The organism is Geodermatophilus sp. SYSU D01186 (genome assembly GCF_054050215.1).
Genome location: NZ_JBJGYW010000012.1, coordinates 1 through 57,671 on the forward strand (window position 1 = coordinate 1; position 57,671 = coordinate 57,671).

Below are 57,671 nucleotides of genomic sequence, written 5' to 3' on the forward strand. Positions count from 1 at the left end.
TCCTCCTCGGTGACGGCCACGCAGATGTAGCCCGAGGTGTAGCGCACCATGAACGCCACCAGCTCCGGCGTGGCCAGCTCCGAGGCGAAGATCAGATCGCCCTCGTTCTCCCGGTCCTCGTCGTCCAGCACCACCACCGGGCGGCCGGCCCTGACCGCGGCGATCGCGGCCTCCACCGCCGCCCACCGGGTCGCCGGGCCGGGGGGCCGCACGGGCGCGAGTTCGAGGGTCGTCATGGGTCCTCCGCTCAGCGGACCAGCGTGGTGAAGCCGGAGCGGTGCCACACCAGCGGGTGGGAGTCGTCGTCGGCGTGCATCGCGAGGACGCGCAGCACGACGATGTCGTGGTCGCCCGCCGGGTGGACGTCCTCGGTCGAGCACTCCAGCCAGACGGGGGCACCGTCGAGGAACACGGCCCCCGACGGCGCGGTCGTGGCCGCGACGCCGGCCAGCCGGCCGTGTCGTTCCTTGCCGGCCAGCTGACGGGCCTTGGGCGCGTGCGCCTCGCCGAGGACGGAGATCCCGAGGACCGGCGCGGTCGCGAGGTCAGGCCAGGTGGTCGAGCTGCGCTGCACGGCGAACATGACCAGGGGCGGGTCCTGGGAGACGCCGACCGTGAACGAGGACGCGACCAGCACCGTCGGCGTCCCCCCGACGTCGGCCGCGACGGCCACGACGCCGGACGGGAAGCCGGCGAAGACCCGGCGCAGCGCCGAGGGGTCGGGTCCGCAGGGTGCGAGCACGGGCGCGCTGCTCACGCCCGACCGACCGGCGCGACGTCGGCGCGCGGCACCCGGACCAGTGAGACCCCGGCGCCGGCGAAGGTGGCCAGGTCCGCCGCCGCGGCCGCGCCCTCCGGTGAGGTGAACGCGGCGTCCGCGGCGTCCCCGGAGGCGAAGGTCATCCGCGCCACGACGTAGGCGGAGGGGTCGTCGCCGTGCCCCCAGGTGAACTCGAGGAGACCCGGCATCGCCCGCGTGAGAGGGGCGTGGACGTCCCGGTAGTGGGCGTCGAACGCCGCGGGGTCCTCGGGCGAGGCGTAGATGGCGAAGACGTCGAGCACGCTGGTCCTCCTGGGTCGTGGTGCCGGAACGGCCCGATCCCGGCCTCCGTGGCGGAGGACCGTACTCAGCGCAACAGAGAGTTTGCAAGGCCGTGATCCGCTCTAGCCAAGATGGGCGGAGCACTGTTACGTTCCGCCGTGAAGCCCGTCACACCGCTCGCCGCCGCCTTACCGCGGCCGGGCCGAGCGCCCCCGTCCCTCCTCCCGTGGAGCTGCCTTGACCACCACCGCCCCCGCCCCGATCGCCGGTCTGCTGCCGCAGGCCGGCCGGTTCGTCTCCCGGGCCGCCGCGCCCGCGTCGGCCGCGGACCACGACGGTCCGTGGATCCCGACGGTCGACCCGTCCACCGGCCGCGAGATCACCACCGTCGCCGCCTGCACCGACGACGAGGTCGACGTGGCCGTGCGCGCCGCGCACGAGGCGTTCACCGGGTCGTGGGGCCGCATGTCGCCGTTCGCCCGGGAGCGGGCGCTGCACCGGCTGGCCGACCTCATCGAGGAGCACGCCCTCGAACTGGCCCAGTACGACGCGCTGGAGAGCGGCAAGCCCGTGGCGTTCGTCGAGGCCATCGACATCGGCCTGGCCGTCGAGCAGTTCCGCTACTACGCCGGCTGGCCGTCGAAGATCGCCGGCTCGGTCGTCGCGGTCCCGGACCCGTCGGCGCACGTCTACACGACGCGCCGGCCGTACGGCGTCGTCGCGGCGATCACGCCGTGGAACTTCCCCTTCTGCCAGGCGGCCATCAAGATCGCCCCGGCGCTCGCCGCCGGCAACACCGTGGTCCTCAAGCCCTCCGAGCTCACCTCCCTGTCGACCCTGCGGCTGGCCGAGCTGGCGCTGGAGGCCGGCCTGCCGGAGGGCACGGTCTCGGTCGTCACCGGCCCCGGGAGCGGGGCGGGCGCCGCGCTGGTGGCCCACCCGCTGGTGCCGGCCATCTCGTTCACCGGGTCCGAGGCCGTGGGCCGCCGGCTGGCCGCCCAGGCCGGCGCCGACCTCAAGCACATCTCGCTGGAGCTGGGCGGGAAGAACCCCAACGTCGTGTTCGCCGACGCCGACGTCGAGCAGGCCGCCGCCGCGGCCGCGACCACGGCGTTCTTCTACACCGGCCAGGTCTGCTTCGCCGGGTCCCGGCTGATGGTCGAGGAGAGCGTCCTGGACGACGTCCTCGCGGTGGTCCACGACCACGCCGCGAGCCTCGTGGTGGGCCCGGGGCTGTCGCCGTCGTCCACCATGGGGCCGCTGGTGTCGGCCGCCCACCGCGACAAGGTGCGCGGCTTCGTCGACGGCGTCGCGGGCACCGGTGCCCGGGTCACCACCGGCGGCCGCGACATCGGCGGCGAGCTCGCCGACGGCTACTTCTTCGAGCCGACCGTCGTCGTCGACCCGGCCGACGCGTCGCCGGTCGCCTCGGAGGAGGTCTTCGGCCCGGTCCTGGTCGTGCAGACCTTCCGCGACGAGGAGGAGCTGGTCCGCCGTGCGAACGGCACCCGGTACGGGCTGACCGCCGGTCTGTGGACGCGGGACGTCGGGCGCGCCCACCGCCTCGCCGACCGGCTGCACGCCGGCACGGTGTGGGTCAACACCTACGGCGACTTCAGCGCGACCGCGCCGTGGGGTGGCGCCAAGGCCTCAGGGCTGGGCCGGGACTGCGGTCCGGACGGGCTGGCCAAGCACCTGGAGACCAAGACCGTCTGGCTCGCCGGGTGAGCCCCGCGGCCGGCCGGGCCTCAGGGAGCCGGGGAGTAGGGGAGCAGGGGCTTGTAGAGCACGTCCAGGTAGACGGAGACGTCCACCGAGCCCACCCCGTCGATGGCCCGCACCTGGTCGTCGACGAGGGCCAGCAGGTCGTCCCGGTGCCGGCACACCACCTCGGCCAGGACGTCGCACCGGCCGGCCGTGATGGCCACGTAGGAGACGGCCGGCAGCGCCGTGAGCCGCTCGGCCACGTCGACCCGGCGGGCGCCGGGGGCGAGCCGGACCGCCAGCCAGGCGGATGCGGCGTACCCCAGCGTCAGCGGGTTGGCGATGGACATCACCTTCACGACGCCGGCGTGGCTGAGCCGCTGGAAGCGCTGCCGGACCATGGTCTCGGAGACGCCGAGGCGCGCGGCGACGTCGCTGAAGGGCACCCGCCCGTCGATGGCCAGCTGGGTCACGACGGACCGGTCGACGGCGTCCATGAGGGTGGGTCGCACGCCGCTGGCGATGTCGAGCCGGTCGGGGTCGAAGCGGGCCTGCTGGTAGTGCAGCCGGAGGTAGGGGAGCACGTCGACCCCGGTGACCCCCGGCAGGGAGCGGAACTGCTCGTCCACCAGCACCCGCAGCGCCGCCGAGTCGCGGCACAGGACCTCCACCTGCATCGCCTCGGCGCCGGTCGTGACGGTGACGTAGTCCACCTCGGGCAGCGCCACGACCCGGGCGGCGAGGTCGTCGGTGGCCGCGCCGCTGCCCAGGGTCAGCCACAGCAGCGCCATCGAGGCGTAGCCCAGGACCTCCGGGTCGGTGACCGCGGCGATCTGCAGCACCCCGCGCTCCTGCAGCCCCGCCACCTTGCGGCGCGCGGTCCGCTCGGTCACGCCCAGGCGGCGGGCCAGCTCCGCGTACGGCGTCCGGCCGTCCTCCTGCAGCAGCAGGACCAGGCGGCGCTCCACGTCGTCGAGCTCGGGGCCGCCGGGCGCCGCGCGCAGGACGGGGACCCGCGGCGGCAGTGGATCCGCGGCCGGCCGCTCGTCCCCGATCGGACCCCCGTTCCCCGCTGACACGTCCGCAACCTAGCAATCCACACCACCGCGGCTGCGCACGGAGCGGCAGCCGTTCCCCGCCGGAGGCGCCCCGCAGCCGGCGACCGCACCCACGAAAGGCACGACCATGCGCATCGGACTGTTGCAGGAAGGCGACCTCGTCGGGACCGACGTCGCCTCCCGGTACCACCAGATGATCGACGAGGTCCGCCTCGCCGACCGGCTGGGCTTCTCCACCTGGGGCACCTCGGAACAGCACTTCAGCCCGCCGCACTTCTCGGTGGCCGCACCGGAGGTCCTCTACGCCGCGATCGCGGCCCAGACCGAGCAGATCAAGCTGCGCCCGATGGCCTCGGTCCTGCTGGCCTGGAACCACCCGATCCTCATCGCCGAGCGCCTGGCCACGCTCGACATCGTGTCCCGAGGCCGCGCGGAGATCTGCACCGCGCGCAGCAACAACCTGCACACCCTCGGGGCCTTCGGCGTCGACCCCAAGGCCACCCGTGCCCAGTGGGAGGACGGGATGGACCTGCTGATGAAGGCGATCAGCCGGCCGGTCGTCGAGCACGACGGGCCGGTGTGGCAGGTCCCGCCGCGGGAGATCATGCCGCGGCCGGTGACCCAGCCGCACCCGCCGGTCTCGGTCGCCGCCTCGAGCGTCCAGTCCCACGGCAACGCCGGCACCCGCGGCATCGGCGTCATCACCTTCGACAACTACTTCGGGTTCGACTACCTCGACCAGTGCCTCACCGAGTACCGGCGGGCGTTCGACGCGGCCGACCACAGCGACGTCCTCCGCCCGAACGACTACCGCGGGCTCTACGTCGCCACCGCCTTCTGCGCGCCGACGCGCGCCGAGGCCATGGAGGTCGCCGGCGGGATGGCGAAGACCTACTTCGACTTCATCCTCGACCTCTACATCCCCCTGGCCGACAACCCCGGTTACGAGTACCTCGACCGGATCAAGGCCCTCATCGAGCACCGCGATGACATGGAGTGGCTCTGCGAGAACACTCCGTCCGTGATGATCGGGGACCCGGACGACTTCATCGGGCGGATCAAGCAGCTGGAGGCCATGGGTCTCGACGAGCTGCTGCTGCGCATCGACGGCGTCGGCCACGAGCAGATCAAGCGGTCGCTCGAGCTCATCGGGCACGAGGTGATCCCGGTGGTCGACACCGGCGTGGGCGGTGCCCGGTGAGCCGGCCGGTCGAGCAGCACGACGGGGCGTGGGAGGCCCAGGAACTCGCCCGCCGCTGCAGCGAGATCGAGGACCCCGCGGTCCAGGGCCTGCCGCTGCTGCGCAGTGACTACGTCGCGCTGCTGGTCGTGACAGTGCTCGTCCCCCTCGTCCTCGTCCTCATCGGGAGCCTGATGTGACCGCCCAGGAGACCTCGCAGCACGCGGCGCTGCAGAACGGCTGGCCGCGCCTGCGCCAGGAACGGCAGTGGGACGGGCGCGTCACCTTCGGCATGTCCATCGCGACGGCGGTGGCCACGTGGTGCTTCATCATCGGCGGGTTCGTCAGCTTCTACCTGACCGCCGTGGCAGGCACGCTGGCCATCCTCGCCGGCTCGCTCATCGGGATGCTGTTCATCGTCCTCGCGCTGCTGCCGGTGTGCGCGAAGTACGGCATCGACTCGGCGGTGTCCAGCCGCCCGCAGCTCGGCGTCCGGGGCTCGGTCCTGTCCGTCGTCCTGATCTACGGGTCGACGCTGGGCTGGAACATCGTGCTGTTCGTCTTCATGGGCCGGGCGACCGCATCGATCATCGAGGGGTTCGGCTACACCGCGCCGGGCTGGATCACCGGGGCGTCCGGGATCGCCGGCATCCTCGTGTCCCTGCTGGTGCTCCGGAAGGGCCCGGAGTCGCTCCGGGACTTCGGGCCGCCGATCGCCGTCCTCACCCTCGTGCTCGGCGTGGCCGTCATGGCGCTGCTCATCTACAAGCTGGGTGTCGGCGAGCTGCTCGACGCGCCGGCGGTGTTCCCCGCCGAGTCCGAGCGGGTGAACTGGGCCAGCGGCGTCGAGGTGCTCATCGCCTCGAACCTGTCCTGGTGGGCCTACACGGGGGGCATCGTCCGCAACGGTCCCTCGGCGCGGAAGTCCCTCTGGCCGCTGGTCATCGGGCTGGGGCTCGGCGTCGGCGTCGGCTCGCTGGCGGGCTTGTACGCCGGCCTGGTGATCCCGTCCTCCGGCGGTGACCCCACCCAGTTCCTCGTGGAGACCGGCGGGCCGGTCATCGGCGTGATCCTGCTGGTCTTCGTCCTCATCGCGGACCTCGGCACCGTGATCGTCGGCGTCTACGCCTCCGCGATCGCGCTGCGGCAGCTGCCGGGTGTGGCCAAGTCGTCCTGGAACCTCACCACCTTCCTCGCGGTCCTCCCCGCCTTCCTGTTCGTGGGCTTCTTCCCCGATGCCGTCTTCGACCACTTCGGCACGTTCCTGTCCTTCCTCGGGGTCGCCTTCGGACCGATGTGCGGCATCCAGATCGCGGACTACTTCCTGCTCCGCCGGCAGCGGCTGGACGCGCACGCGCTCTACGACCGCACCCCGGCCGGCGCGTACCACTACTGGGGCGGGGTCAACCCGGTCGGGCTGGTCGCCTTCGCCGCGGGCGTCGTCGCCTACCTGTACCTGCTCGACCCGGTCACCTACGAGGCGCGGGAGCCGTTCTCCTTCCTCACCGCGTCGATCCCCGCCGTCCTGGTGTCCGGGCTCGTCTACTGGGCCGGCGCCCGGCTGGTGCTCATCCCGGCCGGCCGCGGGGGCTACGGGCGTCCCCACGCCGTCCCGGCGGTCCCGTCCCAGCGCCACGCGGTGGCCGAGGGGACGACGGTGGCCGGCCGCACGACCGCCCCGGAGACCACGTGAGCGCCCCGGCGGACACCGTCCTGGTCGGCCGGGCGATCACCATGGGCCCGGACGGCGAACCCGACGGCCCCGTGGCGATCGGCATCCGCGACGGATCGATCACCGACGTCGTCCCCGCCGCCCACCGGGACGCCCTGACCGGCGACCGGACGACGGTGGTCGACGTCGGGGACCGGGTCCTCGTGCCGGGGTTCGTCGACCCGCACGTCCACTCGGAGGTGGCCGCCCGCACCCGCTACCTCACGGTGGACTGCCGGGCGCCGGGGTGCCGCACCGTCGCCGACGTGCTCGACGTCCTGACCTCGGCGCTGCCGGAGGCGCGGGACGGCTGGCTGGTGGGGGAGGCCAACCTCTTCTTCGACCGCAAGCTGGCCGACGGGCGCTTCCCCACCCGCCAGGAGCTCGACGGCGTGAGCCGGTCCGTGGCGATCGTGCTGCGCTGCGGCGGCCACCTGAGCGTGCTCAACACCCGGGCGCTGGAGCTGGCGGGCATCGACGCCGACTACCGGTCGGTCGACCACAGCATCACCGGGCTGCCGACGGTCGAGCGCGACCCGTCGGGGGCGCCCACCGGCGTGGTCAAGGAGATGGACAACCTGCTGCCGCTGCCCGACCTCGAGCCGGGCGAGCTGCAGCGGGCCGTCGAGGAGGGGATCGCCGACCTCTTCACCCGCCACGGCGTCACCACGCTCGGGGAGATCTCGGAGACCGTCACCGGCCTCCGGGCCTACGACGCCGCCCTGGCCGCCGGGACGCTGGCGACCCGCATGCACTTCTACCTGTGGGTCCCCGGGACGACGTCGCTGGACGACGCCGTCCGGTACCGGGAGTGGGCGGACTTCTCCGTCGGCCGCGAGCTGGCCCGCATCCAGGGCGTGAAGATGTTCAGCGACGGCGGGTACTCCGCCGCGTCGGCCGCCATGAAGCGCCCGTACGTCCTGCCGGAACTCGGGCCGGACCACTGCGGGCACGTGGCGCTGAGCCGGGAGCAGCTGATCGAGGCCCTGCGGCGGACCGCGGACGCCGGGCTGCAGCTGGCCGTGCACGCCAACGGGGACCGCGCGCAGGACGCCGTGTGCGAGGCGTTCGCCGAGGTGCGCGCGGAGCTCCCCGCGGGCGCGCCGACCCCGCGCATCGAGCACGCCGGGAACTTCGTGCCCGACTACGCCGGCGCGACGGCGGGCTGGCGGCGGGCGGGCATCGTCCCGTGCCCGCAGCCGGTGTTCATCCGCAACTTCGGCGCGTTCGTGCCGGAGTACGTCGGGGAGTACGCCCGCCGGGGGCAGTTCCCGTTCCGCCGGCTGCTCGACGACGGCTGGCCGATCTCGGCCAGCTCGGACGTGTGGATCGGCTCCGACCAGGGGCAGACCAACCCGTTCGCGAGCATCGCCGCCTGCGTGGGCCGCGCCGACTTCCACGGCGACCCGCTGGAACCCGACCAGGCCGTCACGGTTGAGGAGGCCCTGCGGATGCACACGCTGCACGCGGCCCGGGCGCTGGGGGAGGGGGACACCCGCGGCTCGCTGGAGCCGGGGAAGTTCGCCGACGTCGCCGTCCTGGACCGCGACCCGCGGCGGTGCGGCGTCGAGGAGCTGACCGGCACCACCGTCGAGCAGGTCTACCTGGGCGGCCGGCTGGTGCACGACCGCACCGGGTCCCTCGCCGCGTCCTGACCCGCTGCCAGGACCCCGGCCGCCCGGCTGCGGCCGGGGTCCCGGCGTGCCCGCCACACCCCACCGACCGAGGAGAGACCCATGGCAGACAGCCCCCGCGCGCACGTCCCCGGCATCGCCCGGCCCGTCCCGACCGGCGTCCTGGTGGGCGGGACGTGGCGGGACGGCGGCGACGGCGCCGCGTTCGACGTCGTCGACCCGGCCGACGGGACCGTGCTCGCCCGGGTGGCCGACGCGACCCCCGCCGACGCCGCCGACGCGGTGCGGGCGGCCGCGGAGGCGCTGCCCGGCTTCGCCGCCACCCCGCCGCGGCAGCGGTCGGAGGTGCTGCGGCGGGCCTTCGAGCTGATGACCGCCCGCGCCGAGGAGTTCGCGCTCCTGATCACCCGGGAGAACGGCAAGGCGCTGACCGACGCGCGGGCCGAGGTCACCTACGCCGCGGAGTTCCTCCGGTGGTTCGCCGAGGAGGCGGTCCGCATCGACGGCGACTACCGGGTCGCCCCCGCCGGCGGGACCCGCACCCTCGTCACCCGCCAGCCGGTCGGGGTGTGCCTGCTCATCACGCCGTGGAACTTCCCCGCGGCGATGCTCACCCGCAAGATCGGCCCGGCCCTCGCCGCCGGCTGCACCGTCGTGGTCAAGCCGGCCGAGGACACCCCGCTCACCGCGCTGCTGCTGGCCGAGCTGCTGGAGGAGGCCGGCGTCCCCGCCGGGGTGGTCAACGTGCTGCCCACGGTGCGGGCCAGGGAGGTCGCCGCGACCGCCATGGCCGACCCGCGGCTGCGCAAGATCTCGTTCACCGGCTCGACCGAGGTGGGCCGCGTCCTGCTCAAGCAGGCCGCCGACCAGGTTCTCGTCTCCTCCATGGAGCTGGGCGGCAACGCGCCCTTCATCGTCTGCGCCGACGCCGACCTCGACGCCGCGGTGGACGGCGCGATGCTCGCGAAGATGCGCAACGGCGGGTCGGCCTGCACGGCGGCGAACCGCTTCTACGTGGAGACGCCGGTCGCCGAGGCCTTCGCCGCCCGGCTCGCGGCGCGGATGGGCGCGCTCACCTCCGGCCGCGGGGACGACCCCGGCGTCCACCTGGGGCCGCTGGTCAACGCCGCGACGGTGGCGAAGGTCGACCGGGTGGTCCGGGAGACGGTCGGGGCCGGCGCGCGGGCGGTCGTCGGGGCCACCCGGCCGGAGGGGCCCGGCTTCTTCTACCCGCCGACGGTGCTGCTCGACGTCCCGTCCGACGCCGCCGCGATGACCGAGGAGACGTTCGGACCGGTCGCGCCGATCGCCACGTTCGACTGCGACGACGACGTGGTGGCCCGCGCCAACGGCACGCCGTTCGGCCTGGTCGCCTACGTCTACACCGGCGACCTGGCCCGCGGCCTGCGCATCGCGGAGGCGCTCGAGACCGGCATGGTCGGCCTCAACCGCGGCGCGGTGTCCGATCCGGCGGCACCCTTCGGCGGGGTCAAGCAGTCCGGGCTGGGCCGCGAGGGCGGGCACGAGGGCATCGGCGAGTACCTGACCACCAAGTACGTCTCATTCCCGCTGTGAGCGCGGTCAGATCCTGCTGAGCGTCGCCTCATCCCGCTCGCCGCCGAAGAAGCGGTCCAGCACGGCGCCGAACACCGCCGCCTCCGGCCCGGCCCGCTCGAACAGCGTCATGGAGGAGCGCAGCTTGACCGCGTCGACCGGCCCGAGCACCCCGACGGCGTCGGGAGTGCCGAGGTCCAGCAGCGCCTGCGCGCACTCGACCAGGCGCGGGCCGAGCAGCGGGTGGTCGAGGTAGGCCTGCGCCTCGGGCAGCCCGGAGACCGCGTAGTGCTGGGCGGTGGAGCTGCGGCCGAGCCCGGCGACCTGCGGGAAGACGAACCACATCCAGTGGCCGCGCTTGGCCCCGGCCCGCAGCTCGCGCAGCGCCGCCTCGTAGACGCCGCCGTCCTGGGCCTGCACGAACCGGTCGAGGTCGAAGGGGTCGGTCACTCCTCCAGGGTGACCGGTACGGCCTCGTCCGGCGCGGCGTCGGCGGTCCCGGCGCCGTCGAGGGCGGCGGTGAGGAAGCCCAGCATCGTGCGGACCAGCAGCTTGCGGGAGTCGGCGCGGCGGTAGTCGTGCCCCTCGCCGGCGAGCTCCAGGTACTCCACCGGCCGGTCCATCGCGCGCAGCGCCGCCACGATCTGGTGCGCCTCGCCCAGGGGCACGTTCGTGTCGTGCTCGCCGTGCACCACCAGCAGCGGCACGTCGATCCGGTGCGCCGAGGCCAGCGGCGAGATGTCGTCGAGCAGGGTGCGGTCGCGCTCGGGGTGCCCGTACTTGGACACCGCGGCCGCGGCGATCCACGGCTCGCTGTCCCGGTAGAAGGTGACCAGGTCGGACATGCCGCAGATGTCGACGCCGGCGGCGAAGACCCCGGGGGAGAACGCCAGCGAGGCGAGGGTCAGGTACCCGCCGTAGGACCGGCCGGTGACGGCGATCCGGTCCTTCGGCGCAACCCCTGACTCCACCAGGTGCTCGGCGGCGGCCAGGACGTCGGCGAACGCGGCGTAGCGCAGGTGCACGTCGTCGGCGTGCACGAACTCCCGGCCGAACCCCGACGAGCCGCGGATGTTGGGCGCGAACACCGTGATCCCCGCCGCGGCCAGCGCCTGGTGCTCGGCGGAGAACGTCGGCCGCTCCTGCGCCTCCGGGCCGCCGTGCAGGTACACCACCGCCGGGCCGGGGCGCTTGAGCCCCGCGGGGGCCCGGTACAGCCAGCCGGTCAGGGGCAGCCCGTCCTGCCCGGGAAAGGTCCGCAGCGTGGGGACGACGAGCCGCTGGGCCGGCAGCGGGGGAGCCGAGGTCACCCGCGTCCACGCGTGCGTGGTGGTGTCCACGTGCCACAGCTCGCGCGGGCGGGTCGGCCCCTGCACGCCGAGCACCACGCTGCCGCCGTCGCGGCTGAGCACCGGGTTGGCGGCCACCAGGCCGGGCAGCCCGGAGATCGGGGTGCGGCCACCGGTGGCGGTGTCCATCAGCTCCAGCTCGCTGCGCCCGGCCACGTTCCACACCAGCAGCAGCAGCTTCCCGGCGTCGTCGGCGTCGACGAACTCCAGCTCGGCGTCGTCGCGGGCGGCCAGCGTCCGGGGCTCGCCGCGCCAGCCGTTGGGCCCGAACGGCAGCCCGATCAGCTGGCGGCGGGGCAGGCCGACGTCGGAGGCCATGTAGACGTAGACCGGGCCGGAGTGGTCCTCCGGGGCGGGCCGGATCAGCGCGACGTCGGTGGACCCGGTCGCGCCCTGCGGCAGCACGCTGAAGTCCTGGTCGGTGAGCCGGTCGACGACGACCACGTACTGCTGCCCGCGCTCGCCGTCGCGGACGACGATGAACCGCTCCTCCAGCGACACGTCGAGCACGTGGATCAGCACGCCCTCGGCCAGCGGGTCCAGCCGGCCGGTCGCCGGGTCGGCGAGGTAGGCGCGGGTGGGCTGGCCGGCCGCGCCCGGGATCGTCACGACGAAGCGGTGCCCGCTGCGGGTCCAGGGGCCGAGCTCCGCGTGGGTCTCGGAGTCACCGGCGATGCGGCGGGCGTCGGTGCCGTCGGGGCGCACCACCCAGACCGCCGTCCGGACGCCGCCGTCGGTGGCGACCTCGCAGGTGAGCCAGCCGCTGTCGGCCGCCCACCGGACCGAGACGACGGGGTCGTCGGAGAGGCGGATGTGCCGCGCCGGCGGGATGGTGCCGTCCAGGACGACGTCCTGGATCCAGACCTGCGGCGTGCCGGAGCGGTCGCTGATGAACGCCACGCGCCGGGCGTCCGGGGTCATGTTGGGACCCCAGCTGCCCCAGGCGTCGACCAGCTGGTCGGCGAGCCTGGCCGCGGCCTCGACGCCCGTCGTCCGCCTGTCCAGGTCCGTCGTCACCCTGTCGTGCCCCCTTGCCGCTGGTCCCCGTGCGGCGCCCACGGTACGGCCCGTCCGCCGGTGGACCCCGCTCCCTGGTCAGGCCGTTCGCTGCGGTACGGGCACCCGGTGACGGGTGGTGCGCGGCGGGCACGCGACGCCGCTGGAGCCGGGTGTGCACCGAGTGGCGTCCCCGTGGTGTCGGTCGCAGAGCGGGCGGCTGCGCCGAACTACGGTCGCGGCCACGCCGTCGGTGGGACACCGGCGGAGGCATCCGCCCGCATCCCGAGAGCAGGGGTCGCTGCCTGCCGCGGGCCGGCCCGGGGTCCTGGTCGTGGCTCGGCCGTGGCCGGGTGCCAGTCACGTGTCGAGCGATGGACGGGGATCTCCGTGGGTGACTTCTTCCAGGGCGTCGTCGGCGCCCTCGCCGGGGTGCCGGTGTTCATGATCGGGTTGTGGGTGCTCGGTGTCGTGCTCCTGCCGTTCGGCGGGATCCGCGTGTGGCTGAACGGCTGGCTGCGCTGGGAGGCCGTGCTCCGTGCCGCCAGCTACGTGAACGTCCTCGTGGGCGTCCTCAACGTGCTCGCGGCCTCCAGCGACTCCGGGAACGGCTCCGCCGCGCTGGCCGCCGGCCACCTGCCGACCGCTGTGGCCGTGGCCGTGCTGGTGCACCGTCAGCTCGACGGCCGCGGCATCCGGATCCGCCACCGCGTCTGACGCACCGACCCGGGCGACCCGCGCCGATGACCCGCACCTCCTGGGGCGGGGGCACTCCCTGACGCGGATCCTGTACCGCCGGTCCGGTCCGCCGGTGTGCCGCGACCTTCCCTTTGCTCGGGCGTGTCGGGGACGCCCAAGATGACCCTGTCTCGTTTCGAAATGGGATGGGAGTCCCCATGCCCGACTGGGTCACGGGCGTCGCTGCCGTCGCCGCCCTCGTGGTCAGCGCCATCACCGCCCTGACGCAGTACCGCCTCGGGCTCGAGCAGAAGGCCCTCGAGGTCAGACAGATCGAGCTGGCCACCCGGCAGATGGCCACCCCGGCCGGGCCTCCGGCGCTCGCGGCGGAGGTCGCGCTGCGGTGGCGGGAGCAGGTGCTCGCCCTGCACGACCGCGGCCTGAGCCCGGAGGAGATCCGCTGGATCATGTGCTGCGAGGACGGCGGCGCGGCCTACGAGGAGCGCAACGGGATCATCGACGAGATCGTCGGCAACGTGCCCCGCGTGCCGCCGGCCGGGCTGGTCGAGTCGCGCACCCGCACCAAGGCCCGCCGGCTGCCGCGGCCGGACGGCGCCATGCGCGCCACCGCCCACCGGCGGCCGGCGTTCGAGCCCGGCCGGCTGGAGCAGGAGGTGCGCGGCGTCCCCGCCGGCTGACCCGGACCGGGTCGTTCCTCGGATGCTCGTGCTCTGCCCACCACCGTGGGCAGAGCACGAGCATCCGAGGAACAGGTCAGGAGGCGACGAGCGCGGGGCCGTCGGCGAGGAAGCTGCACCACGCCTTGAGGTTGGCGTCGTCGAGGGCCGCGACGTCGAACTCCGGCGCGGCCTCCTCCACGGAGTGCCCGGCCTGCTCCAGCGCCTCCGGTGCCCGCGTCGAGCGGCGATCGTCCACCCTCCGGGAGGCCCGGCGCATCGGGTCGGAGGTCCCTGTCGGGCTCTCGTGGGCGGTTCGACGCTGGGTGTCCGCACCCGCGAGGAGGACACCATGAGCCGCAGCGACATCGACGCCCTGAACGCCACCTTCATCAAGGGCGTGGAGAAGAAGGACGCCGCGATGATGGCGTCGGTCTACGCGCCCGACGGGCGCGTGCTGGCGCCCGGAACTCCGGCGGTCGAGGGCAGGGCCGCGATCGAGGAGTTCTGGAAGGGCATGCTCGACCAGGGCGTGGAGAGCGGCACGCTCAAGACGCTCACGCTGGTGGAGCAGGGCGACCTGGCCGTCGAGGAGGGGCAGTACGAGATCCGCGCCGGTGGGGCGGTCGTGGACACCGGCAAGTACGTCGTCGTCCACCGGCGCCAGCCCGACGGCTCGTGGAAGTTCGGGATCGACATCTTCAACTCCGACCAGCCGTCCCCGCAGGCCTGACCGCCGTCCCGGCTCCCCGCGGGTGGCCTCGCGGGGAGCCGGGTGCGCGGCTCAGCGCAGGTACCGCTGGAACCAGCGCAACTGGGCCGGTGCCGACTCCTGGAACGAGTCGCCGGTGTAGGCGTCGAAGTGCCCGACCGGCAGCACCAGCAGCTCCTTGGGGTGCCGGGCGCGCTCGTAGTACTCCAGCGTCAGGTCGGCGACTGTCAGATGGTCCTGCGCGGCCACGACCACCATCAGCGGGGTGGGTGCGATCTGGCCGATGTAGGCGCCGGGCTCGTACTCGGTGAACATCTCCACCGACCGCAGGGTGACCTCGTTCCGCCACGTGGTCGCGCGGTCCAGGACCGGCCCGAGGAAGAAGTCGTGGCTGTCCTCGGTGGGCAGCGCGCAGGCCTCGTCGGGCTTCTTCTCCCAGGCGACCTGGATCATCGCGGGGTCCTTGCCGGCGTAGCGGGCGGCCCGGTCGGCGTCGAACATCTGCCGCAGCCCGGCGAAGGCGTCGGCGCGGATCAGCCGGCGGGCGTTGGCCAGCCCGCTGACCAGCGGCACCTGCGAGACGACGGCCTTCACCCGCCGGTCGAGCGCGGCGACGACGAGCACGTGCCCGCCGCTGTAGCTCGACCCCCACACGCCGATGCGGTCGGGGTCGCACCACGGCTGGGTCTGCGCCCAGGTGATCCCCGTCCGGTAGTCGCGGATCTGCTGCCACGGGTCCAGCTCGCCGCGGGGCGTGCCGTCGCTGGCACCGAGGTTGCGGTTGTCGTAGACGAGCACGCCGAGACCGCCCGCGGCGAAGTGCTCGGCGAAGTCGTCCAGGAACATCTCCTTGGTGGCGGAGAAGCCGTGTGCCATGACGACCAGCGGTCGGCGGGTGTCGGCGGCGCCCTCGTCGGGGGCGTAGTGCCACCCGCGCAGGGTGACGCCGTCCTCGGTCGCGAACTCGATGTCCTCTCGCATGCCGCCGACCGTGCCGCGCCGCGTGGCCGGCGTCGCGACGATGCCCGCACGGTTCGCGGCGATGCGTGCAGGTCTTGCCGCGCCTGGCGGGCGGGGGGTTGGCTGCGCGGCGGGAGGTCCGCGATGACGCTGGTCGCCGAAGGGTGGGACGCCGCCGACGTGCCCGCCGCCGACCGGGACGACGCCTTCCGCGAGGTGGTCAGCGCGACCCACCTGCCGTGGGCACTGACCCCCGGCGAGCGCGTGCCCGGGCCGGCCGGCCTCGTCCGCTACCGGGTCGGCGACCTCACCCTGGTCGACTGCCGCTGCGGCCCGTGCTCCGGCTCGCGCGGGCGCGCGCAGCTGGCGGCGACGGACGACGACGTCGTCGGGGTGCTGTTCGTGCGGTCGGGGCTGGAGCAGGTGCAGGTCGGCGGCGAGCGGGTGACCCTCGGCCCCGGGGCGGCGCTGCTGTGGCGGGCCGACGAGCCGGCGCGGTTCAGGGTGCCCGGCCGGCTGCACAAGTGGACGCTGCTCGTGCCGTCGTCCCGGCTGCCCGGCGCGCGCAGCGGCCTGGTGGACCCGGCCGCCGCCCGCCTGCTGACCGCGCTGCTCGGGTCGACGCTGGCCTCCGCCGGGGCGCTGGACGGGCGGCTCGGGCAGCCGGTCGCCGACGCCGCGGTGGGCCTGCTGGCCGGTGCCCTCGCCCCGGGGGACGACTCAGCCCCGCCGCGGGACGACGCGGCCTGGGCGCGGGTCACCGCCCACGTCGCGGCACACCTGCGCGACCCGTCCCTGACCCCGGCGGCGATCGCGGCCGGCGCCTACGTGAGCGAGCGCTCGCTGTACGCGCTGTTCGCCGCGCGCGGGCTGACGCCGGCCGGCTACGTGCGCCGGCGTCGGCTGGACGGTGCGGCGCGGGAGCTGGCCCGGCGGGGGACGACGGTCACCGTCGGCGCGGTGGCGCACGCCTGGGGCTTCCGCGACTCGGCCACCTTCGGCCGGGGGTTCCGCGCCGCGTTCGGCCGGACCCCCGACGAGGTGCGGCGCGGCCTCTGAGGGCTCCTATGCGCGGCGGCCGACGTCCTCGACGTCGAAGAAGGTGACGCTGACGCCGCCGGTGGCGAAGCTGCGGACGTCCTTCCCGGCGGCGACCCACTCGGGGGTGCGCATGGCCTCGGCCATCGCCTCGGCGGACTCGAAGTCGAGCTCGGCGACGAGGTAGGTGGCCGGCGGCTCGCCGTTGACGGCGGCGGGGCGGCCGAGGGTGTACCGCAGCACCCCTGGGACCTCGTTGATCAGCCGGACGTGCTCCTGGTAGCTCTCCTCGAAGACCGCCGCGTCGGCGGGCTGCCCGTACTGGACGACCATCCTGTGCACCATGCCGCCGAGCCAAGCAGGACGCCGGGCTGGTCGCAGCGGCCCTTCCGCACGGCGGCGCCCCGGGTGACCTCCTCCGCGGAAGCTCGTGCTCTGCCCACCATCCTGGGCAGAGCACGAGCTTCCGCAGGGGCAGTGTCCGGCTCGTCCTTCGTCCTCGGCCCACCGGCGTGGGCAGAGCACGAGGTTCCGCAGGAGCACACCCGGCCGGGCCGCCGGTGGGCGCTCACACGGTCGCGGGCACCCGCAGGTGCGCGATGGCGAGGTCCATCTCGGCGACGTCCACGATCTTGGCGCCCATCGCGCGGGCGAACTGCTCGCGCAGCGAGCGTGCGTGGCGGCGCACCAGCCCGAGGGCCTCGCGGGTCTCGAAGCTGGTGACGCTGACCGTCCGACCCTGCCGCCGGTCGACCAGCATGCTCAGGCTGCAGAAGCCGGGCAGCTGCTGGAGCTTGGGCATGAGGTTGATCCGGTAGGCGTCGAGCAGCTCGTCCACGTGGTTGGGCGCGATGCGCGCCCAGGTGACCTGCGCGCCGGCGCCGTCCCCGGCCGGGCGGTCGCGGTGCAGGATCGCGATCTCCCACTGGTGGACGTCGGCGGAGTGGCCGCCGAGGGTCTGCACGAGGTGCTCCTGGACAGTGCGGTCCTCCGCCGCGGTGGCGCGCATGGACTGCTCGTCGGTCCACGCGGTCGCGACGATGCAGCGGCCCCCGTCGTGGTCGGCGAGCACGGAGAGGCCGACGCAGCCGTCGGCCCTGTCCACGGCGGGTAGCACCTCCGCGCGCAGGTAGGTGATGCCTTTCTCGATGTCGTCCGGATTGCCGTGGATGCTGGTGGATCGCGCGTACAAGCGGCCGCTCCTCCCGGTCGGGCGGGTGTGACGGCGCTCACCCTCCCGCTGACCGGGCGGGGCAGCAAGCGGTCAGCCGGTGGCCTCCTCGGCGCAGGCGCAGCTGCCTCCGTGGCGGGTCTTCCGGCACCGACGTACGGGCACCGAGGGTGAGCGGCGCGCCGGGTCGCACTCCGGGCCGCCGAGGCACCTGTCGCCGGCGACACGCGGCTGCGAGGGTGCGCGGCTGACCCCTCGAGGTCCCCGACAGGGAGGAGCAGCCATGACTCCCTCCGCCGTGCGGTCGGCACCGGACATCCCGCGGATCCGGCACGACGAGGCGATGCGGCTGACCGCGACGGAGAACGCCCGGATGCTCGACCTCCTGCGACAGCTGGCCCCGGGGGACTGGACGGCGGCCACCGACTGCACCCGCTGGACGGTCCGGGACATGGTCGTGCACCTGATCGCGTCCGCGCAGGCGCAGGCCAACCCGGTGGAGTTCGCCCGCCAGGTGCTGACCGGGCGGAGACTGACCGCGCAGATCGGCGGAGAGCACTGGGTCGACGGACTCAACGAGGCGCAGCAGCGCGCCCGCACCGACTGGACCCCTGACCTGTTGCCGCGGCGCTGGGAGACGGCGGCGGCAGCGGCGCTGGCCGCCCGCCGCCGCATGCCGGCACCCGTCCGCGCGCTCCCGCTCATCCCGATGGGCACCGCGCTCGGCACCGACCTGGGCTGGAAACCGCTGGGGTACCTCTTCGACATGGGGTTCACCCGGGACGTGTGGACCCACCGGGTCGACATCACCCGCGCCGTCGGACGACCGATGACGCTCACGGCCGGGCACGACGGGCGGATCGTCGCTGACATCGTCGCCGAGTGGTCGCAGCTGCACGACGACCCGTTCACCCTCGAACTGGCCGGCGCCGCCGGCGGGACCTACACCGCGCGCGGCGGTGCCGCGCCGATCACGCTCGACGCGGTGGAGTTCGTCCGGATCCTGTCCGGGCGCGGCGAGGGCGGGGGCGTGCTGCGCCACAAGCTGCCCCTGTAGACGGCGGAGCCGGCACCCCGCTCCATCGGTCATGGGCGGCGCCGTCAGGCGGTGCCCTCGGCGGCGATCAGGTCGGCGACCTCCTGCGGTCGGGTCGAGCAGTCGTCGTCCGCGGCCGGCTGGTCGGCGGCGAGACCGGTCACGCCGGCGTCCTCGACCGGCTGGAAGCCCAGGCGCTCGATGTGCCGCGGCACCCGGTTCTGCGCGTTGACCACGTGGGAGCGGGAGAGCCAGCCGAGGCCGTCCTCGACGTCGAAGTCCAGGCCGCCCCCGGGTGCGCGCCGGACGTGCCCGGGGGAGGGGAGCAGGCCGACGAGCTGGACGGCCTGGGGCACGGGGAGGTCCTGCGGCGGGGAGTCGAAGTAGTACCAGCTGGCCGCGCAGACGCCGTAGATCGTGGGCCCGAACTGGGCGTAGTTGACGTAGAGCTCGAGCATGCGGCGGTCGTCGAGCGCCAGCGCGAGCTCGGCGGAGAGGCCGGCCTCGACGACCTTGCGCCACGCGCTCATCTCCTGGTTGAGGAACAGGTTCTTGGCGACCTGCTGCGGGATGGTGGAGCCCGAGGGGTCCTCCTCGCCGGCCAGGTGCGCCTCGGCGCGCGCCATGAGGGCGTCCCACTCGAAGGCGCCGGAGCGGTAGGGGAGGGCGGCGTCCTCGTGCGCGATGACGGCGGCGAGGAAGTTGCGGGAGACGTGCTCGACCGGCACCGACTGCTGGACGACGTCGCCCGGGTTGGCCGCCATGAACGCGGTCGTCGGCGGGTCGATCCACCGCAGGCACAGGACGACCAGCGCCTGGACGACGGCGACGGCGGCGAGCACCCGTACGAGGCGGCGGACGAGCTTCCGGCGGGGCCGGGGCGGTGCGTCCGGGCGGTTGCTGGGTGCCGGGCGCCGGGCGGGCTGTTCCGCCTCGGGGGCGGGCGCGTACGGGCCGGAGTCGTACGGCGCCGGGACGTCGTCCCATGGGGTGTCGTCCTGGGGCCGGGAGCGGCGGAGGCGCGGGAGGCGGGTGGTCAGCCGGCGGTCGGGCGGGACGTGGGCCATGGGTCTGGTGCTCTCCCCGGTCGACGAACCGTCATGGTACGGCTACCCATGGTGTCGAGCGGTGAGTTGCACGGCGCCAGGCGGTCTGCACCGCATGCAGACGACGCAGATCGACCTCGGCCCGCAGGTCGAGGTGCTCAAGCGGGTGGTCGCGGGCGTGCGCGACGACCAGCTCGACGGCCCGACGCCGTGCGCGGACACCACGGTGGCCGCCCTGCTCGACCACATCGCGGGCCTCGCCGTGGGGCTGCGGCTGTCGGCCGAGAAGACCCCGGACCCCTCGCCGCCGCGGGCCTCCGCCGACCACCTGCCGCCGCAGTGGCGCACGGTCATCCCCGCCGAGCTGGACGCGCTGGTCGCCGCGTGGCGCCGGCCGGAGGCGTGGGAGGGCGAGACCGCGGCGGGCGGGGTGACGATGCCGGCGGCGGGGATCGGCCTGGTGACCACCGACGAGGTGCTCGTGCACGGCTGGGACCTCGCGGTCGCGACCGGTCAGGAGTTCGAGGTCGACCCGGCGGCGGTGGAGGGAGCAACGGCGTTCGCCTCCCAGGTGGCTGCCGGACCGCCGACGCCCGGACTGTTCGGCCCGCCGGTGCCCGTGCCGGACGACGCCCCGCCACTGCACCGGCTGCTGGGCCTCACCGGCCGCGACCCGGACTGGCGCCCGCCGTCGGGGAGCAGTCAGCCCACGGGCTGAGGGGCCGGGGTGGTGGTCCCGCGGCGGCCGAGCCACGCGTCGGCCAGCCGGACCGTCAGCAGGGGGAGCAGCGCGATGGTCGCGAAGACGGCGGCCCCGGCGGCGGCCGTGCCCAGCCACTGGGCGGCGCCGAACCCGACGGTGCTGCCGATCTCCTCGCCGGCCACCCCGACGGCCGGCACGCAGAGGAACAACGCACCGGCGACGGGCAGCAGCCACCGCAGCCGGGAGGTGGTGAGGCCCGCGACCAGCCCGCCCGGGACCGCGACGGCCACGTAGAGCAGGAGGATGAACACCGTCCCGCTCCACGAGAACGACGGCGATCCGCCGCCGGCCAGGGTCACGAGCGCCATGAGCCCCCGGGACACCGCGCCTAGCACCACCCCGGCGACCACTGCCGCGAGCACCCCGAACCCGATCCCGCGCACCACTCTTCGTCCTCCCGCCGTTCCGATGGCGGCGGCACGGTACCGGCGGGGCGCCCGCGGAGGGGAGGCGTTCCGGCACCGCGTCGATCAGCCCACGACGAACGCGGTCAGCTAGGGCTCTGCCGTTCGCCGCCGGTTGACGGTCAGGGCGAGCACGTTGAAACCGTCGTCCTCGTCGTCCGGCGGCACATCCACGGTGTAGAGCCAGGTTGTGTCAGTGCGGTACTCCCATGTCTCCGCTTCTCGGTCCAGTCGTCGCGCATGGAAGGTGAAGGACCACCGCCCGTCTCCGTGGTGCGTCTCCTCGATGACGTGCGCGTGTTGCTGTGGGATGCCGTATGCCACTTCGTAGGTCTTGGGTGCCCCCTCCGGCCAAGCGACGCACGTGGCGGCGAGCGCTCGACGTAACGCCTGCTCCCGGGTGAGCGGCTCCGATCGACCAGTACGCCTCGCGAGGTCGGCCTTGCGTTTCAATGCCATGACCAGCGCGTCCAGGCGATTCCCGATCACCCCAGCAGCGCCTGCCTCGATGACGAACTCAAGAACAGCCCCGATGTCGAAGAACGCATAGTCGCCTCGAAGTTCTTGTTTTGGCGGCTCCTCTCCGGACACGGCCCACCAGTAATGACCGTGGCGAGTTCTGACCTCAGGCGTCGGCGCCTTCCGGCGCAACCGGGAAATCCCAGTCCGCTTCGTGACCGCGTCGCGTCCGATGTCCAGGAGTTCTTGCCGCGAGGGCGCCTCGGCCGACTCCTCAAAGGGAACCTCCGCGAACACCACCACTCGTGATTCCGTGTACGCCAAGTCGCCCACCCCTTGCGCACCTACAGAACATGGATCCTCCGGTCCCACTGTCGAGGTCCGATGTCCCGGACACCAGTACTCGTCGCCCACAGGCGCCCGGTCACGGCCTCAACTGGCACCCCACGGCTGGATCAGCCCACGACGAACGCGGTCGACTGGGGTCCGTCGTCGTCCAGGCACGCGCCGGTGACGACCACACTCCCGCCGTCCCCGAGCGGCGCGACCGCACCGAACACTCCGGTGCCCTCGCACAGCTTCGCCGCGCCGACGCGGTCGCCGGTCGCCAGGTCGACGGTGACCAGCTCCGCAGGAAACGAGAGGTCGGCCAGCGGGAACGAGACGAGCCGGCCGTCGGGGTCCAGGACGGCGTCGAGGGCGGTGTCGCCCGCGCCGTCGACCTCGACCAGCGTGCGCGCCTCGCCGTCCGCCACGGTGACCAGCCGGCCGACGGCGCGGGCCTCGCCGAGGTGGAGGGCGGCGACGACGGTGCCGTCCGGGGCGACCTGCAGGGCGGTCGCGGTGCTGCCCCGCTCGGGCACCAGCTCGACCGGGTCGCCGACCGGCCGCAGGTCGCGGTCGAGGAGCACGGCGACGGCGCCGGTGCCGCCCGCCGGGCGCTCGGCGGTGACGAGCGCGGCGAGGCCGCCGTCCGGTGGGAGGGCGAGGTGGGTGACCGGCCCGGGCGCCGCGCCGGAACCGAGCACCGTGCCGGTGGCGACGTCGACGGAGGTGACCACGGCGTCGCGTGCGGCGTAGAGGGTGCGGCCGTCGGGGGAGAGGGCGACGGCGGACGGGGGGCCGCCGAGGTCCCAGGGGACGGCGGTGACGTCGGTGCCGGGCGGGACGCGGGTGAGCTCGTCGTCCGCGACGAGGACGGTGCCGTCCGGTGCCACGACTACCTGCGCCGCCGAGGAGACGGCCGGGATGGCGCGGACGTCGGTCGCGACACCCGCGTCGCCGAGGGACAGCCGCACCAGCCAGCTCTGCGCGGCGTCCACGGCGCCGAGGAGGGCGACCGGCGTCCCGGCGGGGGAGGCGGCGAGGTCGTAGATGACGACGTCGCTGCCGACGGCGGCGTCCAGGTCGAGGGTGGCGACGAGCTCGCTGCGCTGGGGCGCGGGCCGGCCGTCCCCGCGCAGCTCGGAGGCGGTGCACCCGGCGGCCGCCAGGGCCAGCGCGAGCAGCACGGCGGTGCGGCGGGCGGCGGGCATGTCGGCTCCGGGCGTCGTGGGGGACGAGCGTGCGACGCGGGCGTGACCGGCGCAACTGCCGGTTCGGCTGGAGGACTGCCGATGAGAGGGGAGAGGCGGCGGTTAGACCACGACCCCCGTCGCCCGGGGGTGGCTCGCGCATGGCGACACGACAGGGACGGATCGGAGACGGTCTGGCGGCGCTCGGTGGCGCTCGTCCCGACGTCCTGGAGGCGGCGCCGGGCGCGCGGCCCCGGTTCGTCGCGCTGGGCGGCGTCCTGCTGAGCACCGGCGGGCTCGCCGTCGTCTCGGCGGCGTTCGCGCTGCACATGGCGCTGGGCGTGTGGTGGCCGTTCGCGCTGCTGCTCGGCATCGGCTGGGGCGCGGTCGTGGTCAACCTCGACCGGATGCTGCTGGTCGGGATGGCGCACGACGCGTCGCTGAAGCGGAACCTGGCGCTGGCCGTGCCGCGGGTGGGCCTGGCGCTGGTGCTCGGTGTCGTCGTCGCGACGCCGCTGACGCTGCAGATCTTCCACAAGGAGATCGACACCGAGATCGTCACGATGCAGGCCGAGGCCGCCGACGCCTACCGCACCGGCCTCGAGGAGGACGCGCGCTTCGCCGGCCTCCCGGCGCTGCAGGAGCGGATCGCCACCCAGGAGGCGATCGTGGCGAGCGGCGGGCTCAGCGACCCGGGCCTGGCCGGCGTGCACGACGAGGCGGCTGCGGCGCAGTCGGCCTACGACTCGGCGCTGGCCACCCAGCGCGAGCTCGAGGCCAAGGCGCAGTGCGAACTCGACGGCACCTGCGGCACCGGGGACGCCGGCACGGGCACCGCCTACGTGCAGGCGCGGGCAGCGGCCGACGCGCAGGTCGGCGTCGTCGCCTCGGCGAAGTCGGAGCTCGACGCGGCGGTGGCCGCGGCATCGGCCGCAGAGGCGCGCAGCGCCGACCTGGCCGCCACGTCGCTGGTGACCGACCGGGCGGAGCTGGAGCGGCTGACCGCCGAGCAGGACCGGCTGCAGGCCTCGTTCGACGGCACCAACGAGGGCTCCGGCGGCATCCTCGCGCGGCTGGAGGCGCTGGACCGGCTCAGCGACCGCAACACCACCCTGGCCGCGGCGAAGTTCATGCTGTCGCTGCTGTTCATGTGCGTGGAGATCCTGCCGGTGCTCATGAAGTTGCTGCTCAACTTCGGCCCGCCGTCGGCCTACGACCGGCTGGCGGCCCTGCGCGACAGCGGGGACGTCGAGATCGAGGAGCTGCAGCAGGAGTCGCGGTTGACCGTCGCCAAGGCCCGCGAGGAGATGCTCGTGATGGCCGAGAAGGAGCGGATCGACCGGCAGAAGGAGGTCGTGCTGGCCCGCCGCCGGGCGGCGCAGGCGCTGGCCGAGGAGGCCGCCCGGGCGGCTGCGCCGCCGGTCCGGCCCGCGACCGCCGAGGCGCCCGCGGTGCCCGAGCCGCGGCAGCCGTGGGACACGGGTCCGATCCGCCTGGCCCGCGCCGCCGCCCGGACCGTGAACTCCGTGCGCCGTCGTCCGGTCGACCGGGAGCCCGCCGGGGTCTGACTCCGGCCTGCTCCGCCCGGCCCCTCCGTGGTCTGATGCCTCTCGGGATCAGCCGGCGGAGGGGCCGGTTGCGTGTGGAGGGGTGTGCTCGTGACTGCTTCCGGCTCCGGCTCCGGCTCCGGCGAGGTGCTGCTCGAGGTCGACGGCGCGGTGGCCGTGGTGACGCTGAACGCCCCCGACCGTCGCAACGCCCTCACCCCGGACATGGCGCGCGAGCTGATCGGGCTGTTCGACGAGGTGGACGCGCGGCCGGAGATCGGGGCGCTGGTGGTCCGCGCGGTGGGCAAGTCGTTCTGCGCGGGCGGGGACATCGCGACGCTGACCGCCGCCGGCCGCGACCCCGCGGCGCCGGACGCCTACGAGGGCATGTCGGCGATATACGACTCCTTCTACCGGCTGGGGCAGGTGAAGGTGCCCACGGTCGCGGCCGTGCGCGGCTCAGCGGTGGGTGCCGGCATGAACATGCTGCTGGCGACCGACCTGCGGATCGTGGCGACCGACGCGCGGCTGCTGTGCGGGTTCCTCAAGCGCGGGATGCACCCGGGCGGCGGGCACTTCGTGATCCTGTCGCGGCTGATCGGTCGCGAGGCCGCGGCGGCGATGGCGCTGTTCGGCGAGGAGATCGACGGGACCCGCGCCGCTTCGTTGGGCCTGGCGTGGGAGGCGGTGGACCCCGACGCCGTGGAGAAGCGCGCACTCGAGCTGGCCGCGCGCGTGGCCACCGACCCGGAGCTGGCGCGGGTGGCGGTCGGCAACTTCCGTCGTGAGGTCGCGGGCGGCGCGGTCAGCTGGGAGGTCGCGACGCAGTTCGAGCGGCCGGCGCAGATGTGGTCGATGCGCCGGTCCGCTCAGGACTGAGCAGCCGCGGCGGCGGTGAGGGTCACCGTCTCGGTGATCGTGGCGGTCTGGCAGACCTCGCCGACGCAGTACTGCGCGTTGATCTCCACGTAGGTCGGCATCGGCAGGAACACCCGCAGCGCGCCGAACGAGGTCGCCGTCCAGGTGCTGGCCGTGCTGGAGCACGGCGCGAGGACGCCGAACGCGTCGCGCGCGATGTCGAGGCCCTGGACCTGGGCGACATTCCCGAACACGACCGCGTCGACCGTCGCGCTGCAGGTGATCGTGCCGGTGGCCACGACGGTCCCCGGTGCGGTGCCCATCTCGAGCGAGTCGAGGGTCACCTCGATGGGCTCGACTTGGTCGGGCACCGGGGCGGGGACGGGCGGCGCGGCGAGTGCGGACGGCGCGGCGAACATCATCGTGGCGACGACGGTGGCGACCAGGACCAGGGCACGGCGGATGTGGTTCGCGGACATGGCGGGCCTCCGAGGGGAAGGGGAGCGGCACGACGTCCACGTGGGGTGGCGTCGAGCCCCGGCACCGCGTCCGCGGACGCGGTGAGCCGGAGGTTCCTCGTGGCCGCCTCGCGCCGTCAACCGCGCCGCTGACCGTGCGTCAGCCTCCGGTTGCGCCGTGACGCACGGCCACGGCCGGTGTTCCTCAGTAGTCGCTCACGCCCATGACGTCGGCGATCCGCCGGGTGTCGACGTACTGCTGGAAGCGGACCACCTTGCCGTTCCGGACGTCCCAGATGTGTGCCACCTGGACGTCGAGGGGCTTCCCGGTCGTCCGGTGCCGGCTCGAGCGGTACCTGGCCTCGACGACGACCGTGTCACCGTCGCGGAGGAACCGGCGCGACTCGATGCGGAAGTCCTCGAACGACTCGGGGATCCTGGCGAAGACTCCCTCGAGCACCTGCTGCGGACCCACGAGGGCGTGGCCGGGGTCCCACGGGTTTCCCTCGGCCTCGTACCACTCGATCCCGTCGTCCAGCGCACGCATGACCGCGTCGACGTCGCCCTGGGCGAAGGCCTCGTACATGCCCTGGACAACCTCCAGGCTGGTGGCGGTGGTCTGCGTCATGGGTACCTCCTCCGGGAGTGGGGTGCCGACGGTAGCGAGACGAGAACGTCCGGAACGGCGCCTCATCCCGGCGGTCGAGGGGGCCAGCGCGCCCCGACGATGCGTGACCCAGCTGGAGCGCGCGGTGGCCGCCATCGGGCCGACGTCTCGACCCGGTTGACACCGGAGGAACTGCGGACGACGTCGCCGAGCGTGTCCGCCGGGTCGTCGGCGCCGGAGGCCACGGAGAGCAGCAGGCCGACGCCGCCGAGGAGACCCCCGGAGTCGGGGATCCATGCCGCCGCGCAGCCTGCCCACCAGCGACGTCCCGGGCGGTGTTCGTCGGTGCTCCGGATGACGGCCCGACGTGGCTCGCTTCGTGCTCTCCGGCCTCGAAGACGGACACTGCTGGGGAGAGTGACGCGGTCGGCGTCGGAGGCGCGGACGGCTGCGGGCGAACGACTCCCTCAGACGTGGATGACGTGGAGTCCGCTGAGGCCGGCGAGGACGTCGAAGTCGTCGTCCTGGGTCACGACCGGAACGTCATGGGCGAGCGCGGTGGCGGCTATCCAGGTGTCGTCGACGTCCATCCGCCGGCCCGACCCGGCGAGGCGCGGCCGGAGCTCGGCCCACACGTCTGCGACGGGCGCGTCGATCGGCAGGGGGTCCAGGTCGGCGACGGCCTGCAGGGTCGTGAGCCGGCGGGACCGCACCGAGAGATCCGCAGCGGCCAGGACGCCGGCCCGCAGCCCCGCTTAGGTGATCACCGGGACGGCGGCCTGCTCGGGCAACCGCGCGACGTCGAGCCCGCGGCCTCCCGGGCGATGAAGACGCTGGTGTCCAGCAGGCCGCGGGTCACTCGATCGGCCCGAGCCCGGAGAGGGCCCGCAGATCGTTCTCCAACCCGGGATCGGCCTGGACGCGCGCGAGCCGTTCGACCAGGAACGACCTGCCCGTCCAGTGCGACCGGCGGGTGCGGAGCGGCCCGAGCTCCGCGACCGGCTCACCGTTGACCGTGATCAGCACGGACTCGCCCGCGGCGGCGCGGCGCAGCACGCCGGCGGTGCCGTTGCGCAACTCCCGTGAGGCCACCTCCACGGCTGTCAGTGTGGTGCCTCCGGAGCACACCCGGGCTGAGATCGCGGTGGCAACGAGCCGGTGCGGTTCAGACCGTCTCGGGCACCCGCAGGTGGGCGAAGACCATCTCCATCTCCGCGACGTCGAGGATGTCGACGCCCATGGTGTTGACGCTCTCCTCCCGCAGCATCCGGGCCTGCTCCCGGGACTGCTCGAGGGCGGCGCGGCTCTCGAACACCGCCGTGCCGACGGCGCGGCCGCTCTCGCGGTCGATCAGCATGCTGAGGCTGCAGAAGCCGGCCATGCCCTGGATCCGCGGCATGATGCTGGTGCGGTACATGTCCAGCAGCTGGTCGGCCCGGGTCGGGTCGGTGCGGAGCCAGGTGATCCGGCAACAGGCGCCGTCGGGGGCCTGGTGGTCACGGTGCAGGACGGCGATCTCCCACTCGCGGACCTCCGGGTCGCGGGCGCCGGCCCCGAAGCGGTCGACCATCGCCTCGCGCATGGGGTGGACGTGCTGGTCGCTGGCCTGCATGGCCTGCTTGTCCTCCCAGGCCGAGGTGGCGATGTACTTGCCGCTCTCGCGGTCGCACATCATGGACAGCCCGATGCAGCCGTCCATGTCGCGCATCGCCGGCCAGACCTCGTCGGCCATGTAGGCGATGGCCTCGTCCATCGACGCGGGGAAGATCATCAGGGTGGTGGAACGGGCGTACATCTCCCGGCTCCTCTCGTGCCGTGCGGTCACGGGCGAGCCTCCTCGCCCGGGGCGGTGGACGACGGTGCCGAACGTCCCTCGCTACGTGCCCGTGCTGTCGTAGCCGGGCAGCCACCGCCGGACCTCGGCGTCGACCGCGACGGTCGCGCCGAGCGAGCACAGGACGCCGACCAGCTCGGCGGCCACCCGCTGCAGCAGCAGGTAGTGCGGCGGGATCGTCAGCCGGCGCTGGGTGCGGGCGGTGGCGCCGAGCGGGTCGGAGGCGCGGCGGGTCTGCTCTTGCATCCAGCTGCGCGTGAACCGGTACCTCTCGGTGCGGAGCGGCTGGAGGTAGGGGTCGAGCAGGTCTCGTAGCTGCTCCGCCGTCACCTTGGCCGGGTCGACCAGGTGCCCGGAGGCGATGCGGTGGAGGGTCGCGGCGTCACCGTCCCGGCCGGCGGCCAGCAGGGGGCCGAGGCGGTCGGGCCAGCCGTGCGGCATGGCCTGGGTCGAGCCGAAGTCGAGGACGCCGAGCCGCCGGTCGGGGAGGAGGCGGAAGTTGCCGGGGTGCGGGTCGCCGTGCACGCGGTGGGCTCTGGCGGGGCCGGAGGCGAGGAGGCGCACGAGGAGCTGACCGGCGCGGTCGCGGTCGTCCTGGGTGCCTGTGTCGATGACCCGCGACAGGGGAGTGCCGCCGACCCACTCGGAGACCAGTACCTGGCGCTGCACTCTGAGCACGTTGGGCACGCAGATGTCGGGGTCGCCGCGGTAGGCGTCGGCGAAGTCCCGCTGTGCCTGTGCTTCCTTCTGGTAGTCGGCCTCCTCGCTCAGTCGTTCGCGCAGCTCGGCGAACAGCTCCCGGGCGTCGAGACTGGGGGCCGCCGCCTTGAGGATCGGTGTCAGGACCTGGAGCGTGCCGAGGTCGGCGACCAGCGCCTCGGCGGCGCCGGGGTACTGGACCTTCACCGCGACCGGCGTGCCGTCGCGCCAGGTGGCGCGGTGCACCTGGCCGATGCTGGCGGCGGCGACCGGCTGGTCGTCGAAGTTCTTCAGGACCTGTCGCCAGTCCCGGCCGAGCGAGCGTTCCAGCTGCTCGTGGACCCGCGCGGTCGGCATGGCGGGCGCCGCCTCCTGCAGCTTTGTCAGGGTCTCTCGGTAGGGGCCGGCCAGTTGCTCGGGCAGCGCGGACTCCATGGCCGACAGCGCCTGGCCGACCTTCATGGCGCCGCCCTTGAGGTGGCCGAGGGTGGCGAACAGCTGCTCGGCGGTGCGCTGCTGCACCTGCGCGGCGACGACTTCGGCGGGGCGGCCGCCGATGCGCTTGCCGACCCCGAGGGCGGTGCGCCCGGCGTACGCGGCCGGCAGCGCAGCGAGCCGCGCCGTCCGGGCCAGGCGGCCCCGCGTCGGCCGGCCCTCGTCCGCGGAACCCACCATCGGACGGTAGCGCCGTCGGCGGGGTGCGCGTCCGCCCACTGCCGTCCACCCCGGCCGGGGGAGGGCTGCGGGCCGGTGAGGACGGGCAGATCAAGCGGGCGCTGGTGTCGGGCCGGGTGCTGTGCCACGAGCGGATCCGCGCGGCCCTGCTCCGGCACATGGAGAAGGACCTCGGCCCGCTGGCGCTGCCGCGGATCCCGCCCGCGCCGCAGCCGTTCACCGTCGCTGAGTACTTCCCGACCCCGGGTGTGACGCCGCCTCACGACCCGCGGCAGCACGCGGTGTCGCTGGCCTACGTGGTGCCGGTCGAGGGCGACTGTGCGCCGCAGCAGGACGCACTCGAGCTGACCTGGTTCACGCCGCTCGAGGCCCGCGACCCTGCTGTCCTCGCCGAGTTCGAGAACGGGCAAAGCACCCTTCTGATGCAGGCGCTGAACCACCTCGGCGTCTGACGACCGTCCCGGATCAGCTCAACCGGCGAGGGCCGGCTGCCACTGCTCGGTCTCCTGGGTCGCATACGGGCGCCAGATCACCTCGAACGCCTCGGCCGACTCGCTCGCCTCTCCGGCGTCGAAGTCGAAACCCCCCGTGTAGGACGCAGCCCAGTGCTCCGGCTCCTTGGCGGGAATGCCGTTGACGGCGTAGTTCGTCCCGTGCTCGGCGATGAACTGCTCGTAGGTCGAGATGGCTTCGGCTTCGGCCACTTCCCGGTCGGTGACGACGTTCACGATCAGCGCCGCAGTGCCGTCCTGGCGCGCGATGTCCTCGATGATCAGCTTGATCTGGTTCTTGTACTCGTCGGTGGAGTAGTCGAGCGGGCTGGTCAGCACCCAGTACTGATCCAAGGCGGCCGGGCCCACGTTCTCGTCGACCACGACGACCTCGTACGGCGGACCTGCGTAGGTGTACGCCCCGGGTGCAGGCTCCGCCGTCGGGGGCGTCTCGGACGGCTCCCCGCTGGGGACGGTCCCGGACGCCTCCGCGCTGGGAGCGGCCTCGGTCGGCGCTGCGGCCGGCTGGGTCCCGCCACCCAGCACGCTGGCCGCCACGATCGCGCTGACCAGGACGAGCACGACCAGGCCGCACGCCGCTGCCAGGGCGAACTGCTGCGTCGTCGAACTCAGGCGGCCGAAACCGGGCCAGTGCGCGGCGAGGAACGCGACGCACCGCTCCCAGGCGTTCTTCGGCTTCACTCGGCGGAAGGTGATCTCCGTCCGCAACGTCCCCGGGGTCTGGGTGTCCAGCTCCCAGCCATCCTTCAGCCACTTGGCGATCGTCCGTGCTTCGGTGCCGCGGAGTGCGCGAGCCGACATGTACTCGTACTGAACGTCATCGCCGGCGGTCGGCTGTGCGGATCGGGAATCGCTCTCGTCGGTCGTGAACACCGCGGGAGCGTAACGACGGCATTGCGCCGTCATGGGGACTTCTAAGGGAGCGCCCGGCCTTCCGCAAGAAGCATCGTGCAGATCGGTGACTGCGAGTGACGCACTTCCCCCGATCGCGAGAGCGGAGTGAACCGGTGAGATTCCTGGGAGCCGAAGAATGCGGAAAGTGACGGTCTCCGGGGGGTGGGCCGCAGGGGGCAGGCGGGTCGGTTGTGTTCTCCCGCGCCGGTGACCCGGATGGTCAGGCCCGGTCGAGACGCGCAGGTGGTGCGGGGCTACGTCGAAGATGGCCACATCGGGGAGCCGTGTGAAGCGCGCAGCGGAACCCGTCACGGATGCCCATGCCCGCTGGCGGGAGGCCTTCATGAACCAGAGGTCGGCGTGGATTGCCGGCCTCGCGCCGGCGTCCCCTCGTCCCGACCCGGCATGGCTACCAGGGGGTCGTCGGCTGGAGCACGGCCTCGGTGAGCGCCTGGGTGCGCAGGTCATTGACCTGCTGGTAGTCGGGGTCGGCGACCATGCGGCTGAACGCTTTGCGGGAGGGACAGCGGACGAGCAGGACGGCGTCCCAGTCCTGGCCCTGCTCGGCGACGAGCGGCGTGCCGCCGTCCCCGGCGTAGAGGCCCTCGCCGACGTAGCGGGGGAGGAAGGCCTCGGAGAGGGCCTTGGCGTATCGGTCGTAGGACTCGTGGCCGTCCTCGGCGACGTGCAGCAGCTTGAGCATGACGACGGGACCGCTGGGGTCCTCCTGAAGGAAGCGCTTGAGGTCGGCACCGCGGGGGTCGATCGCCATGTGCTGACGCTACTGGCGCTCCTCAGGCAGCGAAGTCCCTCAGACCGTTTCCGGGACCAGCTGGTGGACAACGGGGTGGTTCATCTCGGCGAAGTCGGTGATCCCGGTGCCCATGGCCTGGGCGAACGGCTCGCGCAGGTGCCTGGCGTGCTTGCGGACCAGCGCGAGGGCGTCGCGGGTCTCGAAGGCGGTGACGCTGTCCGTCCGCCCGGTGCGCCGGTCGACCAGCATGCTGAGGCTGTCGAAGTCCATCAGCTCCTGCGCCGCGGCATGAGGTTGTGTCGGTAGGCGTCGAGCAGCTCGTTGAAGTGGTTCGGTGCGATGCGGCCCAGGTGACCTGCGCGCCGGGCGCCCTTCCCGGCCGGGCGCTCCCGGTGCAGGATGGCGATCTCTCACTCCTGGATGTGGAGGCTCTGAGCGCCGAAGGCCTGCATGAGGCGGATGGGGTGGACGTCTTCGGTGGCGGCGCGCATGGCGTCGGCTTCGGCCCAGGAGGTCGTGACGATGCAGCGGCCGCTCTCGTGGTCGGTGAGCATCGACAGGCCGATGCAGCCGTCGATCTGCTGGATCGCCAGCATCACCTCGTCACGGGTGAAGGCAATGCCGGCGTCGAGGTTGTCGGGGTCGGCCTTGATGGTGGTGGATCGAGCGTGCATGGCGCCGCACCTTCCGCTCGTGGCGGCGCCCCGGTGGCATCGCCACTGGCGCACACCTTGGCTGTGATCGGTTTCTCCCGCAATGCCGTGATGGCCCGGGCGTGGATGCGCCGCCCGGCCGGCTCTGCAGGGGCGCGCCGGTCATCGGGATGCCGGGCCCGGACACGGGCGTCCCCTACGGTTGGTCCTGCGTCCTTCCCCGTCTTCCGGCGCGCTCTTGGCAGGTCCTTCGGTCGTTCTCGGCCGGTGACGACTGTGCCCGGCAGCACCCTGCGGTCGGGACGCCGAAACCGTCGTCCTGAGCCGAGGAGCTGCGCAGTGTTGTCCGGCATGCCGTCCAGCGGGATCTCCCGCCCGATGACCACCGGCAACCTGATGGCCGACTGCGAACGCTGGTGCCGGGACAACCTGCGCCGCCGCGAGGTGCCCGCTGCGAGCGGGACGACGCTCCGTCTGGTCGCCGCTCCGGTGGCTGCGCCGCCGGCCGCACGCCGCGGCAGCTTCCGCCCCGGCCCTGGTTGGCCCGGCATTCCGGTCGCGCGCACGGGCAGCTGAGGGCCGCCCAGATGGGGCAGCACTCCTGCGCGAGATCGTGGCGGCCGGCCTATGCGGCCGCCGAGCTTCGCGCTCTCGCCACCGGCGGCCGCGTCGAACCGGGCACCGCACCGCTCGTTGGGCGCTCGTGGTCTGGAGTCGAGGCGCCGCCTCTCCGCGTATGCACAAGGGTGCCGGTAAAGTCGACCGCTGACTGAAGGCCGGCACCGTTCAGGCTACTTCCGTGCTGAAATCAATACGAAAATGGCAACGCCCTCATCAAGTCGAAAGGCCGACCGTGGCTCTCCGGAAATCTGACCTCTACAGCTCGCTCTGGAAGAGTTGCGACGAATTGCGCGGTGGCATGGACGCAAGTCAGTACAAGGACTACATCCTCACTCTGCTCTTCGTGAAGTACGTCTCCGACAAGCAGAAGGCTGATCCGAACAGCCTCATCGACGTGCCGCCTGGGGGCTCCTTCGATGACATGCTCGCCGCAAAGGGCGACAAGGAGATCGGCGACCGCTTCAATAAGATCATCGCCAAGCTGGCCGAAGCCAACGGGCTGCGCAACGTTATCGATCAGGCCGACTTCAACGACGAGGAGAAGCTCGGCCGCGGAAAGGAGATGCAGGACCGCCTCTCCAAGCTGGTCACCATCTTCAAGGACCTGGACTTCCGAGGCTCACGCGCCGAGGGCGACGACTTGCTCGGTGACGCCTACGAGTACCTGATGCGCCATTTTGCCACCGAGTCCGGCAAGAGTAAGGGGCAGTTCTACACGCCGGCCGAAGTTTCGCGGATCCTCGCCAAGGTGGTCGGCATCGGGCCGAACACCCGCCAGGATCAGACCGTTTACGACCCTGCCTGTGGGTCCGGCTCGTTGTTGCTCAAGGCGGCCGCCGAGGCGCCGCGCGGCATGACGGTCTACGGCCAAGAGAAGGACAACGCCACCTGGGCGCTGTCCAAGATGAACATGATCCTGCACGGCAACGAGATCGCCGAGATTGAAAAGGGCAACACCATCGCCAACCCGCAGTTCACGAAGAGTGACCAGCTGCGGACCTTCGACTTTGTCGTTATGAATCCGCCGTTCTCCGACAAGGCCTGGACGAACGGCCTCGAGAACGACTACGGCCGTTTCGAGTACGGCCGTCCGCCGGAGAAGAACGGCGACTACGCCTTCCTGCTCCACGCCCTGAAGTCCCTCAAGAGCACCGGCAAGGCTGCGATCATCCTTCCGCATGGGGTGCTCTTCCGGGGCAACGCCGAAGCCACTATCCGCCGCAACCTGCTCAAGCGCGGCTTCATCAAGGGCGTCATCGGCCTGCCGACCAACCTCTTCTACGGCACCGGCATCCCGGCCTGTGTGGTAATCCTCGACAAGGAGAACGCTCAGGGCCGCACTGGCGTCTTCATGATCGACGCCTCGAGGGGTTTTATGAAGGACGGCAACAAAAACCGCCTGCGTAGCCAGGACCTGCACAAGGTTGTCGACACCTTCAACAAGCAGATCGAGATCGACCGCTACTCGCGCATGGTGCCGATGAGCGAGATTGCCGACCCCAAGAACGACTACAACCTCAACATTCCGCGCTACATCGACTCCTCCGAGCCCGAGGACCTTCAGGACCTCGGCGCCCACCTGCACGGCGGTATCCCCGACCGCGACCTCGATGCCCTGCAGAGCTACTGGGACGCGTTCCCGCAGCTCCGCAGCCAGATCTTCACGCCGAACCGCCCCGGCTACAGCGACCTCGCTATCGATGTCAGCGCGGTGCAGCAGGCCATCTTCGATGCCGCGGGCTTCCAAAAGTTGCGCGACGAAGCCGCCGGCATCATCGAGGACTGTTTCGGCGCCCACCGTGATGCGCTCGTAGGCATCACCGCCGACACCAAGCCCAACGACCTGATCGCCAACCTCGGCGACGACCTGCTGCTCCGCTTCAAGCCGATACCACTACTCGACGAGTACGACGTCTACGAGCAGGTCATGTCGTACTGGCACGACACCATGCATGACGACGTTTACCTGATCATGAGCGACGGCTGGCTGGACGCCGCCAAGCCTCGCAAGGCCATCGAGGACAAGGAACGGAAGCTCTCTGAGACTCCCGATCTGGTAATTGGTGCTGGCCGCAGTGCCACCAAGTACAAGATGGATCTCATCCCGCCTGCCCTGATAGTCGCGCGCTACTTCGCCGCCGAGCAGGCCAAGATCGACGAACTCGCAGCGGCAGTCGAGGAGGCCTCGCGCGCCGTCGAGGAGTACATCGAGGAGCACGCCGTCGAAGACGGGCTGCTGGCTGACGCCATGGACGACGACAAGGTTTCCAGGGCGCTCGTGGCAGCGCGCCTCCGCAGCGCCAAGCGTGAGAAGTCCGACGCCGACGAGATTCAGGCACTTGAGCACGTCCTTGGGCTCTACGATGCGGAAGCTGCCGCGAAGAAGAACGTCAAGGAGGCGCAGGCCAAGCTCGACCTTGCCACGCTCAAGAAGTACGGCGGCCTTACCGAGGACGACGTCAAAGCGCTAGTGCTCGACGATAAGTGGAAGGCTGTCGCTTTACAGCGCGTGACTGGCGAACTTCAGGCCCTCACGCTCGATCTCGTCGCACGCATCGAGCAACTCGGTGAACGCTATGCAGCGACAGTCAGTGATCTAGACGCGGAGTTGGATAAGCTCGAAGCCCATGTTGCAGATCACCTTGCAGCCATGGGGGTCGAGGCATGACCTCGACATGGGCGCTGTCGAGCGTCGGTGAGCAGTTCGATGTCCAGCTTGGGAAGATGCTTGACGCGGCCAAAAATGTGGGCGTCCCAAAGCCATACCTGGGTAATCGAGCCGTTCAGTGGGGGCGGATCGATGTGTCGGCTAGGGGCGTTGTGCCAATGAGTCGCTCAGATCTCCAGCGTTATCGATTGCGAGACGGTGATCTCCTAGTCTGCGAGGGCGGCGAGGTCGGACGAGGTGCAATCTGGCGAAATGAACTGTCCGAATGTTACTACCAGAAGGCCCTTCATCGACTTCGCCCAAAGAGTGGATACGATGTTCGTCTGATGCTCGCGTTGCTGGCTTACTGGTCCTCAACGGGTGCCTTTGCTGACTTTGTGACACAGACGAGTATTGCTCACCTTCCGCGTGAGAAGTTCATCCAAATGCCGCTGCCGCTGCCGTCGGAGCTCGAACAGCGCCGGATCGGCGATGTACTCCAGGGCATCGATGACCTCATCAGTACCCTTGAGCGCCTCGTCATAAAGAAGCAGGCTGTCAAGCGGGGCATGATGCAGCAGCTCCTGACCGGTCGCACTCGGTTGCCGGGATTCGAGGAGGCATGGCGGCAGGTAAGCCTCGGGTCTGTTGCCACTGTAACGATGGGTCAGTCGCCAGTGGGATCGTCTTACAACTCTGGCGGTCTGGGCCTGCCCCTAATCCAGGGCAACGCCGATATCAAGAACCGCGCAACTATTGACCGAATCTGGACGACTGCACCAACAAAGACCTGTAACGCTGACGATGTACTGCTGACGGTTCGTGCGCCGGTTGGCTATACCGCTGTTGCGTCCAAAGCAAGTTGTCTTGGGCGGGGTGTTTGCGCGCTTAACGCTAAGGCTGACAATCGATTCCTATTCCACGCTTTGGTTTATGCCGAGCCTGCGTGGGCGCTGTATGAGCAAGGTAGCACTTTCACAGCCGTGAACTCGAATGAGGTGCGCTCGTTTAGTCTCGCCTGGCCATCGGACGCCGAAGAGCGCGCAGCGATCGCGAATCTGCTCGACGATGTAGATCGCGAGCTTCTACTCCTAGACATCCGCCGCACCAAGGCTCGGGACATCAAGAGCGGCATGATGCAGCAGCTCCTGACCGGGCGCACTCGCCTGCCCGTGGAAGCAACATCGTGAGCGACGGCAAGTCTGTTCGGCTTTTCCTGGCTGACGGCACGCCCGGCGGGCTGCTGACCGCGGAGATCATGAACTGGACCGGACATGTCGTGGCGGCGCCGCGGTCAGATCTCGCGGCGCTCCTAAAGCGCCCGGAGGCCACGCGGACCGGCATCTACATCCTGCTCGGTGACGACCCAGACAGCGTCGGCGGGCAGATGGCGTACATCGGCGAAGGCGACGACGTCAGCAAGCGCCTGTATCAGCACGCTCGCTCGGAAGACCAGAACGGCAAGGACTTCTGGGATCGAGCCATCGTACTGACCAGCAAGGACACCAACTTGACGAAGGCGCACGCCCGCTACCTGGAGAGTCGGTTCATCACGCTTGCCTTGCAGGCCAGCCGCGCGCGGCTCACCAACGGCACGACCCCGCCGCCCATCGTCCTGCCCGAAGCTGACGTGTCGGACATGGAGTACTTCATCGAGCAGGCCAAGATCGTGCTGCCCGTGCTCGGGGTGAACATCTTCCGGTCGCCGAAGACGACGTCGCGTGTGCCGATCGCCGAGCCGACCTCCAGTCGGACGAATTCGCCGGTGTTCGAGATGCTCCTGAAGAAGTCGGGCATCACCGCGACTGCGCAAGAAGTCGACGGCGAGTTCGCCGTGCTTGAAGGCTCGGGCGCCCGACTCAAGTGGACCGGCGTTGTCGGCCACAGCTACGCGGGCCTGCGGGCAAAGCTGGAGCAAGACGGCACGCTCGTGCCAGTGCCCGATGGTTCGGCCATGCGCTTCACCCGCAACCACGTGTTCGCTAGCCCTAGCGCCGCGGCTGCCATCGTCGCCGGTCGCACCGCCAACGGCCGGGCTGATTGGTTGGTGCAAGGCACGCGCCGTACCTACGGGCAGTGGGAAACGGAAGGAGTTGAGGAGGCGATGCAGAAGGAGGTTGGTAATGAGTGATGTCGGTCAGATCGAACGGAAGGCCCAGGACCGCGTCGTCGCGCTGCTCCGCGACCAACTCGGCTACGAGTATCGCGGCAACTGGGAGTACCGCGAGCAGAACGCCAAGATCGAGGTCGGCCAGCTGACACAGAACCTCAAGGCACGCGGCTACGACGACAACGTCATCACCCGAGCACTCGACCAGCTTGGCAAGGCCGCCGCGGTCGGTGCCGGTCACGACCTCTACGAGGCCAACCGGGACGTCTACGGGCTGCTGCGCTACGGCGTGAAGGTGAGGCCGGGCGTCGGCGAGCAGACCAAGACGGTGTGGCTGATCGACTGGACGAACCCTGAGGCCAACCACTTCGGCATCGCCGAGGAAGTCACAGTCCTCGGCCAGCACACCAAGCGGCCTGACGTGGTGCTCTACGTCAACGGCCTGGCGCTCGCTACGCTGGAGCTCAAGCGATCCAAGGTCGCGGTGTCGGAGGGGATCCGACAGACCATCGGCAATCAGAAGCCGGAGTTCATCCGGTCCTTCTTCTCCACCGTCCAGTTCGTCTTCGCCGGCAACGACGTCGAGGGCCTCCGCTACGGCGTCATCGACACGCCTGAGAAGTACTGGCTGGAATGGAAGGAGCCGTCCGACGTCGGCGACCCGCTCGACCGGGCGCTGCTGCAGATGTGCCAGAAGCAGCGCTTTCTCGAGCTGATCCACAACTTCATCGTCTTCGACGCGGGCACCAAGAAGGGCCCGCGCCACAACCAGTACTTCGGCGTCAAAGCCGCCCAGGAGCGGATCGCCAAGCGTGAGGGCGGCATCATCTGGCACACCCAGGGCTCGGGCAAGTCCCTGACGATGGTGTGGCTCGCCAAGTGGATCCGCGAGAACCAGCCCGACGCCCGCGTACTGCTTATCACCGACCGCAGCGAACTCGACGAGCAGATCGAGAAGGTGTTCGGCGGCGTCAACGAACAGATCTACCGCACGAAGAGCGGCGCCGACCTCATCAGCACCCTCAACGCGAGTGAGGAGTGGCTGATCTGCTCACTCGTCCACAAGTTCCGGGCCGCTGACACAGACGACGAGGACGACGAGGCGACCGCCGGCTTCATCAAGGAGCTGCAGGCCCGCATCCCGAAGGACTTCAAGGCCAAGGGCAACATCTTCGTCTTCGTCGACGAGGCCCACCGCACCCAGTCCGGCAAGATGCACCAGGCGATGAAGCAGCTCCTGCCGGAGGCCATGTTCATCGGCTTCACCGGCACTCCGCTGCTCAAGGCCGACAAGGCCACCAGCATCGAGACCTTCGGCTCGTTCATCCACACCTACAAGTTCGATGAGGCCGTGGAAGACGGCGTCGTGCTCGACCTGCGCTACGAAGCCCGCAACATCGACCAAGAGCTGACCAGCCCCGAGCAGGTCGACAAGTGGTTCGAGGTCAAGACCAAGGGCATGACCGATCTGTCGAAGGCCGAGCTCAAGAAGCGCTGGGGCACGATGCAGAAGGTCGTCTCCTCCGAGCCCCGCGCCAAGCGGATCGTCAACGACATCCTGCTGGACATGGAGACCAAGCCTCGCCTGATGGATCGGCGCGGCAATGCCATGTTGGTCGGTTCCAGCATCTACCAGGCCTGCAAGTTCTACGAGATGTTCGTGGCCGCCGGCTTCAAGGGCAAGTGTGCCATCGTCACCAGTTACGTCCCGAACGCCAGCGAAATCTCTCAGGAAGACGCCGGCGCGGGTAAGACCGAGAAAATCCGCCAGTACGACATCTACCGCAAGATGCTGGCCGACTACTTCGACGAGCCGGAAGACACCGCCGTCGGCAAGATCGAGGAGTTCGAACAGGCGGTCAAGAAGCAGTTCATCGAGAACCCCGGCCAGATGCGGCTGCTCATCGTGGTCGACAAGCTGCTGACCGGCTTCGACGCCCCGAGCGCGACCTACCTCTACATCGACAAGAGTATGCGTGACCATGGCCTGTTCCAGGCCATCTGCCGCGTCAACCGCCTGGACGGCGACGACAAGGACTACGGCTACATCGTCGACTACCAGGACCTGTTCAACTCGCTCGAGTCCGCCATCACCAACTACACCTCAGGCGCCCTGGATGGCTACGAGAAGCAGGACATCGAGGGACTGCTGTCGGACCGCATCGAGAAGGCGCGCGACGATCTTGATGAAGCACTCGAACGCGTCCGGGCGCTCGTCGAGGCTGTGGCGTCGCCGAAAAACACCTTGCAGTACCAGCAGTACTTCTGCGCCGTCGAGCAGGGCAACGCGGAGCAGCTCAAGGCCAACGAGCCGAAGCGGGTCGAGCTGTACAAGGCCGTCGCCGCCGTGACCCGCGCCTACGGCAACCTCGCCAACGAGATGAGTGCCGCCGGCTACAGCGTGGCCGAGGCCGAGGCGATCAAGAAGGAAATCGCGCACTACGTCGACGTCCGGGCCGAGGTGAAGCTCGGTGCCGGCGAAGACGTCGACTTTAAGCAGTACGAGGCCGGCATGCGGTTCCTGCTCGACACCTACATCCAAGCCGGTGCCTCTCAGGTCATCTCCAACTTTGAGGACGCAGGCCTAATCGACCTGATCGTCAAGCTCGGCGCGGAGGCGATCGACAAGCTGCCCGCTGGGATCAAGAAGAGCCCTGAGGCGGTCGCAGAGACGATCACCAACAACATGCGCAAGGTGATCATCGACGAGCGGGCGATGAATCCGAAGTACTACGACAAGATGTCCGAGTTGCTCGATGCCATCATCGAGCAGCGTCGTCAGCAAGCCATCGACTACCAGGAGTACCTGGCCAAGTTGCTGGACGCGGCGAAGAAGCTTGGGACGAAGGAGTCGGATACCGCCTATCCCGCCTGGGCGAACAACGGCGCGCGCCGCGCCCTGGTGGACTTCGGCTGGCCCGACCCTGCGATGCCAATTCTGGTCGAAACCGCGATCCTGACGAGCAAGCCGCACGACTGGGTGGGCAACACGCTGAAGGAGAAGGTCGTCAAGCGTGCGATCGGCCGCACGCTGCCCGAGGGCTTCGACCGCCTCGACGAGTTGTTCGACCTGGTGAAGGCGCGGGATGAGTACCGCTAACGCCTACCTCAGCGTCCGCGGCATCGACATCGACGTCGTCTACAAGGACATCAAGAACTTGCACATCGGCGTCTACCCGCCGACGGGCCGCGTGCGCGTGGCCGCCCCGAAGCGGCTCGACGACGACCAGGTGCGACTGGCCGTCATTCAGCGGCTGCCGTGGATCAAGCGGCAACGCGAACAACTGCAGGCGGCCGAGCGCCAGTCCGAGCGCGAAATGGTCACGGGGGAGTCCCACTACGTCTGGGGCGCGCGGCATCGCCTCAAAGTGGTCGAGCGACCCGGCCGCGCCCACCTGGAGCTTGACGGCAGCCGGCTCCTGCTCTACGTCCCGCCGGGCACGAGCACGGCGCGTCGCCGCGACCTCCTCGATCACTGGTACCGGGAGCAGCTGCGCCACGCCATCCCCGCCGCGATCGCCACGTGGGAGCAAAGGCTCGATGTCTCCGTGCCCAAGTGGAGCGTCCGGCGCATGAAGACCAAGTGGGGCTCCTGCAACCGCGAAACCGGACACCTCTGGTTCAACGTTGAGCTCGCCAAGAAGCACCCGGACTGCTTGGAGTACATCGTCGTCCATGAGATGACGCACTACCTCGAACGGAATCACGGGGACCGTTTCGCGAAACTCATGGATGGCTTCATGCCGGACTGGCGCAGCCGCCGCGATCAGCTGAACGACGCGCCGCTCGGTCATGAGCAGTGGCTCGAGCCTCCGTCGAAGGCCAGCCCGAAGTAGTCCGGCGACCGCGCACTCGGATCTTGGACTCGACTGCCACGGCGATGGCTTGACACGCGCGGTCAACTGCCGACCGCTGTCGACGACTGCCCCACTCATCGGAATGACACCTATCCGGCACGAGTGATCCAGACCGCTGGCTGTGATTAGCTGATGACGTTCTGTAGCAGGAGGTGGATCTAGGAGTCAGAGGCCTTGTTCGGGTATACGGCGGAGCAGGTCAAGATGAGCTACGGGTACCACCCTGAAGCGCAGGATGCGGCGGAGCTCGCCGCCCTGGTCCCCGGCCTCGAAGCCTTGTTCGTCGGGCCGCCTCGGTTGGAGCAGCGCGATCTCTTCGGGCAAGTCCGCCATCTCGGTCAGGCCGATGTTGAGCTTCCCGAAGGCGTCTACTGGTTCTCGGGGGGAGCGGAGACCAGGAGCTTGATCGTCTCTCGTGGAGCGCCGCCCGGGACCAGCCAGCACGTCCACGCAGATGCGCTTCCCGATGACCACGCACTGCGTGACGCGGAGGCGTGGTTGGACCACCTGTGGTCGCTCGGAACCGATGTGCCTGCCCCGAAGTTCGGGGTCAACGACGACGTCATGGTGGTCAGTACCGGTCGAGACCATCCCATACGGGGCCGCCGATTCAACGCTGGAAAGTGGATCTACGACCTTCGTGTCGACGGACGTCAGGTCGCCTACGGCGAAGACATGCTTGCCGAGCTTCAATCCAGTGACACGGTGTTCGACTGGATCAAGCAGGCGCCGGACACTGCCCGCCGACTGAGCGCAACGCTGACTCGGGAAAAGCTAGCCGGGGCTTTCACGGACACCCTGTTCTCGTTCCGCGCGACACGAACCATCTTTCGCGCTTACCAGTTCCGCCCAGTCATCCGCATGCTGGAGTCGGGCAAGTCGCGCATCCTCATCGCTGATGAGGTCGGCCTCGGCAAGACCATCGAAGCTGGTCTCGTTTGGACGGAGCTCGAGGCGCGCAAGTCCGCAGATCGGGTTCTTGTCGTCTGCCCTGCATCGCTGATCGCTAAGTGGCGTCGCGAGATGGAGGACCGGTTCGGATTCCAGCTGATCGAGCTCTCAGGCGCAGTGGCCACCGAGTTCGAGCAGCGGGCGCGGGAAAACCGCCTGCCTCGCCGATTCGCCTACGTCGTGAGCCTCGAGCGATTTCGCATGTGGCAGTCGATGGAGGAGCTAGCCGATCTGGTCGGCCCATTGAGCCTCGCCATCGTCGACGAGGCGCACAACATGAGGAACGCCAGCACGGCGTCCCACCAAGCCGGCTCGCTGCTGAGCGAGTGGGCCGAGGCCCTCGTACTGCTGACTGCGACTCCCATCAACTTGCGCAATGAAGATCTGTACAACCTCTTGGAATTGCTCGCGCCAGGCGACTTCGGGGACGCGGGCTCTCTAGAGCTCCAGCTGCAGCCGAACGTCGTCCTCAACCGCGTGGGCAGCCTCCTCGCCGCCCCTGATGTCGCTGGCGTCGATCGCGTGCGCGTGCTGGACGAGATGCGGTCGCTGGCCATGGGACGCCCGCTGGTCAAGCGAGTCGAGTTCGAGTCCTTGCGGGACATCGTCGGGCGGGACAACCTCAGCGCTCGTGACATCGTGCAGGCACGGCGCTACCTCTCCGAGCTGAACGTCCTCTCCTCGGTCTTCACCCGCACACGGCGGGTGGAGGTCGATGAGAAGAAGGCGGTGCGGAAGGCCATGGACACTCAAGTCGCATGGACGCCGGCCGAATCTCGGTTTTACGACGAGTACGTCACCTGGTGCCGCAATCGCGCGGCGGCCGCCGGTCAACCCGCCGGCTTCGCGATGCAGATGCCCTTGCGTCTGGCATCTGCTTGCTTGCCCGCCGCTCGGAACGCGGTGTTGCGGTGGAGCACCGAAGAGGTCCTCGCCGACGAGGACTCGACCAGCCTGCCATCGGCGTCCACACCTCCGATGCTCAGGCCGCACATCGAGCTCGTGCACGCCGCCGAAGCGATCGACGGCGTCGACAGCAAGTTCGACGCCGTCGTCCCAAAGCTCTTGGAGGTCATCGACTCGGGTCGCCGGGCGTTGCTTTTCACCTTCTCGCGTCCGACCCTCGCGTACCTGGAGAGGCGCCTCCGGGACCGGTGCCGAGTGGCTGTCCTCCACGGTGGCATCGACCGTGATCGCCGAAACCAGGTCATGGCGGAATTCCGTGATGGCCACTACGACCTCGTCCTCGCCAACAAGGTGGCCAGCGAGGGACTGGACTTCGAATTCTGCTCGGTGATCGTGAACTACGACCTGCCGTGGAACCCGATGGAGGTCGAACAGCGGATCGGACGCATCGATCGAATCGGTCAGCCGGAGGAGCAGATCTCCATCCTCAACGTCTGGTGCCCGGCGGCTCTCGACGACCGCATCAAGCAACGGCTCCTCGCCAGGATCGGCGTCTTCGAAGGCAGCATCGGGGCTCTCGAGCCGATCGTGACAGACCACCTGAAGGCACTTCAGGACGTCGTGTTCGACTTCGATCTCAGCGACGCCCAACGAGCGGCCAAAGCGGACCGTGCACTGGCCGCCATCGAGGAGCAGCGGAGCAGTCTCGAAGGCCTCGCGACGGCCACACCGTTCCTGCTCGGGGCGTCCACTGACGATGTCGCGGGCCTGGAACGCGACCTCGTGGCCTCCGGGCGGTACGTCGGTGCCGCTGAGCTGCTGCACCTCCTTGAAGACTGGGCCTCCCTGTGCCAAGCGTCGCCGCCAGTGGTGGTCGACGGGGGCGCGGGCTTACGCCTCCGAGGCAACCGCGACATGGCCGACCGGCTGAATCGGCTGGTGGCCGAGGAACGACTGAGCCGGGACGAAGCCGCCCGTTACGAACGCGCTCTGCGGAACGAGGAGGAGCTGCACCTCGTCCTGGATCAGGAGACCGCGCGGACAAGTCAGACGATGGACCTGCTCTCGGCACGGCACTCGCTCGTCCTGGCGGCCGCCAACGTGCCCGAGCAACGTCAGGCCCGCTTCGCGGCCATGCGCGTGCCGGCCCGAGGGGAGCTGCAGCCCGGGACCTTCGTCGTCCAGCTCGCGGTCGCGCGCTGGGAGGCACCACGCGCTGGCCAGGAGATCTGGGGCACGGCCGTGGGCACTGACGGCCGCCTCGTCGGGGAGCAGTACGTCGATGTCCTCCTGGCCCGCCTGGCGACGGGGGAGCTGCAGGAGGGGACGCAGCCGGTGCCCCCAGCGCTCGAAAAGTGTGTGGACGTTCTCCAAGGACTCATGGACGACCGGATGCTCCGCGAGAACGAGAAGCGGAGGAGCGCGATCGCCGCGCTCATCGAGTCTCGGCGGATTCTCCTCGAAGACCAGCACGAGCGGGCGCGCGCCTCGATCCGAGCCCGCCGGCGGACCGCCCTCGAGCGCGGCAAGACGCGGGGCGTGAAGCTCTTCGACAGCCAGCTGGCGCGCCGAGAAGAGGCGCACCGCCAGACGCTCAACGACCTCGACAAGACCGGGGCCCCGGACGTGACGGTGTCCCCGCTGGCCATCTGCGTCGTCGAGGTGTGCGAGTGAGCCCGCAGGACCCAGCTGTCCTGGCTGACGAGCGGGCGCGCAACAAGCGGTACGTGCAGACCCTGACAGACAAGGCCAACCGAGCGGTCAGGGTCGCTAAGCCTCGTGTGTCTGGACCCGCCAGGGGCCGCAAGGGCGTGGTGCAACTGGACCGCCCGGTGCCCCAACCCTTCGTCGGACGGATGGGCCTGAGTGCCCCCGATCCGCTCCTGGGAACGGACAGCATCTACGTCGGGCAGTGGTACGCCCGGGAACGAGACTTCGTGGTCGTCAGTTGGGCGGCCCCGGCAGCCGACGCGTTCTACGGCCATGGCCCCGGTACCGACTTGATCGGCGAAGTGCAGATCACGCGGATCTTCACTCCTCGTGGCGATGACATCGTCGGGTACGACGACGAGCGGCGGGATAAGGGCGCAGGAGAGACAGCCTTCGACCGAAAAGCGACGCTCGCTGTGCCACGGCCGCCAGCGCGAAGTCAGTCGGCTAGTGCTCCGGCTGGGGGCTCTCGGCAAGACTCGGCGCCTTCGCCGCAACCGGTGAAGCCAAGCCACCAACCCCCGCAGCGCGCGACCGTCCCAGAACCGGCTGCCGCTGGACAGAATGCAGATGAGGGAGGCAGCGGCACCCGCGTTCCCGATGCAGTGGCCTTGCGGCACAGGGAAGTGCTGCTCAGGACACTCGCTCAACCGCGACGGACCGAGCTTCGCCAGGTCCTCGCAACCCTCCAGCCTCGTCAGCACGACCTCGTCAAGTGGGATGCGGGGGTGCCCCTCGTGGTGCAGGGGCACCCCGGTGCCGGGAAGACGATCGTCGCGGTTCACCGCGCGGCCTTCCTCGTGCACCCTGAGCGGGAGGGCGAGGCCATCAACGGCAAGGTGCTGCTGCTGGGCCCCACGAACTACTACGTGCGGCACACGTCGAAGGCGGTACGCGCACTCGTTCCCGACGGCGGTGTCATCGTGCGCAGTCTCCGCGACATCTTCAGAAGGATCGTCCCCGAGCTGAACGACGGGCTAGATCCCGAGAGTGGCCACTCTGCGACCTATCGGGATTTCGACTTTGAGCTCTGCACGTTGGTCGACGCTGTCGCGGCTTCCCTACGCAGGCGCGGGCGGTTGGAGACGGCGAAGTCCAGGACAGAGGCGGGCAGACTCATCTACGACCGGCTGAGTCGCAACGTGCATCTCGCGCCGCCTGACTGGCATGCGTATCTGCGGTCCTTGCCGGACTGGGGCGTCGCCTTGCGCTCGGAACGCCTGTCGCCTCTGATCGCGTACTGTGCGCTGGCCTCAGGGATGCACCGGTTCGAGTCCCCGGGCCACGTGATCGTCGACGAAGCTCAAGACATGCGCCCGATCGAGTGGCGCATCCTGCGGTTGCTCGTCCGTGCTGATGCTGGCTGGACTCTCGTCGGTGACATGAACCAGCGCCGCTCGGACCACAGCAGCATGTCGTGGCAGCAGAGCCTCGAGTTCTTGGATCTTGCCGTGGACACGCATATCGAGGACTACAAGAGCGTCTTCCGCTCGACGACAGCGATCCACAAGTTCGCTGGCCACTTGCTGCCACGACACGAGCGCCACGGCATGGCTGTGCAGGAAGAGGGCAGTCGCCCGGTCACGTGGAAGGTCCGGTCCGCGGACATGCCGACGGCCGTTGTCGCAGCGGCGTCCAAGCTGGCCAGCGACCACGCTGGCGGGACGGCTGCTGTCATCGGCGTGGAGGCGATTCCGCTGCGGGCGGCATTCGCAGCGCAAGGATGGAGGGCTCGCACCGCGGGCAGCGACGAGTACTCGGACGGGCGGCTGACGGTGCGAGTGCTTTCAGCCGATGACGCGCGGGGTTTGGAGTTCGACGCCGTCGTCGTCGTTGAACCAGCTGACTTCCGCAAGAACCTGGGACGGCACGGACTCCTGTACACGAGCCTCACTCGAGCCAATCGCTCGCTTGCGGTCGTGCATGCGAAAGCGCTGCCGGATGAGCTGCGGCGCGCTCCAGCTGACCGGCTCGACCGGTAGTCGCAAACGACCGCCGGGTCCGACCACGCCCGTGTGGGGGCCTACCGGGCCTTGTAACGGCGCGTGGCGGTTCCGCCGCGTCAGAAACTCGTGGCAGTCTGCGGCGGCGGTAAAGCATCTTGAGCGAAGGAGTTGTTGGTTGTCTGCGGTGCTCGTCTTCCTGCACGGAGTTGGCAACGGCGATCCGCAGGGGTCCTGGCTCAAGGAGCTCAACCGCGGCCTCGTCGAGGCGGGATACGACCCGCTCGAGAAGTCGCAGACGGTCGCGCCGCGGTACAGCGACCTGCTCGAGACCGACGGGGTCCGGGCTTCTCTGCCCGCCCGCACGTACTCGGCGAAGGACGAGGACGCTCGCAGGCGAGACTATAAGCGCCGGCAGGCACGGGTCAGCCGGCTCGTCGGGCACGACCCCGACGCCTGGACGGCAGGACTCGAGGCAGTGCCGGAAGTCGTCGTCGACGTAATGCAGAGGGCCGTCGTCGACTTGCAGGTCGGCCAGCTCGGCCAGGTCGACAGGTACATCGACAACGAAGGACTTCGGGGCGCGATCCTGCGCCGCGTCCTCGAGACGCTCCCGGCTGAGGGCGACATCGTGATCGTCGGGCACAGCCTGGGTTCCGTGGTGGCGATCGATCTCCTCGACCACTTGCCGCCCTCTCTACGAGTTCGGCGCCTGATCACTCTCGGAAGTCCAGCTGGCTCGGCCTTCATCCACGAGAAGTGCGAGAGGCTCCTCAAGCGATTCCCGTACGGCATCGTCGAGGACTGGGCGAACGTCTACGGTCGCGGCGACGTCGTGACAGCGGGACGCGGCCTTGCCGGCACGTTCCCCGCTGCCCAGGACTTCGTCGTGGCAGTCGGGCCGCGTCACTACGCCAAGGCGTACTTCGAGCACCCCTCCGTGCGGATCCTCATCGGGGAGGCGATGCACGGTTCTCAGGAGACGGGTCTCGTGCCGGTCGAGCGCAGCGTCGAACTACGGATCCCCGCGCCGGTCGAACAGGCGATCTTCTTCCTGGCCTTCGCGCACCACGTTCGACGCCTGATCGATGATCGCAAGACGGCCGAGCGCTACGGGCAAGCGCTTCAGCTGGTTCAGGAGGACATGGCGAACCGACTCAAGCTGATGCTGGTCAACGAGGGGCGCCCGGTACCGCCGATCGTCGAGAGCCTCGGTAACGGCACGCCCCCACGTTCGCGTCGGGACTGGGACCTGGACGACGCGATCGATCCCCTGGTTCTGTGCGCGCTGTCCAACCTCGTCCAGCCGTACGACATCAATGCCGGCAAGGCACCCACTGCTGCACTGCGCGACATGACGATCGAGATCGGCATCCAGCCGGAGAGCGGGACGACGATCGGCAAGGCGATCCAGGAAGTCAGGGGGGTGCTCGAAGACAGCTCCGGAGTTCCTTGGTCGCGGATCGCCTTCGGCCTCGGCGGCGTCGCGTTGCTGGTGGCGGGGCCGCTGGGCATCGCTTTGGCAGCGCCGGCCGGGTTAGCAGGGGCGGCAGCGATCACGAGCGCTCTCGCCACCTTCGGGCCTGGTGGGATGGTGGGCGGCATCGCGTTGCTGGGCGGGCTGGCCTCAACCGGAGCCGCGGTGGCCACGGGCGCGGCTGCAGCCGGCGGTGCCGGTGACGCGCCGCTCGAGCAGATCGTCGTCGACCTGACAGCCCGCATCTCCGCCGCCCGTGCCCGCCAGCTGCTGGATCTGTCGGTCGACGCCATGCTCTGGTACCACGTCGTCGCCTTGGAGGCGGAGCTGGCTGCCGAGCTCAACCGACTGGAGCCGCTGAGTGACGGCAGCTCGCCACGGCTGAAAGACCTACGCCGCAAGCGTGAGGTCGTCAGGTGCGGGCTCTCGCGTACATGACCACGAAGAGCATGCAGCCTCGACAACTGACAGAGGGCTCCGATGAGGACCCGGCTGCCTGATGTTCGGACTCGCCTGGCTCTACTTTCCGCTAAGGATCAGCGGCGCATATGCGGAATTGTCTGGACGGCGTTATGACGGGCGATCTCGCACGGATCCTCAACGCGCTCGACTGCCCCGACCGCGTTTAGGAGCTGAAGCGCAATCTCCCTCAGGCGGCCTTCTGGGTGAATAAGGCGAGAATGCTCAAGCCTGGACAAGCATTCGTTAGGCTCGTCCAGTCCGTCAGGTGCACTGGTGCACAGGTGTACGGAAGGGGAACCGGTCCGCATGGTGGTCGATACCGCATCCGATGGACTACTCGACGGGCCGTCGTGGAGCCGCCCGGGGCTCGACGTCGCGGCCGGCAGGTATCCGCTCTCCGTCGAGCGCCACGTGATGCGGATGGTCGATCACCTCGTACCGGGCGTCACTGCGGTGACTCCGCACGGTCGCTACTACGCGCTGCACGGACTTATCGCCGCGGAGGCGGAAGTACGGGATCTCACGGTGCCGGCTACTCAGGACCTGCTGCGCCGGGCCGAAGTCGTGATGGCGACCGTTTCTTTCGCTCACCACTCCCAGGAGGACATCGGCTGGCTCCCCCGGGCACACGGCGTCGACGCGCTCGCGCGCCGGCTGCAGGCCGGAGACGTGGAACTGGATGACGCCTCGCGTTACGGGGGCAGCGGGTACGTCCAGAGCGCGTGGGGCTTCTGGGGGCCGTACGCGGGATCAGAGACAACTCTCGGCATTCTGAGTCCCGGCCCACGGCCCACCCCCGGTCCCCGCCTCGACGTGGAGGCTGTTCGGCAGGGCCTGGGGGAAGTTCTCGAGCTGGCCGCTCAGGAGTCGCTGCACGTGGCCGACCTGACGGCAGTCGCCGAACGGCTCTGCGTGTGCCGTGGCGGGGACCAGCCGGACGGTCGCTGGTTGGCGGGGCTGATGTGTGCCGACGGCGGAGATCGGGAGCCGGACTCGCGGGCGGAGGCACGACGGCAGACCGTGCGGCTGCTGGCCCGCATCGTCAGCACGCACGCGGTCACTTCCTTCACCCGTGACGTGGGACAGGTGCTGGCGTTCGGCCCCTTCCTCACTGCGGATCCGGTGACCTCCGACGTGGAGACGGCGGCGGTGTGGCGCGGCGTGGTACTGCGCAACTACGCGGTCGGAGCATGGCGGCGGCTGTGGTCGTGGCTGGTTGGTCAGGTGGACGGATTCATGGCTGCCGAGGACCTTGCGGAACGCCTCGCCGCCGAGCTGCCCACCGGAACGGTGCAGGCGTTCCTCGACACGTTGCCGGCTACCCAGGATGGCGGCGGCTCTCCAGTTCCCGCCGAGGCGGCGCTGAGGGCGTCCGGTGACTCGGTCCCGCTTGCCGAACTGCGCGTGTTGGCGGCCAGCTCTCGGCGGGTCGACGAGCTGGAAGGCCGGGTTCGAGACGCCTTCCTCGGCCAGCGCGGAATCGAGCTGGGGCCGGAATGGGTCAGCCGGCGCCTGGACGAGGCGAAGCCGCAGCAGCTCCAGGACTTTGCGCGTCGCCTTACGTTCGACCTGCTCGCCCGGTCCCGGCGTGTCGCGCTGTCAAAGGCTCGCCGGCGCAGTGACGGTTCGATGTGGTTGCCCACCCGGCTGCACGAGCGCGGTGGGTTTCTGTTCCGAACCAGCCAGGAAGGGCGCGGGGACGTCGGGTTGCGCCTCGACCAGCTCGGTTCGGTCCTGGCCAGTGCGGGTGTCCTGCAGTTCGACGACGAGGCGGCCCAGTGGGCCGTAACGGCGCCAGGGCAGGTGCTCGTTGGCTGAGGCGGACGCCCAGGACGACGCACCGAGCGGCCTGGCGTCCCCACTGAGCCTGCTGCTCCAGGAGGAGCGCAAGGGGGTGGGCGGCCTCCAGGAGATCCTGCTGCTGAGCTTCACGGCCGACCTCGGCTTCTTCGAATCCACCGTGTTGGGCGTCGCGCAGGCGACCGGAGCGCGGGCGACCGTCGTCGGTGACGTGACGATGTCGCAGAACGATCCGCGGGCCGTACGGCGGGCGGGCCGCAGCTACCTGGCCGGGCTGGCGCGATCCTCGGGCGCCTTCCATCCGAAGCTCGTCGTCCTCGTCGGCCCCGACCGGGCGACGATCGCGCTGGGATCCGGCAACACGACGTTGGCGGGCTGGCAGGCCAACGCCGAACTGTGGACGGTGTTGCGGGCCACGCCCGACTCGCATCCGGCCTGCCTCCCCGACGTGGTGGACTGGCTCCGCGGGCTCCCCGCCGAGGTGCGGCTCTCGCCGGGGGTGCCGCAGGCACTGGAGCGTGTCTCCGGGTTGCTGTCGAACCTCACCGCCTCGGGCAGACCCACCGCCGATTCGGTCCGCCTGGTGAGTAGCTTGCGCGCGCCCATCGTGGACCAACTGCCGGAAGGACCGGTGGACGAGCTCAACGTCTTCGCCCCGTTCCACGACCCGCAGGCCGCCGCGCTGCGGCGGCTGGTCGACCGCCTCCAGCCGCGTCGCCTCACGGTCGCCTACCAGCCGGCACTCACGGACCTGAACGGACCGGCCGTGGCCGCGCTCGTCGAGGAGCGTGGCGGCCGAATCGTGCGCGACGACGAGGAGCGCTACCGGCACGGCAAACTTGTGGAGTGGACCACCGACGGGCGGCGATGGGCCCTCACCGGCAGCGCCAACATCTCCGCAGCAGCCCTGCTCCTGTCGCAGCCGCAAGGCGGCAACTGCGAGCTCGGCCTCATCGCGCCCGTCCCGGTCAGTCTGCTGCCCGCGGGGAACGATCAACCGGTCGCTGGGCTGCGGGCGGTGCCGGCGATGCCCCGGCCCCAGCGGCAGGAAGGGCCACTGCTGCTCGGTGCACTCCGTGTCCCGGAGGGGTTGGAGGTGCAGCTGGCGGCACCCCTCGCCACCGCCGCGACCCTCGAGCTGTCCGCTGCCGCTGCTCCGCCGGAATCATGGGAGCGGGTCGCGGAGATTCCCGCGGGCGCGGAATCGCACACCACCACCGTGCCCGCCGATGCGGGCAGCCGGCTGCGCCTGGTCGTGAGCGCGGCCGGGGTGCCGCAGTACAGCAACGTCGTCTTCGTGGTGGACGCCGATGCGGTCCTCCGCCGGGTGGGACTCCATAGCCCCCGGACGCCGACGACCCAGCCAAGCGACCTCTTCGAAGACCCGCGGCTGGCCGAGCGGTTCTTCAGTGACCTGCAGACGCTGCGCACCGGCCTCGGTCCGGGAGCGCCCACCGCAGCCGCTGCCGGCTCTGTTGGGCACCTCGGGGCAGCCGCGTCCCTGGACGCCGACGACGACGGGTGGGAGCGGTACCTCGACGAGTGTGCCGGCCGCGTCGGTCAGCCACTGATGCGTTTCGCCCTTGGGCTGCCAGTTCCTCCTGGGGGCGGCGCCGTGCCCTTCCAGGATCTGCTGCGAGTCTCCTGGGACGAGCAACTCACCGACGACGACGAAGCGGCCCTCGAAGACGATGACGCCGAGACGGCGGAGATCGCGGATGAGGGCGAGCCCTCCCGACCTCACTTGCCCGATCTGGAGCATGCTCCGGTCGAGGTGCGCCGCCGGTATCGACGCTGGATCGAGCGGTTGGTCGAGGCGGCCGCCGCTCTTGGGCCGGCAGAGCGCATGCTGGTCGTCCGTCTAACCGTGTGGACCGTCGCGGCCGGTGCATGGCCGCGCACGGACCTGACTTGGGTGCCCCTGCTAGCGAGGGCCACCGCGGTGCTGGACCGCGACGATCTGCCGCAACGGATTGAGCCGCAGGTAGGCAGTCTCGCGGGGGTGGCTCTGGCCGTGCTGCGGATGCACATCCCCCGAGCCGCCGTCACGGCGCACACCGTCGCCTTCAACAAGGCGGCCACCGCGGTCGGTCATCTCCTGCCGGAGGCCACCGCCGCATACGTCGAGGAGTACTCCATCCTGCTCGACCAAGCGTTCGGCACGGCCGTGCAGACGGCCGCGATCCTGCAGGTAGCCGATGATCTCGTCCAGGCCGATCCCATCGCCGAGGCAGTCCACGCAATCGGTGAACGCGGGCGCAGCGTCCATCGTCATGGCAGGACGGTTCTGCACGTCACCGGTCGATTCGGCAATCCCGCGCAGGTCGCCCTGCAGGCAGTCGGGGCGGCCGAGACCGAACCCGTGGTCGGGGCCTGGGCTACGAGCGATTCGGGACCGTGGGCGCTAGTCGCTTGGAGCCGACCCGATCTGCTCGTCGTCGAATCCATGGGACAAGGAACCCGGTGGCGCCACTTCCGGCTCACCGGGTTGATGGGTCCGCGGGCTCTCGCGTCTCAAGGCGGGTTCGTCCATGCCGCGCCCATGCGGCACGGACCACAGAACCGCCCGTTCCCCGAGGGGGTGGAGTTGCTGCGAAAGCTAGGGGTGGAGAGTTCAATTCCCCCCGTTTGCCCGTAGCTGGCGCCATCCGGCGGACCGGCGGTTGCGCCGGCTGGAACTCGAGTTCGTGGAGGCGAGCCCGGAGCGCCTGGGTGTCAGCCATCCTGCACAGGGCGTAGGGCTCGCTCAGGGCTGGGGAGTCGATCTCGCAGGGACCCGAGCGTCTCCCCAGAGGTGACCTTCCAGAACCGCCAGCCATTGACGTTGCCGCCTGTGATGGCGACTGCTGCGGCAGTGGGGCTGGGGTAGTCCCGTCCGCCGAGGGACAGGTAGCCGTTGCTCTTGACGGTGGCCCGGTAGTCGGTGCCCTTGTAGCGGACCACGAGCACATCGCCGGCCGACAACAGGGACGCTCGCAGCAAGGCGAAGACGTCCACGGAGGCGTGGGTCTGGGTCGGTCCATGGACACGGGCGGGGGGCGATCCGGAGGCGTCGTTCGAGGAGTCCACCGGGGCAGGCGCGGTTTCCGGCTCCGCGCCGCCGACGGCGGGCGCACTCCGCAGGACGCTCATGGGTACCAGTTCGCCGCTCCCGGACAGGAGCCCCCAGAACTCCCAGCCGTTGACGTTGTGCCCCGCCACGGCCCTGCCCGCGGAGGACAGCGACTCATGGCGTTCACCGCGAACGGTCACCGCGCCGTCGACCTCCACCATCGCACTGGCCTCGTATGACGAGGTCGTTGGATGGAGAACGCTTCCGTCCCTCACAAGTCCAGCCCCGATGAGGTCCATGAGGGTGTCCCCGTAGCGTGCGCGCCTACCAGGTTGCGCCACCGAGAGCTGCAGTCGCTGATCGGGAGTGTCCGGGTCGAGGCCGAGCACGCGGAGCACGCCGAGGACGGGGGCGATGATTGCCTCCAGTTGCTGGCGCTGCCACTGCGGGAGGGTCTCGTCGCTCGGTCGATTGCCGTTCCCGAGGGTGACCCGGCTGGCCGAATCGAGGACGTCGTAGAGACGTCCTTCGAGCCACCCGACCTCCGCGCTGTTGAACCCCTGGTACGGCCTGCGGATGAGTAGCGCGCGGCGCCAGCTCTCGCGAGCGCGGACGTGTTGCCGAACGCGAGTGGTCAGCCCGCCTGGCGCCTTGCCGACGTAGACCCCGGCACAGCCGTCGGCATCGACGGGGTCCACGAGCACGTACGTCCCCGGCACGTTCCACTTCTCGTCCAACTCCGGGAGGTTGTCTCGAGTCGTGACGGCGAAGTCGAGGTTGGCGCCGGGGAGGTCGATGAGCAGAGGCTCCCCGTTACTCGCGGGCATGAACCAGGTTGCGCCGATTCCGCGCTGGCGTGGATCGGTAGTCACGTCTTGCAGTCTGCCTGTCGCGTGGGTGCTGCCTGACCACGCCTCGCGACATGCCCCATCTCTGGGTGGTGAAGTCGGCCGGCAGGGTGCTCTACCGCCTCGTGAGGGGCGAACATTCATGTGTCCTAGACCGTGACACACGACAAGGTGAGAGCGGGATCGCTCGGCAGAAGCTCCTTCTCCCACTGGTCAAACACGAGCTGTGGAACCGTGTGCAGCCGCGGAGTACCTAGGCCACCTTGGCGGCGTGGAACACATCCGCGGGGAGGGCGTGGTCGAGTCGCCAATGGATCCGCATTGGCCTCGCACCGGTGTGCGACAGGTAGGTCATCGGCCCGGCGTAGAGGTACGGCGGTGCGCCGAGGTTGCCGTCTGCGGCCTTCGTCTCGCGCAGGAAAAGGTGAACCGAGCTTCCGAGTTCTCGGTGGTTGATGTAGCGCCCGCCAACGCCGGTCTCAGGTCGGGTGGTGTTCTGCGACTCCCACTGGAAGAGCGTGGGTGAGATCGCGTGGTCGGCGTACATCGTTGTCGGCGAATAGTGCGACTCAGTCTTCTGGAGCGTCACGAAGAAGAGGTCGGCGTTCTCCTCAGGGATCCACCAGACGCCGGCGCCAAAGGCATTGGCTAGAGACTCCCTGCCGAACGCCGCGAGCGCCTCCACCTGCGTGTAGCGGGCGTGCAGGTGAAGGGGCCGTGAGGTGGCCGCAGCCAGGCTGGGGGTCACGCGCTGTAGTCGGTCCGCCAACACCTCGCTCAGCTGAGCCAACTCGTCGGCTCGGCCGGGATTGGCCAGGAACCGCTCGAGGCTGGCTTCTATCGAGCTGAACCGCTCCTGCTGGCCGAACAGCGAGAAGTGCAGCATTGCCGCGAGGCGACGGGTGCGGACGTCATCGGCCATGTCGCCGGCGCCAGAGCTGGCGACGTCGCGGATGAAGCGGAGGCGCTCGGGATCGTCGATGTGCAGCATGCGGGCGAAGGCACCGGCGAGCCGGCGGTCGTCGGACCCGGGAGTGTCCTGTACGTGGCCGGCTGCTCGCTGCAGGTCCCGCCAGCTCCGGCCCCTCGTGCGGTAGAGGTCCTCCAGTTCGACGCCAGTCTCCTCCAGGAACGCGCTGAGAGTCGGCGTCCGCTCTCGCGTGGCCTCGGCGACGAGTCCCTTCCACGACACGGCGAGCGACTGCTTGATGTTTGCCAGCACGATCTCCTGTGCCACCCGGTCCAGCTCGATGTGGCACCCGGCCGGCAGGGTGGGAAAACCCGCCTCGACATCGCGCTGCACACCGCGACGGGAGCTTCCGGTCAGGGCCCGGAAGCGTATATCGAAACGGAAGTCCTGGTGCTGTGCGCCGATGAAGTCGAGCACGGTCAGGCAGGCCTTGTCCTCCGACAGGCGCAGCCCGCGGCCCAACTGCTGCAGGAAGACGGTCGCGCTCTCGGTCGGCCGCAGGAAGAGCACGGTGTCGACTGCCGGGACGTCGAGGCCCTCGTTGAACAGGTCGACCGTGAAGAGGACGTTCACCGTGCGATCCCGGAGGGCCGTCAGCGCAGCTGCCCGTTCTTCACGGGACGTCGTCGAGGTGACCGCCACACTCGGGATGCCCGCAGCGCTGAAGCGCTCAGCCATGTACTGCGCGTGCTGGATGCTCACGCAGAAGCCGAGGGCGCGCATCTGCCGCGGGTCCGCCACCTTGTCATGGACCGCCTGCAGGACCAGCCGGACGCGCTTGTCGTTGCCGGTGTAGACGTTGGTCAGCTCGCCGACGTCATACCCTCGGCCGCGTCGCCACCGCAGCTGGTCGAGGGCCACGTCGTCGTGGATGCCGAAGTACTGGAACGGCGAGAGCAGCCCCTGCTCCAGCGCCTCCCACAGCCGAAGTTCGACCGCCGTCCGGCCGCCGAACCAGCGCCGGACATCGGCACCGTCGGTGCGCTCCGGCGTCGCCGTCAGGCCCAGCAGGACCTTCGGCTGTAGGTGCTCCAACAGTCGACGGTAGGTGGCCGCCTCGGCGTGGTGGAACTCGTCGACGATCACCATGTCGAAGTGGCGCGGGTCGAGCTGGGCCAGGTCGAGTTGCGTCAGCGACTGCACCGACCCGAAGACGTGCCGCCACTCGCGGGGCTGCTGGCCACCGACGAACAGCTCGCCGAAGTCGCCCTGCCGCAACACGTGCCGGAACGTGGACAGGCTCTGGGTCAGCAGCTCTTCGCGGTGGGCGACGAACAGAAGTCGGTCGACCGTGCCGCTCTCGCGCAGGCGCCGGAAGTCCAGCGCGGAGACGACCGTCTTGCCAGTACCGGTCGCCATCACGACGAGGTTGCGCCAGCGGTCGTGGATCTCACGCTCGGCGTGGAGCTCGTCGAGGATCTCCTGCTGGTAACCGAACGGGCGGACGTCGAGGGTCGCGATCTCGATGGGCAGGTCGCTCGGGCCGCCGCGCTCAGCAGCGATGGCCTGGCGCAGCCGGTCGCCGTCCCTGATCGGGTCGTAGGTCTCGAAGGACGGGTCCGCCCAGTAGCTGTCGAACGTCTCGGCGAAGGTCGTCAGGAGGTGGGACTGCTCGACGTTGGACAGCCGCACGTTCCACTCGAGGCCGTCGATGAGCGCCGTCCGGGAGAGGTTCGAGCTGCCAACGTAGGCCGTCGACATGCCCGTGTGTCGGTGGAACAGCCACGCCTTGGCGTGCAGCCGCGTCGTCCGTGTCTCGTAGGAGACCTTGACCTCGGCGCCGAGGTCGACGAGCCGGTCGAGGGCGCGCTGGTCGGTCGCGCCCATGTACGTGGTGGTGATGACGCGCAGGCGGACACCGCGCTCGCGGAGGTCGGTGAGAGCGTCTTCGAGGACGCGCAGCCCGTGCCACTTGATGAAGGCGCACAACAGGTCGACCCGATCCGCCGACGCCAGCTCCCGAGTGACCTCGTAACCAATGCGCGGCTGGCCACGGCCGTTGACCAGCAGTGCGCTCGAGGAGAGTGGAACCGCCGGTCGCTCGGGGAACGACGCGGGCCCAGGGACGCCGTTCGGCGGGGCGATCGCCAGGAGAGTGCGGGCTGGATCCGCGACGGCGTCGTCCATGCCGGCCACATCC

The 57,671-nt window shown here is 70.5% G+C and carries 52 protein-coding genes (1 of these 52 running past the window's edge); 26 read left to right on the forward strand and 26 right to left on the reverse strand.

What is annotated here, in order from left to right:
- From ACI784_RS10785 to ACI784_RS10795, 3 genes are all read right to left on the reverse strand, one after another.
- Positions 1-236, reverse strand: a 236-nt coding sequence (locus tag ACI784_RS10785; RefSeq protein ID WP_457013447.1) for a 3,4-dihydroxy-2-butanone-4-phosphate synthase, incomplete at its 3' end; no start/stop codon positions are given.
- An 11-nt stretch (positions 237-247) separates the two neighbouring features.
- Positions 248-757, reverse strand: coding sequence for a flavin reductase family protein (locus ACI784_RS10790; protein ID WP_457013448.1), 510 nt, complete (start codon positions 755-757; stop codon positions 248-250).
- On the reverse strand, positions 754-1,062 hold the full coding sequence (locus ACI784_RS10795; RefSeq protein WP_457013449.1) for an EthD family reductase: 309 nt from the start codon (positions 1,060-1,062) through the stop codon (positions 754-756). The genes ACI784_RS10790 and ACI784_RS10795 overlap by 4 nt, the downstream gene beginning before the upstream one ends.
- Positions 1,063-1,279: 217 nt before the next feature.
- Here ACI784_RS10795 and ACI784_RS10800 point away from each other — a divergent pair, with 217 nt between their 5' ends.
- Positions 1,280-2,770, forward strand: a complete 1,491-nt coding sequence (locus ACI784_RS10800) for an aldehyde dehydrogenase family protein (RefSeq protein WP_457013450.1) — start codon at positions 1,280-1,282, stop codon at positions 2,768-2,770.
- 20 nt (positions 2,771-2,790) lie between these two features.
- Here ACI784_RS10800 and ACI784_RS10805 read toward each other — a convergent pair whose 3' ends face one another.
- A complete protein-coding gene (locus ACI784_RS10805; protein ID WP_456925791.1) occupies positions 2,791-3,825 on the reverse strand; it encodes an Lrp/AsnC family transcriptional regulator in 1,035 nt (344 codons plus the stop codon).
- Positions 3,826-3,931: 106 nt separating this feature from the next.
- On the opposite strand from ACI784_RS10805, the gene ACI784_RS10810 reads away from it, so the two are divergent.
- The 5 genes from ACI784_RS10810 to ACI784_RS10830 all read left to right on the forward strand — a co-directional run bounded on the left by ACI784_RS10810 (position 3,932) and on the right by ACI784_RS10830 (position 9,904).
- Complete coding sequence (locus tag ACI784_RS10810; RefSeq protein WP_457013451.1) at positions 3,932-5,005, forward strand: LLM class flavin-dependent oxidoreductase; 1,074 nt, start codon at positions 3,932-3,934, stop codon at positions 5,003-5,005.
- Positions 5,002-5,184, forward strand: coding sequence for a hypothetical protein (locus ACI784_RS10815; RefSeq protein WP_457013452.1), 183 nt, complete (start codon positions 5,002-5,004; stop codon positions 5,182-5,184). The genes ACI784_RS10810 and ACI784_RS10815 overlap by 4 nt, the downstream gene beginning before the upstream one ends.
- Positions 5,181-6,677, forward strand: coding sequence for a purine-cytosine permease family protein (locus ACI784_RS10820; RefSeq protein ID WP_457013453.1), 1,497 nt, complete (start codon positions 5,181-5,183; stop codon positions 6,675-6,677). The genes ACI784_RS10815 and ACI784_RS10820 overlap by 4 nt, the downstream gene beginning before the upstream one ends.
- On the forward strand, positions 6,674-8,350 hold the full coding sequence (locus ACI784_RS10825; protein WP_457013454.1) for an amidohydrolase: 1,677 nt from the start codon (positions 6,674-6,676) through the stop codon (positions 8,348-8,350). The genes ACI784_RS10820 and ACI784_RS10825 overlap by 4 nt, the downstream gene beginning before the upstream one ends.
- Before the next feature lie 81 nt (positions 8,351-8,431).
- Positions 8,432-9,904 carry an NAD-dependent succinate-semialdehyde dehydrogenase gene (locus ACI784_RS10830; protein ID WP_457013455.1) on the forward strand — a complete coding sequence of 491 codons (1,473 nt, stop codon included), beginning with the start codon at positions 8,432-8,434 and terminating at the stop codon, positions 9,902-9,904.
- 6 nt (positions 9,905-9,910) lie between these two features.
- On the opposite strand, the gene ACI784_RS10835 is transcribed toward ACI784_RS10830, so the two are convergent.
- A complete protein-coding gene (locus ACI784_RS10835) occupies positions 9,911-10,333 on the reverse strand; it encodes a DUF1810 domain-containing protein (RefSeq protein WP_457013456.1) in 423 nt (140 codons plus the stop codon).
- Positions 10,330-12,249 carry a S9 family peptidase gene (locus tag ACI784_RS10840; RefSeq protein WP_457013457.1) on the reverse strand — a complete coding sequence of 640 codons (1,920 nt, stop codon included), beginning with the start codon at positions 12,247-12,249 and terminating at the stop codon, positions 10,330-10,332. Before ACI784_RS10840 ends, ACI784_RS10835 begins: the two co-directional genes overlap by 4 nt.
- Positions 12,250-12,618: 369 nt before the next feature.
- On the opposite strand from ACI784_RS10840, the gene ACI784_RS10845 reads away from it, so the two are divergent.
- Together ACI784_RS10845 and ACI784_RS10850 are read left to right on the forward strand one after the other, a co-directional pair.
- Positions 12,619-12,945 carry a hypothetical protein gene (locus ACI784_RS10845; protein ID WP_457013458.1) on the forward strand — a complete coding sequence of 109 codons (327 nt, stop codon included), beginning with the start codon at positions 12,619-12,621 and terminating at the stop codon, positions 12,943-12,945.
- Between the two features lie 179 nt (positions 12,946-13,124).
- Complete coding sequence (locus ACI784_RS10850) at positions 13,125-13,604, forward strand: hypothetical protein (RefSeq protein ID WP_456925779.1); 480 nt, start codon at positions 13,125-13,127, stop codon at positions 13,602-13,604.
- A 76-nt stretch (positions 13,605-13,680) separates the two neighbouring features.
- Here ACI784_RS10850 and ACI784_RS10855 read toward each other — a convergent pair whose 3' ends face one another.
- Complete coding sequence (locus ACI784_RS10855) at positions 13,681-13,842, reverse strand: hypothetical protein (RefSeq protein ID WP_457013459.1); 162 nt, start codon at positions 13,840-13,842, stop codon at positions 13,681-13,683.
- A 93-nt stretch (positions 13,843-13,935) separates the two neighbouring features.
- Between ACI784_RS10855 and ACI784_RS10860 the strand changes: the two genes are divergently transcribed.
- Complete coding sequence (locus ACI784_RS10860) at positions 13,936-14,316, forward strand: YybH family protein (protein ID WP_457013460.1); 381 nt, start codon at positions 13,936-13,938, stop codon at positions 14,314-14,316.
- Positions 14,317-14,367: 51 nt separating this feature from the next.
- Here ACI784_RS10860 and ACI784_RS10865 read toward each other — a convergent pair whose 3' ends face one another.
- Complete coding sequence (locus tag ACI784_RS10865) at positions 14,368-15,276, reverse strand: alpha/beta hydrolase (RefSeq protein WP_457013461.1); 909 nt, start codon at positions 15,274-15,276, stop codon at positions 14,368-14,370.
- Between the two features lie 123 nt (positions 15,277-15,399).
- On the opposite strand from ACI784_RS10865, the gene ACI784_RS10870 reads away from it, so the two are divergent.
- Positions 15,400-16,314, forward strand: coding sequence for a helix-turn-helix domain-containing protein (locus ACI784_RS10870; RefSeq protein WP_457013462.1), 915 nt, complete (start codon positions 15,400-15,402; stop codon positions 16,312-16,314).
- A 6-nt stretch (positions 16,315-16,320) separates the two neighbouring features.
- Here the strand turns inward: ACI784_RS10870 and ACI784_RS10875 are convergent, their stop codons facing one another.
- Together ACI784_RS10875 and ACI784_RS10880 are read right to left on the reverse strand one after the other, a co-directional pair.
- Positions 16,321-16,638 (reverse strand): EthD family reductase, encoded by a 318-nt coding sequence (locus ACI784_RS10875; RefSeq protein ID WP_457013463.1) that lies wholly within the window; start codon positions 16,636-16,638, stop codon positions 16,321-16,323.
- Between the two features lie 223 nt (positions 16,639-16,861).
- Positions 16,862-17,485 carry a hypothetical protein gene (locus ACI784_RS10880; protein ID WP_456925578.1) on the reverse strand — a complete coding sequence of 208 codons (624 nt, stop codon included), beginning with the start codon at positions 17,483-17,485 and terminating at the stop codon, positions 16,862-16,864.
- Between the two features lie 262 nt (positions 17,486-17,747).
- Here ACI784_RS10880 and ACI784_RS10885 point away from each other — a divergent pair, with 262 nt between their 5' ends.
- Positions 17,748-18,521 carry a maleylpyruvate isomerase family mycothiol-dependent enzyme gene (locus ACI784_RS10885; protein WP_457013464.1) on the forward strand — a complete coding sequence of 258 codons (774 nt, stop codon included), beginning with the start codon at positions 17,748-17,750 and terminating at the stop codon, positions 18,519-18,521.
- Between the two features lie 44 nt (positions 18,522-18,565).
- On the opposite strand, the gene ACI784_RS10890 is transcribed toward ACI784_RS10885, so the two are convergent.
- Positions 18,566-19,567, reverse strand: a complete 1,002-nt coding sequence (locus tag ACI784_RS10890) for a transglycosylase domain-containing protein (protein WP_457013465.1) — start codon at positions 19,565-19,567, stop codon at positions 18,566-18,568.
- Between the two features lie 94 nt (positions 19,568-19,661).
- Here ACI784_RS10890 and ACI784_RS10895 point away from each other — a divergent pair, with 94 nt between their 5' ends.
- Positions 19,662-20,264, forward strand: a complete 603-nt coding sequence (locus ACI784_RS10895; protein ID WP_457013466.1) for a TIGR03086 family metal-binding protein — start codon at positions 19,662-19,664, stop codon at positions 20,262-20,264.
- On the opposite strand, the gene ACI784_RS10900 is transcribed toward ACI784_RS10895, so the two are convergent.
- From ACI784_RS10900 to ACI784_RS10910, 3 genes are all read right to left on the reverse strand, one after another.
- On the reverse strand, positions 20,249-20,692 hold the full coding sequence (locus ACI784_RS10900; RefSeq protein ID WP_457013467.1) for a hypothetical protein: 444 nt from the start codon (positions 20,690-20,692) through the stop codon (positions 20,249-20,251). The two genes, ACI784_RS10895 and ACI784_RS10900, sit on opposite strands and share 16 nt — an antisense overlap.
- A 111-nt stretch (positions 20,693-20,803) precedes the next feature.
- Positions 20,804-21,475 carry a hypothetical protein gene (locus tag ACI784_RS10905; protein ID WP_456925573.1) on the reverse strand — a complete coding sequence of 224 codons (672 nt, stop codon included), beginning with the start codon at positions 21,473-21,475 and terminating at the stop codon, positions 20,804-20,806.
- Between the two features lie 152 nt (positions 21,476-21,627).
- Positions 21,628-22,707 carry a hypothetical protein gene (locus ACI784_RS10910; RefSeq protein ID WP_457013468.1) on the reverse strand — a complete coding sequence of 360 codons (1,080 nt, stop codon included), beginning with the start codon at positions 22,705-22,707 and terminating at the stop codon, positions 21,628-21,630.
- Between the two features lie 140 nt (positions 22,708-22,847).
- Between ACI784_RS10910 and ACI784_RS10915 the strand changes: the two genes are divergently transcribed.
- Both ACI784_RS10915 and ACI784_RS10920 read left to right on the forward strand, forming a co-directional pair.
- Entirely contained in the window at positions 22,848-24,254 is a 1,407-nt protein-coding gene (locus tag ACI784_RS10915) for a DUF4407 domain-containing protein (protein ID WP_457013469.1), read from the forward strand.
- Positions 24,255-24,344: 90 nt separating this feature from the next.
- Positions 24,345-25,112, forward strand: a complete 768-nt coding sequence (locus tag ACI784_RS10920) for an enoyl-CoA hydratase/isomerase family protein (RefSeq protein ID WP_457013470.1) — start codon at positions 24,345-24,347, stop codon at positions 25,110-25,112.
- On the opposite strand, the gene ACI784_RS10925 is transcribed toward ACI784_RS10920, so the two are convergent.
- The 6 genes from ACI784_RS10925 to ACI784_RS10950 all read right to left on the reverse strand — a co-directional run bounded on the left by ACI784_RS10925 (position 25,103) and on the right by ACI784_RS10950 (position 29,361).
- Positions 25,103-25,570: a hypothetical protein gene (locus tag ACI784_RS10925; RefSeq protein WP_457013471.1), complete on the reverse strand. Its 468-nt coding sequence runs from the start codon at positions 25,568-25,570 to the stop codon at positions 25,103-25,105. The genes ACI784_RS10920 and ACI784_RS10925 overlap by 10 nt on opposite strands.
- Positions 25,571-25,754: 184 nt before the next feature.
- Complete coding sequence (locus ACI784_RS10930; protein WP_456925568.1) at positions 25,755-26,177, reverse strand: nuclear transport factor 2 family protein; 423 nt, start codon at positions 26,175-26,177, stop codon at positions 25,755-25,757.
- A gap of 446 nt (positions 26,178-26,623) precedes the next feature.
- Entirely contained in the window at positions 26,624-26,869 is a 246-nt protein-coding gene (locus ACI784_RS10935) for a PIN domain-containing protein (RefSeq protein ID WP_456925567.1), read from the reverse strand.
- Between the two features lie 142 nt (positions 26,870-27,011).
- Positions 27,012-27,254, reverse strand: a complete 243-nt coding sequence (locus ACI784_RS10940) for a type II toxin-antitoxin system Phd/YefM family antitoxin (RefSeq protein WP_457013472.1) — start codon at positions 27,252-27,254, stop codon at positions 27,012-27,014.
- Between the two features lie 67 nt (positions 27,255-27,321).
- Entirely contained in the window at positions 27,322-27,981 is a 660-nt protein-coding gene (locus tag ACI784_RS10945) for an antibiotic biosynthesis monooxygenase (protein WP_457013473.1), read from the reverse strand.
- Positions 27,982-28,032: 51 nt separating this feature from the next.
- Complete coding sequence (locus ACI784_RS10950; RefSeq protein ID WP_457013474.1) at positions 28,033-29,361, reverse strand: ABC1 kinase family protein; 1,329 nt, start codon at positions 29,359-29,361, stop codon at positions 28,033-28,035.
- A gap of 26 nt (positions 29,362-29,387) precedes the next feature.
- Between ACI784_RS10950 and ACI784_RS10955 the strand changes: the two genes are divergently transcribed.
- The gene (locus ACI784_RS10955; RefSeq protein ID WP_457013475.1) at positions 29,388-29,816 is read left to right on the forward strand and encodes a DUF4916 domain-containing protein; all 429 of its coding nucleotides are present in this window, start codon (positions 29,388-29,390) and stop codon (positions 29,814-29,816) included.
- A gap of 18 nt (positions 29,817-29,834) precedes the next feature.
- Here the strand turns inward: ACI784_RS10955 and ACI784_RS10960 are convergent, their stop codons facing one another.
- The 4 genes from ACI784_RS10960 to ACI784_RS10975 form a co-directional block, all read right to left on the reverse strand.
- Positions 29,835-30,749: a hypothetical protein gene (locus ACI784_RS10960; protein WP_457013476.1), complete on the reverse strand. Its 915-nt coding sequence runs from the start codon at positions 30,747-30,749 to the stop codon at positions 29,835-29,837.
- Between the two features lie 430 nt (positions 30,750-31,179).
- A complete protein-coding gene (locus ACI784_RS10965) occupies positions 31,180-31,542 on the reverse strand; it encodes a DUF1330 domain-containing protein (RefSeq protein WP_457013477.1) in 363 nt (120 codons plus the stop codon).
- 39 nt (positions 31,543-31,581) lie between these two features.
- Entirely contained in the window at positions 31,582-31,794 is a 213-nt protein-coding gene (locus ACI784_RS10970; RefSeq protein ID WP_457013478.1) for a hypothetical protein, read from the reverse strand.
- A gap of 140 nt (positions 31,795-31,934) precedes the next feature.
- The gene (locus ACI784_RS10975; protein ID WP_457013479.1) at positions 31,935-32,198 is read right to left on the reverse strand and encodes a hypothetical protein; all 264 of its coding nucleotides are present in this window, start codon (positions 32,196-32,198) and stop codon (positions 31,935-31,937) included.
- Between the two features lie 357 nt (positions 32,199-32,555).
- Here ACI784_RS10975 and ACI784_RS10980 point away from each other — a divergent pair, with 357 nt between their 5' ends.
- From ACI784_RS10980 to ACI784_RS11030, 11 genes are all read left to right on the forward strand, one after another.
- A complete protein-coding gene (locus ACI784_RS10980; protein WP_457013480.1) occupies positions 32,556-32,753 on the forward strand; it encodes a hypothetical protein in 198 nt (65 codons plus the stop codon).
- A 277-nt stretch (positions 32,754-33,030) separates the two neighbouring features.
- Positions 33,031-35,466 (forward strand): N-6 DNA methylase, encoded by a 2,436-nt coding sequence (locus ACI784_RS10985; RefSeq protein WP_457013543.1) that lies wholly within the window; start codon positions 33,031-33,033, stop codon positions 35,464-35,466.
- Positions 35,463-36,635: a restriction endonuclease subunit S gene (locus ACI784_RS10990; RefSeq protein ID WP_457013481.1), complete on the forward strand. Its 1,173-nt coding sequence runs from the start codon at positions 35,463-35,465 to the stop codon at positions 36,633-36,635. Before ACI784_RS10985 ends, ACI784_RS10990 begins: the two co-directional genes overlap by 4 nt.
- Positions 36,632-37,576: a GIY-YIG nuclease family protein gene (locus ACI784_RS10995; RefSeq protein ID WP_457013482.1), complete on the forward strand. Its 945-nt coding sequence runs from the start codon at positions 36,632-36,634 to the stop codon at positions 37,574-37,576. The genes ACI784_RS10990 and ACI784_RS10995 overlap by 4 nt, the downstream gene beginning before the upstream one ends.
- Positions 37,569-40,655 (forward strand): type I restriction endonuclease subunit R, encoded by a 3,087-nt coding sequence (locus ACI784_RS11000; protein WP_457013483.1) that lies wholly within the window; start codon positions 37,569-37,571, stop codon positions 40,653-40,655. Before ACI784_RS10995 ends, ACI784_RS11000 begins: the two co-directional genes overlap by 8 nt.
- The gene (locus ACI784_RS11005; RefSeq protein ID WP_457013484.1) at positions 40,642-41,391 is read left to right on the forward strand and encodes a M48 family metallopeptidase; all 750 of its coding nucleotides are present in this window, start codon (positions 40,642-40,644) and stop codon (positions 41,389-41,391) included. The genes ACI784_RS11000 and ACI784_RS11005 overlap by 14 nt, the downstream gene beginning before the upstream one ends.
- A gap of 225 nt (positions 41,392-41,616) precedes the next feature.
- Positions 41,617-44,943, forward strand: coding sequence for a DEAD/DEAH box helicase (locus ACI784_RS11010; protein WP_457013485.1), 3,327 nt, complete (start codon positions 41,617-41,619; stop codon positions 44,941-44,943).
- On the forward strand, positions 44,940-46,961 hold the full coding sequence (locus ACI784_RS11015) for a UvrD-helicase domain-containing protein (RefSeq protein WP_457013486.1): 2,022 nt from the start codon (positions 44,940-44,942) through the stop codon (positions 46,959-46,961). Before ACI784_RS11010 ends, ACI784_RS11015 begins: the two co-directional genes overlap by 4 nt.
- A 148-nt stretch (positions 46,962-47,109) precedes the next feature.
- Positions 47,110-48,837 carry a hypothetical protein gene (locus ACI784_RS11020; RefSeq protein ID WP_457013487.1) on the forward strand — a complete coding sequence of 576 codons (1,728 nt, stop codon included), beginning with the start codon at positions 47,110-47,112 and terminating at the stop codon, positions 48,835-48,837.
- Between the two features lie 330 nt (positions 48,838-49,167).
- Entirely contained in the window at positions 49,168-50,679 is a 1,512-nt protein-coding gene (locus tag ACI784_RS11025; protein WP_457013488.1) for a hypothetical protein, read from the forward strand.
- A complete protein-coding gene (locus ACI784_RS11030) occupies positions 50,672-53,299 on the forward strand; it encodes a hypothetical protein (protein ID WP_457013489.1) in 2,628 nt (875 codons plus the stop codon). Before ACI784_RS11025 ends, ACI784_RS11030 begins: the two co-directional genes overlap by 8 nt.
- Before the next feature lie 77 nt (positions 53,300-53,376).
- Here the strand turns inward: ACI784_RS11030 and ACI784_RS11035 are convergent, their stop codons facing one another.
- Positions 53,377-54,585 (reverse strand): restriction system modified-DNA reader domain-containing protein, encoded by a 1,209-nt coding sequence (locus tag ACI784_RS11035; RefSeq protein WP_457013490.1) that lies wholly within the window; start codon positions 54,583-54,585, stop codon positions 53,377-53,379.
- 229 nt (positions 54,586-54,814) lie between these two features.
- Positions 54,815-57,671: the 3' portion of a DUF3427 domain-containing protein gene (locus ACI784_RS11040; RefSeq protein WP_457013491.1), read on the reverse strand. The gene runs 254 nt beyond the window's last position; only the last 2,857 of its 3,111 coding nucleotides appear in the window; its start codon lies beyond the right edge, outside the window; its stop codon occupies positions 54,815-54,817.

Coding starts and splice junctions, on each gene's coding strand:
- ACI784_RS10810 (WP_457013451.1), top strand. CDS start 3,932: ATGCGCATCGGACTGTTGCAGGAAGGCGACCTCGTCGGGACCGACGTC.
- ACI784_RS10830 (WP_457013455.1), top strand. CDS start 8,432: ATGGCAGACAGCCCCCGCGCGCACGTCCCCGGCATCGCCCGGCCCGTC.
- ACI784_RS10850 (WP_456925779.1), top strand. CDS start 13,125: ATGCCCGACTGGGTCACGGGCGTCGCTGCCGTCGCCGCCCTCGTGGTC.
- ACI784_RS10860 (WP_457013460.1), top strand. CDS start 13,936: ATGAGCCGCAGCGACATCGACGCCCTGAACGCCACCTTCATCAAGGGC.
- ACI784_RS10865 (WP_457013461.1), bottom strand. CDS start 15,276: ATGCGAGAGGACATCGAGTTCGCGACCGAGGACGGCGTCACCCTGCGC.
- ACI784_RS10870 (WP_457013462.1), top strand. CDS start 15,400: ATGACGCTGGTCGCCGAAGGGTGGGACGCCGCCGACGTGCCCGCCGCC.
- ACI784_RS10875 (WP_457013463.1), bottom strand. CDS start 16,638: ATGGTGCACAGGATGGTCGTCCAGTACGGGCAGCCCGCCGACGCGGCG.
- ACI784_RS10885 (WP_457013464.1), top strand. CDS start 17,748: ATGACTCCCTCCGCCGTGCGGTCGGCACCGGACATCCCGCGGATCCGG.
- ACI784_RS10890 (WP_457013465.1), bottom strand. CDS start 19,567: ATGGCCCACGTCCCGCCCGACCGCCGGCTGACCACCCGCCTCCCGCGC.
- ACI784_RS10895 (WP_457013466.1), top strand. CDS start 19,662: ATGCAGACGACGCAGATCGACCTCGGCCCGCAGGTCGAGGTGCTCAAG.
- ACI784_RS10910 (WP_457013468.1), bottom strand. CDS start 22,707: ATGCCCGCCGCCCGCCGCACCGCCGTGCTGCTCGCGCTGGCCCTGGCG.
- ACI784_RS10915 (WP_457013469.1), top strand. CDS start 22,848: ATGGCGACACGACAGGGACGGATCGGAGACGGTCTGGCGGCGCTCGGT.
- ACI784_RS10925 (WP_457013471.1), bottom strand. CDS start 25,570: ATGTCCGCGAACCACATCCGCCGTGCCCTGGTCCTGGTCGCCACCGTC.
- ACI784_RS10930 (WP_456925568.1), bottom strand. CDS start 26,177: ATGACGCAGACCACCGCCACCAGCCTGGAGGTTGTCCAGGGCATGTAC.
- ACI784_RS10965 (WP_457013477.1), bottom strand. CDS start 31,542: ATGGCGATCGACCCCCGCGGTGCCGACCTCAAGCGCTTCCTTCAGGAG.
- ACI784_RS10970 (WP_457013478.1), bottom strand. CDS start 31,794: ATGGACTTCGACAGCCTCAGCATGCTGGTCGACCGGCGCACCGGGCGG.
- ACI784_RS10975 (WP_457013479.1), bottom strand. CDS start 32,198: ATGCACGCTCGATCCACCACCATCAAGGCCGACCCCGACAACCTCGAC.
- ACI784_RS10980 (WP_457013480.1), top strand. CDS start 32,556: ATGACCACCGGCAACCTGATGGCCGACTGCGAACGCTGGTGCCGGGAC.
- ACI784_RS10990 (WP_457013481.1), top strand. CDS start 35,463: ATGACCTCGACATGGGCGCTGTCGAGCGTCGGTGAGCAGTTCGATGTC.
- ACI784_RS11000 (WP_457013483.1), top strand. CDS start 37,569: ATGAGTGATGTCGGTCAGATCGAACGGAAGGCCCAGGACCGCGTCGTC.
- ACI784_RS11005 (WP_457013484.1), top strand. CDS start 40,642: ATGAGTACCGCTAACGCCTACCTCAGCGTCCGCGGCATCGACATCGAC.
- ACI784_RS11010 (WP_457013485.1), top strand. CDS start 41,617: ATGAGCTACGGGTACCACCCTGAAGCGCAGGATGCGGCGGAGCTCGCC.
- ACI784_RS11025 (WP_457013488.1), top strand. CDS start 49,168: ATGGTGGTCGATACCGCATCCGATGGACTACTCGACGGGCCGTCGTGG.